Source organism: Streptomyces canus, assembly GCF_030815415.1.
In the GTDB taxonomy this organism is placed as follows: domain Bacteria; phylum Actinomycetota; class Actinomycetes; order Streptomycetales; family Streptomycetaceae; genus Streptomyces; species Streptomyces canus_F.
On sequence record NZ_JAUSWW010000001.1, the window covers coordinates 3,591,651 to 3,646,950 of the forward strand.

The following is a 55,300-nucleotide window of genomic DNA, read 5'->3' on the forward strand; positions in this document are numbered from 1 at the left end:
CGTGCGTGACCTCGGCCGACAGGGTGGCCTGCTCGACCACCCGGGACAGATCGGTGTGGAACCACGCGCCCAAGGGCGCCACCCGCATCGCCGAGCCATTGCCGAGGCTGCCCTCGCCGCCGAAGAGCTCCCGGGCGAACTCGGGCCAGCGGCCGGGCTCGTGGAGGAGACGGGGCAGCAACTGGTGCATGCCATGGCCGTACCCGCGGGCGGGATCCGCGTCGTAGCCGAGCGCGAAGGCCTGGGCCAGCTCGGTCTGGCGTACCTCGCCGAACTCGTCGAGCACCCGGAAGATCCCGAGCGCCATGGCCGTGTCGTCGGTCCAGTGCCACTCGGGCTCCTGCGGCACACGACGGTCACGGACCTCGTTGTACGCCTGCCGGGGCTCGCGGAAGAGCGGGAACCACCGCTCACCGAACGCGTCGCCGAGGGCGAGGCCCTCCAGGCTGCGCCGCGCGGCGACACGGTCCGAGACGATGGTCACTCATTGGCCCCCAGTTCGATCGACTGCCGCACTTCAGCGACGCGTTCATGCTCCTCCGCCGCGAACCGTTCCGCATCCAGTTTCTCGGCGATCTCCTCGTCCTGGGCCATCAGCAGATCGAGGTTGGAGTCCCCCATCTCGAAGACCCCCATGTCGACATAGGCCTGCTGGAGCCGTTTGCCCCACAGTCCGATGTCCTTGACGCACGGCACGATGCGCGAGAACAGCAACTGCCGGAACAGGGCGAGGAATTCGGACTTCTCACTGTACTCCTCGGCCTCGGCGGTCGGGATGCCGAAGTTCTCCAGGACCTCGACGCCCCGCAGCCGGTCGCGCATCAGATAGCAGCCCTCGATGACGAACTCCTCCCGCTCACGGAGTTCGGCATCGCTGAGCTGCTTGTAGTAGTCCCGCAGCGCCATCCGCCCGAAGGCCACGTGCCGGGCCTCGTCCTGCATCACGTAGGCGAGGATCTGTTTCGGCAGCGGCTTGTCGGTCGTGTCGCGGATCATCCCGAAGGCGGCGAGGGCGAGCCCCTCGATGAGGACCTGCATCCCCAGATAGGGCATGTCCCACCGGCTGTCCCGCAGGGTGTCGCCCAGCAGGGACTGGAGGTTGTCGTTGACCGGGTAGAGCATCCCGATCTTCTCGTGCAGGAACCGGCCGTAGATCTCCGCGTGCCGGGCCTCGTCCATCACCTGGGTCGCCGAGTAGAGCTTGGCGTCGAGATCGGGAACGGACTCGACGATCCGCGCGGCGCACACCATCGCGCCCTGCTCACCGTGCAGGAACTGGCTGAACTGCCAGGAGGCGTAGTGCCGCCGCAGCTCCCCCTTGTCCTTCTCCGTCAGCTTCGCCCAGTGCTTGGTGCCGTACAGGGACATGGACTCGTCGGGCGTGCCGAGCGGGTCGTCCGGATCGACCTCCAGCTCCCAGTCGATGCGCTTCTGCCCGTCCCACTGCTTGTCCTTGCCCTTCTGGTAGAGGGCGAGCAGACGGTCCCGTCCGTCGTCGTACTCCCAGCTGAAACGCGCCGCGCCGGTGGCCGGCACCTGCCAGTGGGGATCTCCCGGATCTGTGGCGTACAGGTCGAAAGTCGGCATGTCCCGCAGGCTCACACGCGGTAGACGCGGGGTCAACAAGTCGCGCGCGAGGGATTGACGAGCTTGCTGACAAGCAGTCTCATAAGGGCATGACGACGTTGACGGACGCCGACGCGCTCGCGGGGCTGCGCGATGCGCTCGGCCTGCTCAAGGACCGGGAGCAGGTGGCCCAGCGGCTCCTCGACTCCTCCGCGAAGCACTCCTTCGACCCGGACAAGGAACTGGACTGGGAGGCGCCCTTCGAGGAGGGCAAGTGGTTCTGGCCGCCGGAACTGGTCTCCCTCTACGACACCCCGATGTGGAAACGGATGAGCGAGGAGCAGCGGATCCTGCTCTCCCAGCACGAGGCGGCGGCGCTCGCCTCGCTGGGCATCTGGTTCGAGATCATCCTGATGCAGCTGCTCGTCCGGCACATCTACGACAAGGCGGCGACGAGTGCGCATGTGCGCTACGCGCTGACCGAGATCGAGGACGAGTGCCGGCACTCGAAGATGTTCGCCCGCCTGATCTCGCGCGGCGGCACCCCCTGGTACCCGGTCAGCCGGGCCCATCAGAACCTGGGCCGCCTCTTCAAGACCATCTCCACCACCCCCGGCTCCTTCACGGCGACGCTGCTCGGCGAGGAGGTCCTCGACTGGATGCAGCGGCTGACGTTCCCCGACGAGCGGGTGCAGCCCCTGGTCCGGGGCGTGACCCGCATCCACGTCGTGGAGGAGGCCCGCCATGTCCGCTACGCCCGTGAGGAACTGCGCCGCCAGATGATGACGGCGCCTCGGTGGTCGCAGGAGTTCACGCGGGTCACCTCCGGTGAGTTCGCGCGCGTCTTCTCCGTGGCCTTCGTCAACCCCGAGGTCTACACGAACGTAGGCCTGGACCGCCGGGAGGCCATGGCGCAGGTGAAGGCGAGCGGCCACCGCCGGGAGGTCATGCAGACGGGTGCGAAGAAGCTGACGGACTTCCTGGACGACATCGGGGTACTGCGGGGTGTCGGGCGACGGCTGTGGAGGGCTTCGGGGCTGTTGGCTTGATGGTCGCCTGCCGGCCGGTGGGGGCTGGTCGCGCAGTTCCCCGCGCCCCTGAGGTGGGTGCAGTCAACGCATGCCCAGCAGTACCCACCCAGGGGCGCGGAGAACTGCGCGACCAGCCACGACGCGCCCGCAGACGCCCGACTACGCTGCACCCATGACCCCTGCCGCGCCCGCCTATCGCCGCCTGAGTGTCGAGGAGCGCCGCACCCAGCTCCTCGACGCCGCCCTCGGCCTCTTCGCGCACCGCGCACCTGAGGACGTGTCTCTCGACGACGTGGCGGAGGCGGCCGGAGTCTCCCGCCCCCTGGTGTACCGGTACTTCCCCGGCGGCAAGCAGCAGTTGTACGAGGCCGCTCTCCGATCCGCCGCCGATGAACTCCAGCAGTGCTTCGACGAGCCCCGCGAGGGCCCGCTCCTCATCCGTCTCTCCCGTGCCCTGGACCGCTACCTCGCCTTCGTCGACCAGCACGACGCCGGGTTCAGCGCCCTGCTCCAGGGCGGCAGCGTGGTGGAGACGTCCCGCACGACGGCCATCGTGGACGGCGTACGCCGGGCCGCGGCCGAGCACATCCTCAGCCACCTCGGGGTCACCGAGCCCGGCCTCCGGCTCCGCATGACCGTACGCATGTGGATCACCGCGGTGGAGGCGGCGTCCCTGATCTGGCTCGACGAGGGCAAGCAGCCTCCCCTCGACGAGCTCCGCGACTGGCTGGTCGAGCAGTTCGTCGCCGTACTCACCGTCACCGCCGCCCGCGACCCGCAGACGGCGACGCTGGCGCAGGCCCTCACGTCGCCTATCTGAGACTGGTCCCGTGAAGAGCGAAGACACCCCCTTCGAGGGCGGGCCGATGGACGGCCGCGTACTGCCCGTCCTCCTGGGCCCCACCGGCCACCCGCCCAAGCAGTACCGCATCCCGGTCCCGGACGCCGCCGGCGGCTCGCCCACCGTGCTGGTCTACCGCCGTGTCCCCCGGGGCCAGAGCAAGCGGCTCGGCCTCCCGCAGGGGTGGAAGTACGAGTACGAGCCCGAGGGCACACCCTCCCGGCTGCGCTGGCCATGGTCGAAACCCGCCACCAAGCCCGACGCCACGCCGGGCGGCAAGCGGGAGGACACCGACGGGTGACGTGATTGGGCCGAACCGCGCACGCTCGACGCGCGCGCCCTTCCCGCCCGTCCCATGCTCGCGGTGCGGAACAGAGTGGCTGTTCCGCACCGGAGGTGATGACGTGTCAGGAAGGCTTCTGCGCCTGGCGTGTACGGCGGCGATCGCGGCCGCTACAGCCCTGGCGCCCGTGCCCGCGAACGCCGTACCGGAACCCGGGGAGCGCACCGTCGCCGAACTGCTGACGGACCTTCAGCGCCTGTACCGGGAGGCGGAACGGGCCACGGAGACGTACAACGCGACCGAGGAGAAGCTGAAGAGGCAGAAGGCGGAGGTGCTCCGCCTGGACACCGCGCTGTCCCGGGCCCGGCTCTCCCTCCACGACAGCCGGGGCGCGGCCGGCCGCCTGGCCCGCCAGCAGTACCAGAACAGCACCGACATCTCCCCGTACGTCCGGCTGCTCCTGGCCCGCGACCCCCAGCACGCCCTCGACCAGGGCCATGTCATCGGCCAGATGGCCCGGGAGCGCGCCGAGACGGTCGGCCGCCTGACCGGAAGCGAGAGGAGGGCCGACGGTGTGGCGCGCGCGGCCCGCAAGGCGCTGGACGGCCAGCTCACGCTGGCCGCACGCCAGAAGAAGGACCGGGACGAGGTACGGAAGAAGCTGCACGACGTCGAGGAGCTGCTCTCCTCCTTGAGCGAGGAGCAGGTGCGGGAGCTCGCGCGGTTCGAGGAGGACGAGATCACCGAGGCACAGGACGACCTCATCGCGTCGGGTGCCCTGAGCGACAAGGACGGCAAGCCGTCGGACCAGGGCGACAAGGCGGTGCGCTATGCCTTGGACCAGCTCGGGAAGCCGTACAAGTGGGGTGCGGAGGGGCCGAAGGAGTACGACTGCTCAGGTCTGACCGCGCAGGCGTGGGGCCATGCGGGGACGCCCATCCCCCGGACCAGCGAGGAGCAGTGGGCACGGCTCCCCCGTATCCCTCTGAAGGAGCTGCGCCCCGGCGACCTGGTGGTCTACTTCCCCGACGCCACCCACGTGGGGATGTACCTGGGCAAGGGCAAGATCGTCCAGGCTCCGAGGACCGGCGAGGAGGTCAGGGTGTCGCCGATCGCGTCGAACCCGATCCTCGGAGCCGTACGCCCTGATCAGGACAGCGAGGCCAGGTAGGCCGCGGTCTTCCCGGGCTCGTAGAAGAAGTTCTCGAAGTCGGCCGGGTCGTTGAACGCGTTGGCGAACCGGTCGGCGGCGGGCTGCAACTGCCCCGCCGCGCCGATGAGGTTCAGGATGTGCTCCGGCGGCGGCGCCAGCATCGCGTTCGTCCACTTGGTGACGTGCTGGGCCGCGTCCCAGTAGCGGTCGAACGTCCCCCGCATCCACTCCTCGTCGAACTCCTTCTCGCCGCGCTCGAGGATCGACGCGAGGTACGAAGCGGCGCACTTCGAGGCGGAGTTGGAGCCCTGGCCCGTGATCGGGTCGTTCGCGACGACGACGTCGGCGACACCGAGGACGAGGCCGCCACCGGGGAGACGGCCGACGGGGTTACGGACGGTGGGCGCGTACCGGCCCACCAATGTGCCACCGCCGTCGGTCAGTTCGACCTTCGTGGCCCGCGCGTACTCCCACGGCGTGAACCTCTCCATGAGTTCCAGGGTCAGGGAGAGGTGTTCCGCGGGGTCCTTGACGCCGTTGAAGACATCGAGCGGGCCGCCGGGTATGCCCTCCCAGAACAGGATGTCCGCGCGGCCGGAGGTCGTGAGGGTCGGCATGATGAACAGTTCGCCGACACCGGGGACCAGGTTGCAGCGGACCGCGTCGTAGTCCGGGTGCTCGGGCCGGGGGCCCAGGCCGTGGACGTACGACACGGCCAGCGCGCGCTGCGGCTCGCCGTACGGCGAACGGGAGGCGTCCCGGCCGAACATCGACACCAGTTCGCCTTTGCCCGCCGACACCAGCACCAGGTCGTACGTACGGGAGAAGTAGTCGAGGTCGGAGACCGCCGCGCCGTGGATGACGAGCTGGCCGCCGCGCTGGGCGAACGTCTCCATCCAGCCCGCCATCTTGACGCGCTGGTCGACCGACTGCGCGTACCCGTCGAGCTTGCCCACCCAGTCGATCGCACGGGCCGCGGGACCCTCGGCCCACGAGCCGGGGGCCGCGACCGAGACGCCGAGTCCTTCGATCTTCGGGGCCTGGGACTCCCAGAAGTTCAGCTGGAGATCGCGCTCGTGCTGCAGTGCCGTGTGGAACATGCACTGCGTCGACATGACCCGGCCGGAGCGGATCTCGTCCGCGGTCCGGTTCGACATCAGGGTGACCTCGTACCCGTGCGACTGGAGTCCGAGGGCGAGCTGGAGACCGGACTGGCCGGCCCCTACGACGAGTATCTTCCGCATACGGCTGGTGGCTCCTAGGTCGCGACTACTCGGGTGTTTCGTCCAGCGCGTGGCCGACGAGGGCCAGGAGGCTCTCGATCACCGAGATCCTGCGGCGCGCATCCATGATCATTACAGGTATGTGCGCGGGGATCGTCAACGCGTCCCGCACGTCCTCCGGTTCGAACAGCTCGCTGTCGTCGAAGTGGTTGACCGCGACGACGTAGGGCAGTCCGCAGCTCTCGAAGTAGTCCAGCGCCGGGAAGCAGTCCTTCAGCCGGCGGGTGTCGGCCAGCACGACCGCGCCGATCGCACCGCGCACCAGGTCGTCCCACATGAACCAGAACCGCTGCTGGCCCGGCGTGCCGAACAGATAGAGCACCAGGTCGTCGTCGAGCGTGAGGCGGCCGAAGTCCATGGCCACGGTGGTGGTGAGCTTGCCCGGCGTGGCGGTGAGGTCGTCGGTCTCCTCGCTCGCCTCGGTCATCAGCGCCTCGGTCTGCAGAGGCGTGATCTCCGAGACGGCGGTGACGAGCGTGGTCTTGCCGACGCCGAAGCCGCCGGCCACGACTATCTTCGTCGCGATCGGGGCCCGGGTACGGTCCGTCTGCCAGGACTTCACGTCCTCGTCGGTGTCGTCAAAGACGGCGGAGTCCACTCAGCACCCTTTCGAGCAGAGCGCGGTCCGGGCGGCCGGTGCCGTGACCGGTGCCGGTGCCGTACACACGGATCTTTCCCTGGTCCGCGAGGTCGCTCAGGAGCACGCGGACCACGCCGAGCGGCATCTTCAGCAGCGCGGCGATCTCGGCCACCGTGCGCATACGGCGGCAGAGTTCGACGATGGCCCGCATCTCCGGCATGACCCGGGTGTTGAGGGAACCGTTCGTCAGTTCTTTCCGCTCCTCGGCTGCCTCCAGTGCCGCGACGAACGTCTCCACGAGGAGGACGTGGCCGAAGCGGGTGCGGCCGCCGGTGAGCGAGTAGGGGCGGACACGGGCGGGCTTGCGGTCACCGCCGCGGACGGGGAGGTTCGGACGGCCGGTCATCGCCCGCCCCCCGTGGTCTCGGACTCCAGCGACTGCCGTAGCTCACTGCGGAGTTCGGGGGTCAGGACGTGCCCGGCACGGCCGACGAACAGCGCCATGTGGTACGCCACGACGCTCATGTCGCTGTCCGCGGAGCCGTGCACACCGAGCAGCGAGCCGTCGCTGATCGACATCACGAACAGGCTGCCCTCGTCCATCGCGACCATCGTGTGCTTCACCCCGCCGGACTCCATGAGCTTGGCGGCGCCGATGGTGAGGCTGCCGATGCCGGACACGATGGTCGCGAGATCGGCGGAGGAGCCCCGTGGGCCCTTCGGGGTGGTGCGGGTCTGACGGGCCTCGTCGTTGGTGCCGGGGTCGGAGGAGAGCAGGAGCAGGCCGTCCGATGAGACCACCGCTACTGACTGGATGCCCGGCACCTCCTCGACCAGGTTCGTCAGCAGCCAGTGCAGATTGCGGGCTTCACTGCTCAGTCCGAAGGTACTGGGCGCGGTCAACTGCTTGCCTCCTCGGGAGTGCCCCCCGTGGAATCTTCGCTGTGTGCGGGCGTCCTCGTCTGGCCCGTCTGTTCGGCGATCTCTGCTTCTACGTCGCGGTAGCCGGCCTCCGCCCCCCGGCGGAAGCCGCCGAGCCTCCGGCGGAGGGCTTCGGCGTCCACGGAACTGCTGCGCGGGCGCGGTGTGGTCGCGGGCGCGGTGATCTTCGGTGTGCGCTTGGGGAGGCCCTTCGCGGTGAGCTGGTCCTCGTCCGGGGTGCGCTCGTGTTCCGTCTCGCCGTCGTCGGGCGCGGGTGACCCCTGTGGGGGTTCCTCGCCGTCGGCGGCCGCGGGTTCGGGGGTTGCCTCGGGCTCCGCCGGAACCGGTAGCAACAGCTCCATCGTCGTCTCGGCCGGGGTCTCCGCCCCCGCCGTCTCCGATGTCCGTACCGCCTTCTCCGCCAGGGCCACCAGCACGTCGCCGGTGCCCGAACGGGTGGGCAGGATGTTGGAGTTGGCCTCCGCGTCGGCGCCCGGCAGGGAGAAGGTGTGGGGGGTGCCGGGCAGCGGGTCCGAGGAGGGGACCGCGGCGGACGGTGCCGGCGCCAGCAGGCCCTTCGGGAGGACGACCACCGCGGCGATGCCGCCCTGCTTCTGCTCGCGGAGCTGGACGCGGACGCCGTGGCGGTGGGCGAGGCGGGCGACGACGTACAGGCCGAGGCCGAGCCCCTCCTCGCCCTCCTGGTCGTACGGGGAGTCCGGGTCGAAGTCGGCGAGGCGGGAGTTGAGGCGGGTCAGCCGCTCGTCGGGCACGCCGATGCCCTCGTCCTGGACGGAGAGCATGACCTCGCCGCTCTCCAGCAGCCAGCCGGAGACCTCGACGGGCATGTCCGGCGGGGAGAACGATGTGGCGTTCTCCATCAGCTCGGCCAGGAGGTGGGACAGGTCGTCGGCCGCGAAGCCCGCGACATGCGCGTGCGGGGGCAGGGCCGCGATACGGACGCGCTCGTAGCGCTCGATCTCGCTCACCGCGGCCCGTACGACATCCACCAGCGGGACCGGACCGGCGTGCTGCTGGACGTGTTCCGTGCCGGCGAGGACGAGGAGGTTCTCGCTGTGGCGGCGCATGACCGTGGCGAAGTGGTCGAGCTTGAAGAGCGTGGCGAGGCGGTCGGGGTCCTGTTCGCGCTCCTCCAGGCCCTCGATGACGGCGAGTTGGCGTTCCACCAGGCCGAGGGTGCGCAGGGCGAGGTTGACGAAGGTGCCGCCGATGCTCTCGCGAAGGCGCGTCAACTGGGCGGCGGACTCGGCGAGTTCGGTGCGCAGCTCCTCGCGGGCGTCGGCCATCTTCTGACGCTGGCCGACCAGATGCTTACGGTCGGACTCCAGGGTGGCGACGCGCTCCTGGACGGCGACGGCGTGCGCGTGCAGGGCGTTGACGGAGCGGACGACCTGGGCGAACTCGTCGTTGCGGCCGGTGAACTTGACCGGTTCCTCGGCGGCCGGCTCCTCGGACCCGGCGAGCCGTGCGGAGCCCAGGCGCAGGACGGCGAGGGGGCGGGTCAGGGTGCGGGCCATGGCGGTGGCGATGCCGACGGCGAGCAGCATGAGGGCGCCGAGGATCGCGACGCGCAGCTCCAGCGCGGTGACGTCGTCGTCGCGGAGCTGGGCGAGGTCCTTGGTGCGCTGGTTGTAGAGGGCGGACTCCACACCGCGCATGAGGTCCACACGCGCGGAGAGGGCGGCGTCGGCCTTCTTGGTGCTGGTGTCGAGTTCGCCGTCGGAGAGCCTGGCCTGGTCGGTGAGGCCGGCGAGGTACTTCTCGGCGGAGTTGACCTCGGGGCCGGTGACCGTGGAGTCGAAGCTGTTCTTCGCGGCCTCGGGAGCGGTGTCGTGGAAGTCGGCGAGGGCGGCGTCGGAGCGCAGCCGGGCCTGCTGGGCGGCGGCGGTGAGGGCGTCGCGCTGCCTGGTGCCGGCGGCCGAGGAGGTGACGACGGTGGAGGCGAGCCCGGTGACGGGGTCGGTGACCGTCTGGGTGGTGCGGGGCACGTTGAGCGCCGCGAGCAGCAGGCCGCGGGTGGCGGCCGCCTGCTGTACGGCGGAGTCCAGTTCGGCGAGCGCGTAGGCGCCGGAGCCCGCGCGGGGCGGCATCTGCTCGGCCAGGTGCTCGGCGAGACGGTGCAGCTCGTTGATGGCCGCGGAGTAGGTCTGGTGCACCTCGAGGGCGGAGCTCTTGCCGGTGAGCGCTGCGCGGCGCAGGGCGGCGATGCCGTCGAGATCCGTACGGAGGTCGGCGGGGGTGTCGGTGTCGGCGCGCAACTCCTCGACCTGGCGGTCGACGCGGGCACCGCGCTGCTCGGAGGGGGCCTTGGACTTGGCGCGCCCGGCGGCGACGTACGACGTGACCTCGTCCCGCTCGTCGGCGAGCGAGTGCGCGAGGATCAGGGCGTCCTGGGTCTGCTCGGCGAGCGTCACCAGGTCCTGGGAGTCACTCAGTTCTCCCGAGGCAGCGAGGATCGAGGGGGCCCCGGCGCCCGCGATGGCGGCGGCCACGACGGCCGCGGCGACGATCAGCCGGTTGCGTACGTGGGTGGGGCGGCCCTTGCCGACGGCGGAACCGTCGGCGGTGGTGGGATCGGCGGGGGCCGTCTGCTTGCTCGTACGACGTGGCCGCGTCTTCTGCACCGGTGCTCGCATTCCTGACTCGTGTACCCATGGGCCCGGGTGACGCTCCGTCAACCGGAGTCACACACCGGGTACGTTTCCCGACCCTCCCAGTGCCGCTGGGCGGCGGGCGCGCATCACCCGACCCGCCACCCGAAGGAGTGAACCCCGGACGGGAGTTGGCGAGCAAGTTCCGGTGGCATGGTCAGCGACCTTGACCGGCGGGCCGGTTGGACGTCGCCGCCGACCGATGGCATCATCCGCCACCACGCCTTCCCGGAGTGACCAATCCCTCCCAAACCAGGCGCCTGACCTGCGCGACTGCGCCCGCCCGGCAACCATTGCCAGCCTTCTGTGAACACCGTGAAGGGCTCGTGCAGACTGGCCGGATGCGTACGGAACTTGTTTCGGAGCCCGGCGACCGGGCCCGCCCCAACGAGGACTTCGCGAGCGTCGCCCTTCCGGCCTCCGGACAGGGCGGGGCACTCGTGGTCCTGGACGGCGTCACGCCGCCGACGGGCGGGACGGGGTGTCTGCATTCCGTCCCCTGGTTCACGGCACGACTGGGTGGCGCGCTGACCGAACTGACCGTTTCCCTCCCCGATGTTCCGCTGACCGAGGCATTGAGCCTCGCCATCTCCCGTACCTCCGAGTCCCACGCGCACACCTGTGACCTTTCTCACCCACGCACACCACAGGCAACAGTGGTCGTCGCACGCTGGTCGGCGCGGACGGTGGAGTACCTGGTCCTCTCGGACTCGGCCCTGCTGCTGGAGTCGGAGGACGGCACGGTGACGGCCGTCCTCGACGACCGCCTCGCCCGCCTCCCCCGCTCCGCCTTGGCCACGGACGCCCTCATCGACTCGACCCTGCGCAACATGGAGGGCGGCTTCTTCACCGCCGCGGCCGATCCGTCGGTGGCGGGCCGGGCGGTGACGGGCGCACTGCCGCGTTCGTCGGTCCGGTCCCTGGCCGCGCTGACGGACGGGGCGGCCCGGTGGGTGGAGAAGTTCCGCGAGGGGGACTGGACGGACTGCCTCACCCTCGTGCGGAAGGACGGGGCGGGGGCGCTGGTGGCGCGGGTGCGGGAGCTGGAGAGCGCGGATGCGGAGGGGCGGATGCATCTGGGGCGGAGCAAGACGCATGACGATGCGACGGTGGTGTACGCGGAATGGTGAGGCGGGGCCGGGTCAGCGCTCCATGCCCCGGTTCAGCTCATGCAGCAGCCGCGCGAGCTCGGACACCTCGCGGGGGTTCCAGTCCGCCAGCCGGCCCGCGTACCGCGCCCGTCGCGCGTTCCGTACCCGCCCCACCCGGGACCGTCCCTCCGCCGTGAGCTCGACGAGCCAGGCGCGTCCGTCCGCGGGGTCCGGGGCGCGGGTGACGAGGCCCAGGGTCTCCAGGGCGCGCAGCTGGCGGGACATGGTGGCCTTGCCGACACCGATGTAGGCGGCGAGTTCCGTGGCGCGCTGCTGTCCGGACTCCTCGAGCCGCACCAGCAGTCCGTACGCGGCGGACTCCAGGTCGGGGTGGACTTCGCGTGCCATCTCGCCCTGGTTGGCCCGGGCGCGCCGCAGGAGCACGGTCAACTCGCGTTCCAGCGCCAGGAATTCTGGCTGGTCCAGACCAGTCCTGGGCCCCCCGGGCCTGTCTCCGTGTCCGCCGTCGTTCCCGTCTTCGTGCACGTCAGCCCCTGCCTCGGTCTTCCCGGTCCTGAAAGTTTCCGCCAAATTGCGCCGTCACCGCAGCTCGGTAAGTATTTCGCAGGGCTAGACCAACGGCAGCAACCGGTCCCTCTTCCCACCCGCTCGTCGACGTGCGTAGCTTCTTGACCAGGCGCTGACTGGCATGCCCACGCCATGCACACCCCCGGCCGGGTGTCCCCCACCGAGCATCACCGAGCCCTCGGAGGCACGCCATGCCCGTGCACAGACCCGCATCGCCCCGCCCTCGCCCCCTGTTCCTCACCGGCGTCCTCACCGCCGTGTTCGCGCTGCTGTCCATAGCCCCGGCGTCGGCCGCCGAGTCGCCCGACGCCACCGCCACGCCGACCCGCGGGACCGCCCGCATGGGCATGGGCGTCGTCGCCCACGACGGACAGGGCGGACTGCCCGCCGGCACCCGCGCCGCCCAGACCGAGGGCGTCGACGTGTCCAGCTACCAGGGGAACGTCGCCTGGACGACCCTCTGGAACAGCGGGGTCCGTTGGGCCTACACCAAGGGGAGCGAGGGGACGTACTACACGAACCCCTACTTCTCCCAGCAGTACAGCGGCTCCTACGGCGTCGGCATGATCCGCGGCGCGTACCACTTCGCGACCCCGGACACCACGACCGGCGCAACGCAGGCCAACTATTTCGTCGACCACGGAGGCGGCTGGTCCGCCGACGGCAGGACCCTGCCCGGCACCCTCGACATCGAGTGGAACCCGTACGGCGACTCCTGCTACGGCAAGACCAAGAGCGCGATGGTGAGCTGGATCCGTGACTTCCTGAACCAGTACAAGGCCCGCACCGGCCGCGACGCCGTCATCTACACCTCCACCAGCTGGTGGACCCAGTGCACCGGCAACTACGCCGGCTTCGCCGCCAACCCGCTGTGGATCGCCCGCTACGCCTCGACCGTGGGGACACTGCCGGCCGGCTGGAGCACCTACACGATGTGGCAGTACACCTCGTCCGGGCCGACGGTCGGCGACCACGACCGGTTCAACGGGGCGCTCGACAGGGTGCAGGCGCTCGCCAAGGGCTGATCCCTTCCCCGGTACGGCGAAGGCCCGGGCCTCCCTCACGAGAACCCGGGCCTTCACCTCATCCGATGCCCGCGGGCGGAGCCCGCTATGGACGCCGCGTCACGCCGCCATCGGAAGTCACGCCGCCACCGGAACCTCCGACGTCGCCCCGTTCACGGCCGGCGACAACGCCAGTTCCAGGACCTGGCGGACGTCCGTCACGGCGTGGACGTCGAGCTTGTCCAGCACCTCGGCGGGGACGTCGTCCAGGTCGGGCTCGTTGCGCTTGGGGATGATGACGGTCGTGACGCCCGCCCGGTGCGCGGCCAGCAGCTTCTGCTTCACGCCGCCGATGGGCAGCACGCGGCCCGTCAGCGAGACCTCGCCCGTCATGGCGACGTCGGTCCGCACCAGCCGCCCGCTCAGCAGCGACGCCAGTGCCGTCGTCATCGTGACGCCCGCGCTCGGGCCGTCCTTCGGCACCGCGCCCGCCGGGAAGTGGATGTGCACGCCCCGGTCCTTCAGGTCGCCCACCGGCAGCTCCAGTTCGGCGCCGTGCGAGCGGAGGAAGCTCAACGCGATCTGCGCGCTCTCCTTCATCACGTCACCCAGCTGGCCCGTCAGGGTCAGACCCGCCGCACCCGTCTCCGGGTCCGCCAGGGACGCCTCCACGAAGAGCACGTCGCCGCCCGCTCCCGTCACCGCCAGGCCCGTCGCCACACCCGGCACCGCGGTACGGCGCTCCGCCGGGTCCTGCGCCGACTCCGGCACGTGGTGCGGGCGCCCGATGAGGCCCCGCAGCTCCTCGTCCGTCACGGTGAACGGCAGCTTCCGCTCGCCCAGTTCGTGCTGGGCCGCGACCTTGCGCAGCAGCCGTGCGATGGACCGCTCCAGGGTGCGGACGCCCGCCTCACGGGTGTACTCGCCGGCGAGCTTGCGCAGGGCGCTCTCGTCCAGCGTCACCTCGTCCTTGTCGAGGCCGGCCCGCTCCAGCTGGCGCGGGAGCAGGTGGTCACGGGCGATGACGACCTTCTCGTCCTCGGTGTAGCCGTCGAGGCGGACCAGCTCCATACGGTCGAGCAGGGCCTCGGGGATGGCCTCCAGGACGTTGGCGGTGGCGAGGAAGACCACATCGCTCAGGTCCAGCTCCACCTCCAGGTAGTGGTCCCGGAAGGTGTGGTTCTGCGCGGGGTCGAGGACCTCCAGCAGGGCCGCCGCCGGGTCGCCCCGGAAGTCGGAGCCCACCTTGTCGATCTCGTCGAGCAGGACCACCGGGTTCATGGACCCGGCCTCCTTGACGGCACGGACGATCCGGCCGGGCAGCGCGCCGACGTACGTACGCCGGTGACCGCGGATCTCGGCCTCGTCCCGCACCCCGCCGAGGGCGACGCGGACGAACTTGCGGCCCATGGCGTGCGCGACGGACTCGCCCAGGGACGTCTTGCCGACGCCGGGCGGGCCGACCAGTGCCAGGACGGCGCCGCCACGGCGGCCGCCCACCACACCCAGCCCCCGTTCGTTGCGCCGCTTGCGCACCGCGAGGTACTCGGTGATCCGTTCCTTCACGTCCTCCAGGCCCGCGTGCTCGGCGTCCAGGACCGCCTTGGCGCCCTGGATGTCGTAGGAGTCCTCGGTCCGCTCGTTCCACGGGAGTTCGAGCACCGTGTCCAGCCAGGTCCGGATCCAGGATCCCTCGGGCGACTGGTCGCTGGACCGCTCCAGCTTGTCGACCTCCTTGAGGGCCGCCTCGCGGACGTTCTCCGGCAGGTCGGCGGCCTCCACGCGGGCGCGGTAGTCGTCGGACTCCTCGCCGTCCTTCTCGCCGTTGAGGTCACGCAGTTCCTTGCGCACGGCTTCCAGCTGGCGGCGGAGCAGGAACTCGCGCTGCTGCTTGTCGACGCCTTCCTGGACGTCCTTGGCGATGGTCTCGGCGACGTCCTGCTCGGCGAGGTGGTCGCGCAGGTGCTGGGTCGCGAGCTTGAGGCGGGCCACCGGGTCGGCGGTCTCCAGCAGTTCGACCTTCTGGTCGGTGGTCAGGAAGGGCGAGTAGCCGGAGTTGTCGGCGAGCGCGGAGACGTCGTCGATGGCCTGGACGCGGTCCACGACCTGCCAGGCGCCGCGCTTGCGCAGCCAGGCGGTGGCGAGGGCCTTGTACTCCTTGACCAGTTCGGTGACATGGCCCGGCAGCGGCTCGGGCGTGGTCTCGTCGATACGGGTGCCCTCGATCCAGAGGGCGGCACCCGGCCCCGTGGTCCCGGCACCGATGCGCACCCGCCCCCGGCCGCGGATCAGCGCGCCCGGGTCGCCGTCGGCCAGCCGGCCGACCTGCTCGACGGTGCCGAGGACGCCGGTACCGGTGTAGGTGCCGTCGATGCGCGGCACCAGCAGGACCTTGGGCTTGCCCGGCTCCGACCGGGCGGCTGCCTGGGCGGCCTCCACCGCGGCGCGTACGTCGGGATCGTTCAGGTCGAGCGGTACGACCATGCCGGGAAGCACGACCTCGTCGTCGAGCGGCAGCACGGGCAGAGTGAGCGGTGTGGACGTCGAAGCCATGATCTCCCCTTCGGCACTCAAGTTGAGCTATGCCGACTCAATGCACGTGAGCCGTTGATTGTTCCCCTGGGCGCGTTCGCTGTGAGCGATCACGTCTGCCGGAATGCGTGACCAGCTACTGTAATAACCCCAGACGGCTTTCATTCATTACCGGAGGGGGTGTCATGGACCGGCTCGTACGGGCATGGGTGGACGGATGGGTGCTCTCGCGCGGGGCGGCCCCGCCGGTGGTCGAGCCGTGGGGGTGCACGATCGACGTGGGCGCGGACGGCCATGTCGCCCGGCATGTGTTCGGCGCGATCGACGGCGGAGTCGAGGAGATGGCCGTGCGCAAGGTGGCCGGGGCGGTCACCGGCGCCGGTGTGTGGCTCAAGGTCTTCCGGGATCCGAGCGTGGTCGGCGGCTGGCTCGGCGAGGGCTGGTGGATCGACCCCGAGCCCGGCCACCTGATGACCCTCCCCCTGACCACCGCGCCCGACCGGCCGACGGTCCCCGACGGCTACCGCCTGCGCACCTGGTCCCGCGGCGGCGTCACCCGCACCATGCTCGCCGCCCCCGACGGCTCCTGGGCGGCCCGCGGCCAGCTCGCCCCGACCGGCGCGACCGCGGTCGTCGACCAGATCGAGACCTCGCCGCTGCACCGCCGCAAGGGCCTCGGCACGGTCGTCATGCACACCCTCCAGCGGGCCGCCTCGCAGCAGGGCGCCGAGCTCTGCGTCCTGGCGGGGACACCCGCGGGCCGGGGGCTGTACGAGTCGCTGGGCTGGACGGTGACCGCGCCACTGACCAGCGCGAAGTTCACCGGCTGAGGGCGCCGCACAAAACCGGTTGCCTCCTGTGCCGGGCGCCGTACGGTCGTGCCGTGACCGACACCGAGATCTTCCTCGCCGCCTACGACGACCAGATGCGCGGTGCGCCGCCCACCGCGCCCGCCGGGGTGACGTACGAGAGGGACGGCCCGCTGCTGCGGATCGTCGGACAGTTCCGGGGCTTTGTGAGCGGGCCGCGCGTACTCGGCGTCGACGGGGACGCTCTGGACGGACTCATCGCCTCGCAGCGGGACTTCTTCGCGGCGCGCGGCGAGGCCGTGGAGTGGAAGACCCGGGGCCACGACACCCCGACCGACCTCACCGAACGGCTCCGCGCGGCCGGCTTCCTGCCGGAGGACCGGGAGACGGTGCTGATCGGGCGCGCGGCCGACATGGCCGTACGCGAGCCCGTCCTGCCGGACGGTGTGACCCTGCGGCGGGTCACGGCGGACGCCGACCTGCACCGCATCGCCGCCATGGAGTCCGTTGTCTGGGGCGAGGACCGGAGCTGGCTCGCCGACGACCTCACCGGCCGGGTCGCCGCCGCCCCCGACGAGATCGCGGTCTACGTCGCCGAAGCGGACGGCGAGGTGGTCTGCGCGGCCTGGCTGGCCTTCCGCGCGGGCACGGCGTTCGCGAGCCTGTGGGGCGGTTCCACGCTCGCCGAGTGGCGGGGGCGGGGGATCTACCGCGCCCTGGTCGCCACCCGCGCCGCCCTCGCGACCGCGCGCGGCGTCACCTATCTGCACGTGGACGCCTCCGACGACAGCGCACCCATCCTGCGCCGCCTCGGCTTCGAGCCGGTGACGACGACCACGCCGTACGTCTGGAACCCGCCCCGCACGGCCTGAGATGCGCTGCGATCGCCATGAGCATGGCGGCACCGCCGCCGAACCGGCTGGGCGAGACGAGCAGCCCCTTCGCCCCGCCGGAGACCAGGTGCGGCACGCTCGCGGAGCCGGACGCGGCCGGGGCTATGCGGCGGTGGCCGCGCCCGGGGTCCGAGCCCGGTACCAGCGCCGGACCACCGGCCAGGTCGCCACCCCGATCGCCAGCGCGATGAGATGCCCCCACTCGGTCATCGGGTCGCTGAAGGCGAGCAGATCCTGCACCAGCATCCCCCCGTACAACCCCAGCAACGGCCACCGCAGCCACGGCGGGAGCAGCCCGGCCAGCGCGCCCGTCCCGGCGGCGACGCCGAAGCTGATGCCGTAGTCGAGGCGGTGCAGGGAGCTGTCGGGGAGGTGGCCGGCCAGGACGGCGAGGCCCACCGGGACCTCGGTCGCGAGGGTGGCCAGGACATGGCCGAGGAGGAAGACGCCGGCCGCGCGCAGGCCGCCGATACGGCGCTCCAGCGCGGTCATGACCAGCAGGAAGCCGAGGACGTACGGCGACGCGATCCCGCCCGCGATCCACAGCGCGCTGGCCGCCAGGACGAGCAGGGGCGTGCGCACGAGGTGGGCCACGTCGGTGCTGGAGCCCTGGAGCAGGGCGTGGACGAGGGAGGGGTCGGCGTACTCGGTGACGAGCGAGGTGACCGCCAGGACGGCGGCGTAACCGAAGGTGAACGGCGTCCCGGTGGGGGTGGGGAACAGCCGCCACGGGCGGATCCTCGGGCGCGCCTCGGGGGCGGCCACGGCGACCGGGAGAGCGGCCGGCACGGGGACCGGCCCGCGCTGCTTCGGCAACCCGTCCAGCAGGCCCGGTACGCCGGGTGGGCAGGCGTCCGGCGAAGGATGCGCCGCCGCCTCGGAGTCCGGCACGGACGCGGGCCCTGCCCTGTCCTCAGAAGCCCGCGCGGCGACCTCGCTGCGTTCCACCGTGAGGCGCTCCTTCCGTTTCGCTCCAGCCTTCGCGCTCCGCCGCCCCGTGTCTGTGACCGGCGCCACGCGGACCCCGATTCACAGGTACTTCTCAAGAACCGTCCGGCAGCCCGGCCCCTTCCACGGTGGCCGCCCGCAGCAGCCGGTCCGCGCACTGACCGTCCTGACCAACCACTCCCTGCTGCCCCTCGCCGAGCGCCCCGACCTCTATGTCCAGGGCGTGAGCGGGAAGACGGCGGCGGCGTACGGCAACGTCGTGGCGGACCCGGCCGAGGCGGACGTGGCGGTGCTGCGGCTGCGGACGCCCTTCGAGCCGCGTACCGGCGCCTTCGAGTCCTACTTCCACGCGGGTTCGCTCGCCTTCCCCGAGGACGAGCTGAAGGAGATCCTGCGGCTCCTGGGCACCGTGCCGACGCTGGTGTGCGTCAACCTCGAACGGCCCGCCGTGCTCCCGGAGATCGCCGAGCGCGCGGCCGCCCTGGTCGCCGACTTCGGCGCCTCGGACGCCGCCCTGCTCGACGTGGCCTTCGGGCGGGCGCGGGCGGAGGGCCGACTGCCCTTCGAACTGCCGCGCTCCATGGCGGCGGTGGCGGCCGCACGGCCGGACGTTCCCGACGACACCGGACCCGGTGTTCCCGTACGGCCACGGACTGGCCCTGTAGAGCACCCCTGACCGGCGGGGACCTGAATCCATCCCCGCCCGCCCGGGGTCCGGCCCGTGGGGGGGTCGGGCCCCGGGCAATTCCCTGTGCACCCGCCACCGAACTGCCAGGATGGGCGGATGCCCATCTCGTACGACATCCCCGAAGTCCTGGACCGTCGTGAGGGCCCGCACGGCGAGGTCGTGCTGCGCCGCCACGGTGAGTTGCTCCAGATCATCGCCAACGGGTGCTTCCTGATGGACACCTCCGACGGGCGCTCGGAGCGGCTGCTGATGGACGTGGCGCTCGACGCGCTGGGCGGGCGGCCCGAGCCGGGTGTGCTGATCGGCGGGCTCGGGGTCGGGTTCTCGCTCGCCCATGCGGCCGCGGATCCGCGCTGGGGCCGGATCACGGTCGTGGAGCGCGAGACGGCCGTCATCGACTGGCACCGCCACGGTCCGCTGTCCGCGCTCTCGGCGCCGGCGCTCGCCGATCCACGGACCGAGATTCTGGAAATGGATCTTGTCGCTTATGTGAATGAGACGTCGAACACGTACGACGCGCTGTGCCTGGACATCGACAACGGGCCCGACTGGACCGTCACCGAGGGCAACGACGGGCTGTACTCGGCGAGCGGACTGGCCAGCTGCGTAAGGGTGTTGAGGCCCGGCGGGGTGCTCGCCGTCTGGTCGGCGCAGCCTTCGCCGGAATTCGAGGGATCCCTACGGAATGCCGGGTTCCAGGGGGTGCGTACCGAAGAGGTGCCGGTTGCCCGGGGCGTTCCGGACGTCGTGCACCTCGGGGTCCGACCTGGATAGCCGAGGCGTGGTGACTCCCCGTACTCTGCTTCCCTGGCGCAGATCATTCAAGCGTCAATCGCAAGCATGCGCAGGCATAAGCCAGTAAGCGGGATCACCCCACTGATTCCGGAAAGCAACCCTTGGGGCGGGCGATGGAGCAGACACACACCTCCCACAACGGCACGGCCACGGCCACTCCCGGCGCACAGCGCCGGGTGCTCGTGGTCGAGGACGATCCGACGATCGTGGAGGCCATCGCGACCCGCCTGCGTGCCGAGGGATTCCTCGTGCAGACCGCGGGCGACGGTCCGGCGGCGGTCGACACGGCCGAGGCCTGGCAGCCCGATCTGCTGATCCTCGACATCATGCTGCCCGGCTTCGACGGTCTGGAGGTCTGCCGTCGTGTGCAGGCCGCCCGGCCGGTGCCGGTGCTGATGCTCACCGCGCGCGACGACGAGACCGACATGCTGGTCGGACTCGGGGTCGGCGCCGACGACTACATGACCAAGCCCTTCTCCATGCGTGAGCTGGCCGCCCGCGTGCATGTGCTGCTGCGCCGGGTGGAGCGGGCCGCACTGGCCGCCGCGACGCCCAGAAGCGGCATCCTGCGCCTGGGCGAGCTGGAGATCGACCACGCGCAGCGCCGGGTGCGGGTGCGGAGTGAGGATGTTCACCTCACGCCGACCGAGTTCGACCTTCTGGTGTGCCTGGCGAACACCCCGCGCGCGGTCCTCTCCCGCGAGCAGCTGCTCGCCGAGGTGTGGGACTGGGCGGACGCCTCCGGCACCCGCACGGTCGACAGCCACATCAAGGCGCTGCGCCGGAAGATCGGTGCCGAGCGGATCCGCACGGTGCACGGCGTGGGCTACGCCCTGGAGACGCCGACGCCATGAGCGGCGGTCCGTCCGGACGGAGAGGTCCCTGGGAGCCCTGGGGCGGCGTGCGCCCGTTCTCGATCAAGACCAAGCTGGGTGCGCTCGTCGTCACCTCGGTCCTGATCACCACGGGTCTGTCGATGATCGCGGTTCGCACCAAGACGGAGCTGCGCTTCATCACGGTGTTCTCGATGATCGCCACACTGCTCATTACACAGTTCGTGGCGCATTCGCTCACGGCTCCGCTGGACGAGATGAACGCGGTGGCCCGGTCCATCTCGCACGGCGACTACACGCGCCGGGTGCGGGAGAACCGCCGGGACGAGCTGGGCGACCTCGCCGAGACCATCAACCGGATGGCCGACGACCTGGAGGCCCAGGAGCAGCAGCGCAAGGAGCTCGTGGCGAATGTCTCCCATGAGCTGCGCACCCCCATCGCGGGGCTGCGGGCGGTGCTGGAGAACATCGTGGACGGGGTCTCGCCCGCGGACCCCGAGACGATGCGGACGGCGCTGAAACAGACGGAGCGGCTCGGCCGGCTGGTCGAGACGCTGCTGGACCTCTCCCGCCTCGACAACGGCGTCGTACCGCTGAAGACGCGTCGCTTCGAGGTGTGGCCGTATCTGTCGGGCGTGCTGAAGGAGGCCAACATGGTCGCTTCGGCGCGTGCGGGCATCGCCTCCGGATCGGGCAGTCACACGCGTACGGACGTGCATCTGCACCTGGACGTGTCCCCGCCCGAGCTGACCGCGAACGCGGACCCGGAGCGGATCCACCAGGTCGTGGCCAACCTGATCGACAACGCGGTCAAGCACAGCCCGCCGCACGGGCGCGTGACGGTCAAGGCCCGGCGCGGGCCGCTGTCGGACTCCCTGGAGCTGGAGGTTCTCGACGAGGGCCCCGGTATCCCGCGCTCGGAGTGGCATCGCGTCTTCGAGCGGTTCAACCGGGGGGCCGTGAACCGGCCGCACGGTCCCGGCAGCGACGGCGGCACGGGGCTCGGTCTGGCGATCGCCCGCTGGGCGGTGGATCTGCACGGCGGCCGGATCGGAGTGGCCGAATCCGAGCGGGGTTGCCGGATTCTTGTCACCCTTCCGGGACTTCCATCTCTGCCAAGTTGACGTAAAGTTCGAACCGGAGCCACAAGATCCATGTGCGTCCGCGCTGACGGACACGTGTGATCGGCCACAGGCCCGCGCCATCGGCGTCCGGGGTCCAGCTGAGCCCTTCCCATCTGAAGCGGAACCACGCTTGTTTCCCGCCATTTCTGGCCCCGAAACACGCTTTCCGATGTGACTTACACGACGATGACCTTGCCCGGCCTGAACTTCCCGGCCATGGGGGCGTAGCCTTTATTCCCGCTGTCCATCACCTTGTGAAGCGGAAGAGGGCGGTTGCCGCCGTGTCGTCACAGTCCCCCAGTAACTCGAGCATCTCGACCGACACCGACCAAGCGGGGAAGAACCCTGCTGCTGCGTTCGGTCCCAATGAGTGGCTCGTCGACGAGATCTATCAGCAGTACCTCCAGGATCCGAACTCGGTCGACCGAGCCTGGTGGGACTTCTTCGCCGACTACAAGCCGGGCGCCGCTGCCGCCCCGACGGCGGCCGCTCCGGCCCCCGCCGCCGCGCCGGCCCAGGCCGCGCCCGCCGCCCCGGCCGCTCCACCGGCTCCCGCGGTGCCCGCTCCGGCTCCCGCCGCGCCCGCGGCCGCCAAGCCCGCGGCCGCCGCTCCGGCGCCCGTGAAGGCCGCCGCCCCGGCTCCGGCCGCGGCGCAGCCCGCCGCGGCCAAGCCGAAGGCCGAGCCCGCCGCCACGTCCGCGGGCGGCCCGGAGCTGGTCACGCTGCGCGGCCCCGCGGCCGCCGTCGCGAAGAACATGAACGCCTCGATCGAGGTGCCCACGGCCACGTCCGTGCGCGCGGTCCCGGTGAAGCTGCTCTTCGACAACCGCATCGTCATCAACAACCACCTGAAGCGCGCCCGGGGCGGGAAGATCTCCTTCACGCACCTGATCGGGTACGCGATGGTGCAGGCCATCAAGGCCATGCCGTCGATGAACTACTCCTTCACGGAGAAGGACGGCAAGCCGACCCTGGTCAAGCCGGAGCACATCAACTTCGGCCTCGCCATCGACCTGGTGAAGCCCAACGGCGACCGCCAGCTGGTCGTCGCGGGCATCAAGAAGGCCGAGACGCTGAACTTCTTCGAGTTCTGGCAGGCCTACGAGGACATCGTCCGCCGCGCCCGTGACGGCAAGCTGACGATGGACGACTTCTCGGGTGTGACGGTCTCCCTGACCAACCCCGGCGGCCTCGGCACCGTGCACTCCGTGCCGCGTCTGATGCCCGGACAGTCCGTGATCATGGGCGTCGGCTCCATGGACTACCCGGCGGAGTTCCAGGGCACCTCCCAGGACACCCTGAACAAGCTCGGCATCTCGAAGGTCATGACGCTCACGTCGACCTACGACCACCGGGTCATCCAGGGCGCCGCCTCCGGCGAGTTCCTGCGGATCGTCGCGAACCTCCTCCTCGGCGAGGGCGGCTTCTACGACGACATCTTCGAGGCGCTGCGCATCCCCTACGAGCCGGTCCGCTGGCTCAAGGACATCGACGCCAGCCACGACGACGACGTCACCAAGGCCGCTCGCGTCTTCGAGCTGATCCACTCCTACCGGGTCCGCGGCCACGTCATGGCCGACACCGACCCGCTGGAGTACCGCCAGCGCAAGCACCCCGACCTGGACATCACCGAGCACGGCCTCACCCTGTGGGACCTGGAGCGCGAGTTCGCGGTCGGCGGTTTCGCGGGCAAGTCCCTGATGAAGCTGCGCGACATCCTCGGCGTGCTGCGCGACTCGTACTGCCGCACCACCGGCGTCGAGTTCATGCACATCCAGGACCCCAAGCAGCGCAAGTGGATCCAGGACCGCATCGAGCGCGCGCACTCCAAGCCGGAGCGCGAGGAGCAGCTGCGCATCCTGCGCCGGCTGAACGCGGCGGAGGCTTTCGAGACCTTCCTGCAGACGAAGTACGTCGGCCAGAAGCGCTTCTCGCTCGAAGGCGGCGAGTCGGTCATCCCGCTGCTGGACGCGGTCATCGACAGCGCGGCCGAGTCGCGCCTGGACGAGGTCGTCATCGGCATGGCCCACCGCGGCCGGCTGAACGTCCTCGCGAACATCGTCGGCAAGTCGTACGCCCAGATCTTCCGCGAGTTCGAGGGCAACCTCGACCCGAAGTCGATGCACGGCTCCGGCGACGTGAAGTACCACCTGGGAGCCCAGGGCACCTTCACCGGCCTGGACGGCGAGCAGATCACCGTCTCGCTGGCCGCGAACCCGTCCCACCTGGAGACGGTCGACCCGGTCATCGAGGGCATCGCCCGCGCCAAGCAGGACATCATCAACAAGGGCGGCACGGACTTCACCGTCCTGCCGGTCGCCCTGCACGGTGACGCGGCCTTCGCGGGCCAGGGCGTAGTGGCCGAGACCCTGAACATGTCGCAGCTGCGCGGCTACCGCACCGGCGGCACGGTCCACATCGTCATCAACAACCAGGTCGGCTTCACGGCGGCTCCCGAGTCGTCGCGTTCCTCGATGTACGCCACGGACGTGGCCCGCATGATCGAGGCGCCGATCTTCCACGTGAACGGCGACGACCCCGAGGCCGTCGTCCGCGTGGCCCGGCTGGCCTTCGAGTTCCGTCAGGCGTTCAACAAGGACGTCGTGATCGACCTCATCTGCTACCGCCGCCGCGGTCACAACGAGTCGGACAACCCGGCCTTCACCCAGCCGCTGATGTACGACCTGATCGACAAGAAGCGCTCGGTGCGCAAGCTCTACACCGAGTCCCTCATCGGTCGCGGCGACATCACCCTGGAAGAGGCCGAGCAGGCCCTGCAGGACTACCAGGGCCAGCTGGAGAAGGTCTTCACCGAGGTCCGCGAGGCCATCACGGCCCAGCCGGCCGCGGGACCGATCTCGGACCCGCAGGCGGACTTCCCGGTCGCCGTGAACACCGCGATCACCTCGGAGACCGTGAAGCGGATCGCCGAGTCCCAGGTCAACATCCCCGACACCTTCCACGTCCACCCGCGTCTGCTGCCGCAGCTGCAGCGCCGGGCGACGATGGTCGAGGAGGGCACGATCGACTGGGGCATGGGCGAGACGCTGGCCGTCGGCTCCCTCCTGCTGGAGGGCACCCCGGTCCGGCTCTCCGGCCAGGACTCCCAGCGCGGCACCTTCGGCCAGCGCCACGCGGTCCTCATCGACCGCGAGACGGGCGAGGAGCACACCCCGCTCCAGTACCTCGCCGAGGACCAGGCGCGCTACAACGTCTACAACTCGCTGCTGTCCGAGTACGCGGTCATGGGCTTCGAGTACGGCTACTCGCTGGCCCGCCCCGACGCGCTCGTGATGTGGGAGGCGCAGTTCGGCGACTTCGTCAACGGCGCTCAGACGGTGGTCGACGAGTACATCTCGGCGGCGGAGCAGAAGTGGGGCCAGACCTCCGGCGTCACCCTCCTCCTCCCCCACGGCTACGAGGGCCAGGGCCCGGACCACTCCTCGGCCCGTGTCGAGCGGTTCCTCCAGCTCTGCGCCCAGAACAACATGACGGTCGCGATGCCGACCCTGCCGTCGAACTACTTCCACCTCCTGCGGTGGCAGGTGCACAACCCGCACCACAAGCCGCTGGTGGTCTTCACCCCGAAGTCGATGCTGCGCCTCAAGGCCGCCGCGTCGAAGACGGAGGAGTTCACGTCGGGTCAGTTCCGCCCGGTCATCGGCGACTCGACGGTGCCGGACCCGGCCGCGGTGCGCAAGGTCGTCTTCGTGACGGGCAAGCTGTACTACGACCTGGATGCCGAGCGCACCAAGCGGGGCAACACAGACACGGCGATCATCCGTATCGAGCGCCTGTACCCGCTGCCCGGCGCCGAGGTCCAGGCGGAGATCGCCAAGTACCCGAACGCCGAGAAGTACCTGTGGGCCCAGGAGGAGCCGGCGAACCAGGGCGCATGGCCCTTCATCGCCCTCAACCTGATCGACCACCTCGACCTCGCGGTCGGCGCGGACGTCCCGCACGGCGAGCGCCTGCGACGCATCTCGCGTCCGCACGGCTCGTCCCCGGCGGTGGGTTCGGCCAAGCGCCACCAGGCCGAGCAGGAACAGCTGGTGCGTGAGGTGTTCGAGGCGTAGGTCTCGGAGGGTTTACTGAAGGGCCCGGTCCCCGTCATGGGGGCCGGGCCTTCCAGGTCTGAGCGAGAGAGCGTTGATGGACGAGCGACACATACGGCAGTTGCTGCGCCGGATGGCCGGTGGGGAGCCCGTGGCGGCCGGTGCCGGCACCTTCGGGCAGGCGTTCGCCCCGCTCGTCTTCTACGCCCGGCAGTTCGGCTACACGTACACAGACATCACAGCCGGCAGACGGCAGATGCTGATCCAGTTCGTGCCCGATCCCACCCCGCAGGCCCGGGCCCGGGCCGCGGAGAACCGGGCGCGGTACCCGGACGCCGCCACCGGAGGCGAGCTGCCGCCGCCGGACCCCGACGCGATGGCCCTCATCAAGGCCCAGGGCTACTTCGCGATGGATCTTCCGATCAGCGAAGGGATGAAGATCGGCCTGTCCGTGTTGCTGGTCAGCTTCGTGTCCATGGCGCTCGTCGGCAGGTTCGGCCTGGGCATCGGCGCAGCCGTCTGGGCGGGGGCGCTGGCCCTCGTCGCGGTGGGGGCCTTCTTCAACCGGCGCTCCCGCGCCAGGAACTCGGCCCTGCTGGAGGCCGCCGGGTTCACCCTGACGACCGACCCGATGGGACGGCGGCGGTATCTCCCGCCTGCCGACCCGCCGGACTGACTACTCGTCGTCCTCGTCGTCCAGCCGCGCCAGCCACGTGGCCAGCCGCTCCACCGGCACCTCGAAGTCCGGGTTGAGATCGACGAACGTCCGCAACTGCTCGGCGAGCCACTCGAAGGTGACCTCCTCCTGGCCGCGCCGCTTCTCCAGTTCTTCGATGCCACGGTCGGTGAAGTACAACTCTCGCTCCTGATACGGACGGGCACTGCCCTCGGACGTACTCCCTCAGGGTATGCCGTACGTCAGTCGCGCGGCCGCCCCAGGTCGTACGCCAGCCCCAGCACCCCGTGCGCCAGCAGCAGGGCGCCGGCCGTGATCCAGCCGCCGCTGCGGCGCCGCAGCCCGAGGGCCGTGAGCGGGACGCCCGCGGCCACCTGGGCCAGGGCGAGAACACGCGCCCTGGGGGTGCCTGACCAGGGGAGCCAGGAGCCCAGGCGGCTGCTGTCGACGACGTCGAGTTCCGCGCGGACCGCGTCCCGCCAGCCCGACCACTCGACCGGGCGGGCGTCCGGCTGGACACGGGCGACCTCGCGGAGGCGGTCGGCGGGTTCGCCGGGAGCGAGACCGGTGGGCAGGGTCAGGCCCGCGCGGGTGAGGACGGCGAGGAGGCCGCGGAGGCGGGCGCGGGCGTCGGCGGCCGGGTCCGGTTGCGCGAGGGCGTTCAGGGACTGCACGTCCAGGACCGGGTCCAGACCCAGCCGGGTGGCGAAGGTGCGCATGGCCTCGTCCTCGCCGGCCGGGGTGCCACTCGCGAGCCAGACGTAGCCGACGGGGCGGCGGAAGCCGGCGGCGAGGGTGTAGCCGCTACGGTCGGCGTCCCACCACAGGGCGAGGACGGGCCAGGGGGCGCCGACGGCCAGTGCCGTGGCCCAGCCGGTGAGGACGCGGTCGACCGGCTCGCCGCCCTGCTGCCAGGGCGTGCCCTCGGGGACGAGGACGCTCCACTGCGCGCCCGCGCTCGTGAGCAGCATGCGCTCGCGCAGCAGCCGGGCAGCCGGGGCGACGGCTTCGGGTTCCGCGCGGCAGAGCAGCAGGGCACCCGGGGCGGGGCCGATACGAGGGACATCCGTCGGGGACATGCTCACACGCTAGGCGGATTCCCATGGTTTGTACGTTTTTGCCCCCGAACATCCCCAGAACGGGTGTCTTGACTTTCCGTTTCCGCGATATATCGTGAGTAGCGGAAGACGCGATATGGCGTGTGCGGTGTCACGGGGAGGTCTGCACCATGTCCGAGTGGTCCGTATCGGAGCCGAGGAAGCTCACGTTCGACGAGCCGGTGAGCCAGCTCCATGTGCGCATCGTCAATGGAACGGTGAACGTCGTGGGCACGGACGAAGGTTCCGCCCGACTGGAGGTCTCCGAGCTGGAGGGACCGCCCCTGATGGTGACCCAGGAGGGCGGCACCCTCACGGTGGCCTACGAGGACCTGCCCTGGAAGGGCTTCCTCAAATGGCTGGACCGCAAGGGCTGGCGGCGCAGTGCCGTCGTCTCGCTGGCCGTGCCGGCCGGCACCCGGGTCGAGGTGGGCGTGGTGGGCGCCGCCGCCGTGGTCTCGGGGATCGACGGACGCGCGGAGGTCAAGGGCGTCACCGGCGACACCACGCTCGTGGGGCTCACCGGCTCCGTCCGCGCCGACACCGTCTCGGGCAACCTGGAGGCCCAGGCCCTCCGCGGAGACCTCCGCTTCAACTCCGTCTCCGGCGACCTGACCGTGGTCGAGGCGGGCTCCTCGGTCAAGGCGGACTCGGTGAGCGGTTCGATGATCGTCGACCTCGATCCGACCAGCCGCCCGACCGACATCAACCTGACGAGCGTCTCCGGCGAGATCGCCATCCGCCTCCCCCACCCGGCGGACGCGGAGGTGGAGGCGAACACCGCGAGCGGAAAGGTCTCCAACGCCTTCGAGGACCTGCGGGTCGGCGGCCAGTGGGGCGCCAAGCGGATCACCGGCCGGCTCGGCGCGGGCAACGGCAGCCTGAAGGCGACCACCGTCTCGGGCTCGATCGCCCTGCTGCGCCGCCCGCAGACCGAGGACGTGCCGTGGGGCGCGGAACCGGCGGACATGAGCCCGGTGCCCGAAGAGGCTGGGGCGGGCCCCGGCCCGATGGCCGATCCACAGAGCGACTCGGGGGACAATTCCGTTTCCGGCCCGGGTGAGGGCGCTGACGCCGTGGACGCGGCCGACGCCGACGACCCGGCCGACGGCACGACCGACAAGAAGGTGCTCTGACATGCCTCCCGTCTTCGCCCACGGCCGCCTCCGCCTCTACCTGCTGAAGCTGCTCGACGAGGCCCCCCGTCACGGCTACGAGGTGATCCGGCTGCTGGAGGAGCGGTTCCAGGGCCTGTACGCGCCCTCGGCCGGCACCGTCTACCCCCGCCTCGCCAAGCTGCAGGCCGAGGGCCTGGTCACCCACACCACCGAGGGCGGCCGCAAGGTGTACGCCATCACGGACGCGGGCCGCGCCGAACTGGCCGACCGCAGCGGTGAGCTGGCCGATCTGGAGCTGGAGATCCGGGAGTCGGTCGCCGAGCTCGCCGCCGAGATCCGGGCCGATGTGCGCGGCGCGGCGGGCGACCTGCGGCGCGAGATGCGGGCGGCCGCCTCGCAGGCCCGCGCCGGCGGCGACCAGGACAGCCCCCCGGGGGAGCTCGGGGACCACACCGACAGCGAGTCGTGGCGTGCGGCCAAGGAAGAGATGCGCCGCGTCAAGCAGGAGTGGAAGGAGCAGGCCCGGCGCGCCAAGGACGAGAGCCGGCGGGCCCGTGAGGAGGCCCAGCGGGCCCGGCGTCAGGCCAAGGAGGCGCAGGAGCGGGCGCGGGTCCAGACCCAGGAGGAGGTGCAGCGCATCGCACGGCGGGTCCAGGAGCAGGTGCAGGACCACTTCGCGCGGGGCGACTGGCCGACGGGGGTACGCGAGGGGCTGACCGAACTGGCCAAGGAGTTCGGCGAGTTCGGGCGGGACTACGGCAGGGGGCTCGGCAAGGACTTCGGGTTCGGGCACGGGAACGCGGAGAAGGAGGGCGCGAAGTCGGCGGCGGGTGCGCCCGAGTACTCACAGACCCCCGAGGACTTCCCCGCCGACTACGAACCGGCCTGGGCCCATGAGGACGGCACCGGGGACTCGGCCCGCGACCTGGACCGCCTCCTCGACCGCTTCCGGGACGACATCCGCGACGCGGCCCGGGACCACGGCGTCACCTCGGACCAGCTCCACGACGCCCGCCGGCACCTGTCGACGGCGGCAGCGCACATCGGGGCACTGCTGCGGTCACCGAAGGCCTGAGTCTCCCCAGGCCCACCTCCGGAGCCGGTGCCGACCCGGCGCCCCGGGTCCGCCTCCGCCCCCTCCGCCCCCTCAGCCCGCCTTCGCCTCCCCGTCGCCGTAGAGCACACGGACCAGCGACTCGTACGTCACCCCGTGGTCGGCGAGCACCTCGCCCGGGACGCCGGGGCGGATCGTGAGGGCGAGGAGCAGGTGTTCGTCGCCGATATGGCGGTCGTGGCGGGCGATGGCGGTGCGCAGGGAGCGTTCCAGGGTGTCCTTGGCGCTCCGGCTGAAGGGACGGCGCCCGGACAGGCCGCTCCTGCCCTTACGGTCGCCGGACATCGCGCCGACGCCGTGCACCTCCTCGACGCGGGCGACGATCCGCGCGACGTCGATGCCGAGTCCGGCGAGGGCGTCGGACTCGGCCTGGGAGAGGCCGGCGCGGCGCCGGGCCTCGGCCAGGGACTGCCGAACCGACTCCTTGCCTTCCTCCGCGACGCCCAGCGAGGCCAGCGCGAAGGAGGCACGGCTCGCCTCGCGGTCGAGCAGCGCGAGCAGGAGGTGCTCGGCGTCGACGGTGTCCGCGCCCGTCCGTTCGGCCTGTGTCACCGCCGACTGCACCACGGCGCGGGCGTCCTTCGTGAACCGCTCGAACATCAATGCCTCCCGTACTTCTTGTGCACGGCCTGCCTGCTCACACCGAGTTCGGCGGCGATCTCCTGCCACGACCAGCCCTGATTGCGCGCGCTGCGCACCTGCACCGACTCCAGCTGTTCGAGGAGCCGGCGCAGGGCGGCGACGGCCCGCAGGCCGACCCGTGGATCGCGGTCGCCGGCACGCTCGGCGAGATCCGTTGCTTCGGTCATGCCGTCAACTTACATTGACGCCAGCCGCACGTCAACCAAAGTTGACGACCTGGGCGCGGGAAAGGCGGGCCCGAGACCCCGGACCCGCCTCATGTCACCTCACGTCACGTCAGGAATGCGTGAGCACGATCTTCCCGAACTGCTCGCCCGACGCCAGCCGTTCGAAGCCCTCGCGGGCCCGGTCCAGCGGAAGCACCTCGTCGATCACCGGACGCACCCCGGTGGCCGCGCAGAAGGAGAGCAGGTCCTCCAGCTCGTCCTTGGTGCCCATGGTCGAGCCCACGACCTTGAGCTCCAGGAAGAAGATCCGGGTGAGTTCGGCGTGCGAGGGTCGGTCGCCGCTCGTCGCACCGGAGATGACCAGCGTGCCGCCCGGCCGCAGGGACTTCACCGAGTGGGACCAGGTGGCGGCGCCGACGGTCTCGATGACGGCGTCCACCCGCTGCGGCAGCCGCGCCCCCGACTCCAGCGCCTCCACGGCGCCCAGCTCGATCGCCCGCTTGCGCTTGGCCTCGTCCCGGCTGGTGGCGAAGACCCGCAGACCGGCGGCCTTGCCGAGCACGATCGCGGCCGTGGCGACACCGCCGCCGGCCCCCTGGACGAGGACCGAGTCGCCGGGACGTACACCCGCGTTGGTGAAGAGCATCCGGTACGCCGTCAGCCACGCCGTGGGCAGACAGGCGGCCTCGGCGAAGGACAGCTCCTTGGGCTTGGGCAGCACGTTCCAGGTCGGCACGGCGACCTGCTCGGCGAAGGTGCCCTGGTAGTGCTCGGTGAGGATGGAGCGGGGCTCCCTGGGGCCGACCCCGTGTCCGGTCTGGCCGATCACGGAGTGCAGGACGACCTCGTTGCCGTCCTCGTCGACACCGGCGGCGTCACAGCCGAGGATCATCGGCAACTTGTCCTCGGACAGACCGACGCCCTTCAGGGACCAGAGGTCGTGATGGTTGAGGGAGGCGGCCCTGACGTCGATCACACTCCAGCCGGGGCGGGCCTCGGGAGCCGGACGCTCCCCCAACTCAAGTCCGGAGAGCGGCTGGTCACGGTCGATGCGGGCGGCATAGGCGGCGAACATGACCTTGACGATAGGGTCCACCGGCGACACGGGGAACCGGAAAGCCGTGTGACACACACCCTCTTGCGCGACAGATCCAGCCCGTCCGGCGTCCGAGGACGAGGGCGAGGACGAGGACCCACCGTCCCCATCCCCCACCCACCCGCGTCCTTCAGCCCGTCCGGTGTCCGAGGACGAGGGCCTCCCGTCCCGATCCCCCACCCGCCCGCAGGCGGCTTCTCCTGTCGATGCCGGTCCAGGTATTTCAGCCCGTCCGGCGTTTGAGGACGAGGGCCCTTCGGGCCGATGGGGGTCCTGGGGGCGGGGTCGAAGGGGCGGCACGCCCCTGGAGGATGGGACGGGTAGGGGCGGCGGGGCGAAAAATCACCCGCCCAGCCCCCCGCCCAGGTAAAAAAAGCGACCCCGCCCGGCGAACCGGACGGGGCCACCCACAGCCACCTGCCTCAGCGGCGGGCAACACCCTCCGCACGGGCCGCGGCCGCGACAGCCGCGGTGACGGCCGGAGCCACCCGCTCGTCGAACGGCGACGGGATCACGTAGTCCGCCGCGAGGTCGTCACCGACCACCGCCGCCAACGCCTCCGCCGCCGCGATCTTCATGCCCTCGGTGATACGGGAGGCCCGCACCTGGAGCGCCCCGGCGAAGATGCCCGGGAACGCGAGGACGTTGTTGATCTGGTTCGGGAAGTCGGAGCGGCCCGTGGCCACGACCGCCGCGTACTTGTGCGCGACGTCCGGGTGCACCTCGGGGTTCGGGTTGGCCATGGCGAAGACGAAGGCGCCCTCTGCCATCGACGCCACCGCCTCCTCCGCCACCGTGCCGCCGGACACGCCGATGAAGACGTCGGCGCCTGCCAGAGCGGCCTCCAGGGATCCGGTGAGGCCGGCCTTGTTGGTGAAGCCCGCGAGCTCGCGCTTGACCGGGGTGAGGTCGTCCCGGTCGGCCGACACCACGCCCTTGCGGTCGGCGACGGCGACGTCCCCGATCCCGGCGTCGACGAGGATCTTCGCGATGGCGACACCGGCCGCGCCGGCACCCGAGATGACCGCACGGAGCTCACCGACCCCGCGCCCGGTCAGCCGCGCGGCGTTCCGCAGGGCGGCGAGGGTCACGACGGCCGTGCCGTGCTGGTCGTCGTGGAAGATCGGGATGTCGAGGGCGTCCTGGAGGCGCTTCTCGATCTCGAAGCACCGGGGCGCCGAGATGTCCTCCAGGTTCACGCCGCCGAAGGACGGCGCGAGCCGGACCACGGTCTCGACGATCTCGTCGACGTCCGTGCAGGCCAGCGCGATCGGCACCGCGTCGACGCCGCCGAACTGCTTGAAGAGGATGGCCTTGCCTTCCATCACCGGAAGGGAGGCCTCGGGCCCGATGTCACCGAGTCCGAGCACGGCGGTGCCGTCCGTGACGACGGCGACGACGGAGGACTTCCACGTGTAGTCGTGGACGAGGTCGGGCTGCTCGGCGATGGCGCTGCACACCTTCGCCACGCCGGGCGTGTACGCGAGGGACAGGTCGTCCTTGTCACGGATCGGCACGGTGGCCTGCACAGCCATCTTGCCGCCGCGATGCAGCGCGAACGCGGGGTCGAAGGAATCGAGGGGCTCCGCCCCGTCCTGGCCCGTATCGCTGTCGCTGCGAGGATTGACGATCTCCGCTGCCACTTGTTCTACCCCTTAGATATTCATGGTTTGAGGGTGGCCACTCCTGGTTGAGAAGTGGGCGGGCACCGCGTACGACCCTGTCGGTGATGCGTATAGGTCGTGCGCGACGGGCGCGCCGCACACGCGCCCTGAGCCCCGGATGAGGGGTGTAAAGAACCTTCTTACCGGACGGACGGCACCTGCGACGAGTCCATAAGTGCAAGGTCACATGACGGACCTTGTGGGCCCCAGACCGGTGACATGAATCATGGTCAAGTATGCGGACTCATCCTCGATTGCCTCTTGACAAGGACTGGAACCGCGGGCCCGGACGTCAAGGCCACGCTCGCATCCTGAGATGCGCCGAAGATCCTCCGGCCGGAAGGATGGATTCCCGCAGAAGGTGCGGCCGTGATGTCCGACCTGATGCGGTTCGGGGGTCACCCGTTATCCGATTTTGACATGGCTGGCCCCCTGAATGGTCCAGTCCGAATGGCAAGATGCCGTCATCACACGAGGTCGCGACACTCGAAGGCGTGTGCTCTCGTCGACCTGAGAAACCAAGGCGTCCGTCGGCACCGTCGACAGATGCCCGCCCCATCGGCAACTCCACCCATCCGCCGGAGGAACCCAAAATGACCGCAAGCTCCCGTCGTACGACCGCCGCGCGCTCCAGGACTGCCGCGGTAGGCGCGATCGCGGTCGCAGGCGCCCTGCTTCTCACCGGTTGCGGTGACCAGACGGAGGGCGGCAACGACAGCGGCTCGAAGGAGACGGCGTCCTCCAGCAGCGCCCCGCTGTTCGACAAGCTGCCCGCCAATATCCAGAAGGCGGGTGTCATCAAGGTCGGCACCAACGCCGAGTACGCCCCCATGGAGTACCAGGACGGCGGCAAGATCGTCGGCGTCGACCCCGACATCGCCGCGGCGCTGGGCAAGCAGCTGGGCGTGGAGTTCAAGTTCACCTCCGGCTCCTTCGACGGCCTGATCACCTCCCTGAACTCGGGCCGCTACGACGTCGCCATGTCCTCCATCACGGACACCAAGGCGCGTCAGGAGGGCCTGGACGACAAGGGCAAGAAGCTCGGCCCGGGTGTCGACTTCGTCGACTACTTCACGGCCGGTACCGCCGTGTACGTCCAGAAGGGCAACCCGAAGAAGATCAACTCGATCGCCGACCTCTGCGGCCAGACGGCCGCCGTGCAGCGCGGCACGACGTACGAGCAGGCCCTGCAGAAGCAGTCCAAGGGCTGCACGGACGACGGCAAGAAGAAGATCACGATCGAGTCGTTCGAGAACGACACCGAGGCCCAGACCCGTGTGAAGTCGGGCGGCGCGGTCGCCGGCGTCAACGACTACCCGGTCGCCATCGACATGGCCCGCAAGGCCGACGGCGGCAACGCGTTCGAGGTCGTCGGCGAGCAGGTCGACGCCGGCCCGTTCGGTATCGCCGTGAACAAGGACAACAAGGAGCTCTCCGCCGCCCTGGAGGAGGCCGTCAACGCGATCATCGAGGACGGCACCTACAAGACGATCCTGGAGAAGTGGGGCGCCGAGAGCGGCGCCATCGACAAGGCCGCCGTCAACGGCGGCAAGTGACCGACCCAGCAGCACTGAAGGGCAGTCACTGTGACTGACAAGTTCGACAAGGAGCCGGCGGACGCGACGCCGCCGGTCTCCAAGGAAGCCTCCGTTCCACCGGAGGCGATCAAGGCCATCCCGGTCCGCCACTACGGCCGCTACATCAGCGGCCTCGTGGTCCTGGCCCTGGTGGGCCTGCTGGTCAACGCGTTCGCCACCGCTGAGAAGATCCAGTGGAGCGCCGTCGGCGACAAGCTGTTCGACTCCACGGTCCTCGCGGGTGCCGGTCGCACCCTGCTGATCAGCATCCTGGCGATGATCCTGGGCGTGGTCCTCGGCATCGTGCTCGCTGTCATGCGGCTCTCGAAGAACCCGGTGACGAGCTGGGTGGCCTGGGTCTACATCTGGTTCTTCCGCGGGACGCCGGTCTACGTCCAGCTCCTGCTGTGGTTCAACCTGGCGCTGATCTTCCCGATGCTGAATCTCGGTCCGATCTACAAGGACGAGATGACGGATGTCATGACGCCGTTCATGTGCGCCCTCCTCGGCCTCGGCCTCAATGAGGCGGCGTACATGGCGGAGATCTGCCGCGCCGGCCTGATGGCCGTCGACGAGGGCCAGACCGAGGCCTCGCACGCCCTCGGTATGAGCCACGCCAAGACGCTGCGCCGCATCGTGATCCCGCAGGCGATGCGGGTGATCGTGCCGCCGACCGGTAACGAGTTCATCAACATGCTGAAGACCTCGGCGCTGGTGTACGCGGTGACGTACAACGAGCTGCTGCGCGCCACGTCGTCCATCGGCTCCACCTCGTACGCCGTGATGGAAATGCTGTTCGTCGCCTCCATCTGGTACCTGGTCATGACGAGCGTTTTCAGCGTCTTCCAGTACTACCTGGAGCGCCGTTACGCCCGCGGCACGTCCCGAAGCCTGCCGCAGACGCCGTGGCAGAAGATCAGGGTCAACCTGATGGCCTTCAGCCGTGAAAGGGGCGGAGCATGACCGCGATGGTGAAGTCCGAGGGCGTCCACAAGTCCTTCGGCCTGGTGCACGTCCTCAAGGGCATCGACCTGGAGGTCAAGCAGGGTGAGGTGTTCTGTCTCATCGGCCCCTCCGGCTCCGGCAAGTCGACCTTCCTGAGGTGCATCAACCACCTCGAGAAGATCAGCGCCGGACGGCTGTACGTCGACGGTGAGCTGGTCGGCTATCGTCAGAAGGGCGACAAGCTGTACGAGCTCAAGGACAGCGAGGTCGCGCTCCAGCGCCAGGACATCGGCATGGTGTTCCAGCGGTTCAACCTCTTCCCGCACATGACAGCCGCCGACAACATCATCGAGGCGCCGGTCCAGGTCAAGGGCGTGAGCAAGGCCCAGGCCAGGGAGCGGGCGCGGGAACTGCTCGACCGGGTCGGACTGGCCGACAAGGCCGACACCTACCCCTCGCAGCTCTCCGGCGGCCAGCAGCAGCGCGTCGCCATCGCCCGGGCCCTCGCCATGGACCCGAAGCTGATGCTGTTCGACGAGCCGACCTCGGCCCTCGACCCGGAGCTGGTCGGCGACGTCCTCGACGTCATGCGCGACCTCGCCGAGTCCGGCATGACGATGGTCGTCGTCACCCACGAGATGGGCTTCGCCCGCGAGGTCGGCGACAGCCTGGTCTTCATGGACGACGGCGTGGTGGTCGAGTCCGGCAACCCGCGCGACGTCCTGACGAACCCGCAGCACGAACGGACGCAGGCGTTCCTGTCGAAGGTGCTGTAGCGGCGGTACGACGGGGAAGGGGCGGTACGGGATTCCCGTACCGCCCCTTCCGCATGCGCTACTTCAGCGCCAGCAGCAGCGTGTCCGAAGGCGAGCACCACACCGGCCGAGCCTCCCCGAAGCCCTTCTCGCGCAGCACGCGCGCGTGCCACGCGGCGGCGGGCATGTCGCCGTCGGCGTGCTCGCCGTAGATCTCGAAGCGGCGGGCGGTGGGCTCCGCGAGGACGGGGTCGTTGGCGGCGACCTGCCACCATTCGGACCAGTCGAGGGCGCCGTCGTGCCTGGCCTGGTCCATACGGGTGTGGCGCTGGGCGCGTTCGGCCGCGTTGATCCGGGGCGTGGTGTCGTCGATCATGTGGTCCGCGTTCATGAAGAGACCGCCGTCGCGGACCAGGCCCGCGACCTGACCGTAGAGGGCCGCGAGGGGTTCGCTGTGCAGCCAGTGCAGGGCCGTGGCGGTCAGGACGGCGTCGTACGACGCGTAGGGCAGCTTCGCCGTCCAGTCCGGGTCCTTGAGGTCGGCCGTCACGAAGGTGACCCGCTCGTCGGCCGCGAAGGTGCCCTCGGCGATGGCGAGGAGCGCCGGGTCGAGGTCGACACCCGTACTGACGGCCTCCGGGAACCGGGCGAGCAGCCGGGCCGTGATACTTCCCGTGCCGCATGCGAGATCCAGTACCCGGGGGCGGGGTCCCACGAGGGCCTCGACCATGTCGAGCATGATCCGGAAGCGCTCCTCCCGGTCGGGCATGTACCACTCCTGCTGCCGGTCCCAGCTCTCCTGCCAGGCCTGCCAGTCGGTTCCGGTACTCGTCGTCATGGAAGCCCCTCTTCGAACGTATGCGTAATACCCTGGAAGCACGATCAGCTGTTACCAACCGACCGCACGACGACGATAGAACGCCTCCGTAAGGACTACAAGTGGAACTGGCCTATTACTCGGACTACGCCGTGCGCCTCGTCAACACCGAGGACCCGGCCCGGGGCAAGGACTCGCTCACCTCGGTCGAGGCCGTTCGCGACCTGTTCGGCGGCAACTCGTCGGCGGCCCGCCGCGCCACCGACGCGGATGTCACCCGCTTCCGCTCGGTCCGGGGCCGGCTGCGCTCGGTCTTCGAGGCGGCGGACGGCGGCGACGAGACGCTCGCCGTGGACCTGCTGAACTCGCTCCTCCTGGAGTTCCCGGTGAGCCCGCAAATCTCCGGGCACGACCACCGCGACGACGACGGCCGCCCCCTGTGGCACATGCACCTGGCGGACCACCCGTCCAACGCGACCGCCGGCTACGCGGCCATCGCGGCGATGGGCCTCGCCTTCCACCTCACGGAGTACGGCGTGGACCGCCTGGGCCTGTGCGAGGCGTCGCCCTGCCGCAACGCCTATCTGGACACGTCCACGAACCGCTCCCGGCGCTACTGCTCCGACCGCTGCGCCACCCGCGCCAACGTGGCCGCCTACCGCGCCCGCAAACGCCTGGAGGCCGACCGGTCGGAGAAGACGGGCCTGGCGCAGGACAGCACCCAGCGCGCGACGGCGAACGGCGAACGCTGATCCGGCCTGCGCGGCCGGTACCTCAGACGCACCTTGCCCAGGACCAGCTCGACGGGCACGACCCCGTAGTCCGTGCTGTCGCCGCCTGCGTACGCGTTGTCCCCGAGCACCCACCAGCCGCCCTCACGGCGCTCCACGGCCCGCTTGACGACCAGCAGGTCCTGCTGGAACGGATGCCGCAGGACCACCACGTCACCCGGCCGGATCCGGGCCCCGTACTGCACCAGGAGCCGGTCCGCGTGGTGCAGCGTGGGCACCATCGACGGCCCGGTCACCTCGGCCGGCCCGAAGGGCAGGAGCACTCCCCTGTGTTCGGTCTCCTGCGACAGTTCCGGCATCCCCGGCACCTCCCCTGTCCGTTCATCCACCAGTCTGATACTGACCCCGGACTTTTGTCCTAAGCCCATGGGGGCACTCGCGAAATCGCCTCTCCCAGGGAGTAATGTCGCACCTGAGAAGACGATCACGAGGAAGGAATGCTCCATGCTTTCCCGCCTGTTTGCCCCCAAGGTCAAGGTCAGCGCACACTGCGACCTGCCCTGCGGTGTGTACGACCCGGCCCAGGCCCGCATCGAGGCGGAGTCGGTGAAGGCCGTGCAGGAGAAGATGGCCGCCAACGACGACCCGCACTTCCAGGCCCGTGCCACGGTCATCAAGGAGCAGCGCGCCGAGCTCGCGAAGCACCACGTTTCCGTGCTCTGGAGCGACTACTTCAAGCCCCCGCACTTCGAGAAGTACCCGGAGCTGCACCAGCTGGTCAACGACGCCCTGAAGGCCCTCTCGGCCGCCAAGGCGTCCACCGACCCGGCGACCGGCCAGAAGGCGCTGGACTACATCGCCCAGATCGACAAGATCTTCTGGGAGACCAAGAAGGCCTGACGCACAGTCAGCCGCCCGTGACCGGCGATCGGTGCACCATCGCGGGTCAGCGGGAATCTGAAGGGGTCCGGCCGAAGTTCTGGCCGGACCCCTTCGGCATGCGTCGGCCGGCAGCCAGAGCGAAGGAGTCGTGGTGTCCTCCCTCAAGCCCGTGTCCGGTACCGAACTCCCGATCTGCCGCACCTGCGGAGTGCAGTACGCCGCACCCCGCGCCGACTGCCCGATCTGCCTGGACGAGCGGCAGTACGTCGGCTGGGAGGGCCAGCGCTGGACCAGCCTGGCCGAGTTGCGCGACAGCGGCCACCGCGGGCGGCTGCGCGAGGAGGGGCCCGGTGTCGTCGGCGTCGCCGCGGAGCCGTCCGTGGCCATCGGGCAGCGGGCGCTGCTGCTGCGCTCACCGGCCGGGAACGTGCTGTGGGACTGCCTCGGCTACCTCGACGACGAACTCGCCGCCGAGGTCGAGAAGCTGGGCGGCATCAGCGCGATCGCCGTCAGCCATCCGCACTTCCACGGCGCGATGACCGAGTGGGGCCGGGTCTTCGACGCCCCCGTGTACGTCCACGCCGCGGACCGTGACTGGGTCGGCCGCCCCGATCCGCTGATCGAGTACTGGTCGGGCGACACCCACCCGATCGCCCCCGGCATGACGCTGATCAACGCGGGCACGCACTTCGCCGGCGGCACCGTGCTGCACTGGGCGGACGACCCCGAGGGGCGCGGTGCGCTGTTCAGCGGTGACATCTTCATGGTGGTGATGGACCGGCGGTGGGTCAGCTTCATGTACAGCATCCCCAACTTCATCCCGGAGCGGCCGCGGACCGTCCGGCGCGCGCTGCGGCTGGTCGAGCCGTTCGGCTTCGAGCGCATCTACGGGGCGTTCTGGGGACGGGTGGTCACCGCCGACGGGGCGGCCGCGGTGCGGCGTTCGGCGGAGCGGTATCTGCGTTTCGCGCTGGACGACGAAGGGTGACGGATCATCCGAGCGCCTCCCCCACGGGGGCAGACCCCGCCCCCTTTCCGTCGGCGTGTGCCTGCGTGCGATGCTGGCGAGGTGAACCGTGAGGATCTGGTCAGACTGCGCAAGGCACGCGACCGCATGGACCGCGAGTACACCGAGCCCCTCGACGTGACCGCCCTCGCGCGCACCGCCCTGATGTCCCCGGGCCACTTCCAGCGCAGCTTCAAGGAGGCGTACGGCGAGACGCCGTACGGCTATCTCATGACCCGCCGCGTCGAGCGCGCGAAGATGCTGCTGCGCCGCGGCGACCTCTCCGTCACCGATGTCTGCATGGCGGTCGGCTGTACCTCCCTCGGCTCCTTCAGCTCCCGCTTCACCGAACTGGTGGGCGAGACGCCGAGCTCCTACCGGGCCCGCTCGCACGAGGAGAGCGCGGAGATCCCGCCCTGTGTGGTGCGGGCGTACACGCGCCCCAGACGGACGTGACGCCGTTCCGAGCTTAGGTTGGTCCCATGGACCTGAAACTCCACACCTGTTTCATCGCCGTCGACGACCACGACAAGGCGATCGCCTTCTACTGCGACGTCCTGGGCCTGGAGGTCCGCAACGACGTCAAGTACGAGGGCATGCGGTGGACGACCGTCGGGTCGCCGCTGCAACCGGACGTGTCCATCGTCCTGGAGCCGCCCGCGGCCAACCCCGACCTCTCCCCGGCCGACCGGGAGGCGATGGAGCAGCTGCTGGCCAAGGGCGTGCTGCGCGGGGTCAACTTCACCACCGAGGACTGCGACGCCCTCTTCGCCCGCGTCCGGGAATCCGGCGCCGACGTGATCCAGGAACCGACGGACATGCCGTACGGGGTGCGCGACTGCGCGTTCCGGGACCCCGCCGGAAATATGCTGCGGTTCATGCAGTCCCCCTGATCTACCATCCCCGGCATGAGCATCCGCTGGACGTACGCCTTCGTCGACCGTCGCATCGAACTCCTCGACCGCGCCCATGAGTTCTGGACGGTGGTCACGGACACACGGCTGTCCGCGCCGCGTGGCTCGCGGGGCGAGTTCGTGACCCTCGTACCCGACGGCGCCGACGCCTGCGTCAAGGTCCAGGGCGTCGGCGAGGGCCACGGCGGTGCCCACCTCGACTTCTGCGTGGACGAGGACGGCCTGCCGGAGTTCGTGCGGTCGGCTCTGCGTCTGGGCGCGACCATGGCCGCCGAGCACGAGGGATGGGCCGTACTCCGCTCCCCCGCCGGGCAGTTGTTCTGCGCGGTGCCCTGGCACGGGGAGTCGGTCCGCCCGCCCGTCGTCCACGGCAGCCGCCTCGACCAGGTCTGTCTCGACGTCACGCCTTCGCTCTACGATGCCGAAGTCACGTTCTGGAGCGCCCTGTTGCCCGACTGGGACTCCCGCCCCGGTTCCCTGCCCGAGTTCCACGTACTCGCGCCGCCGCCCGGCCTCCCGGTCCGCATCCTGCTCCAGCGGCTCGGCGAGGAACGCGCCGGCTCCGCCCATCTCGACCTGGCCTGCGCGGACATCGAGACGACCCGGGTCCGGCACGAGGAGCTTGGCGCGCAGACGGTCGCGCACGGCAAGCACTGGACGGTGCTGCGGGACCCGGCGGGCGGGACGTACTGCCTGACCGGCCGGGATCCGGAGACGGGCGGGCTGCCCGGCGCGTCCTGATGGACTAGTGCCGCGGCAGGCAACGTTTGCCCGTCAAGGAGCGGCGTCGTGGGGGTCCCTCCCGCCCGAGCCGTGCGAAGCGCGGTTCGAGGGTGGGGGAGCGTGCTCTCGGCGTGCCGGCCGGAAGCCCTCGTACTGGACGTACTTGGGCTTTCGGCCGGTGCGGCGAGTGGGGGCCCCTCCCACGCCCTCAAGGCAGTGGGGGAGCGTGCCGGGCGTCGCGACGGGGCAAACGTTGCCTGCCGCGGCACTAGCGCGTCCTGATGAAGCAGAGGGCGTCCGAGGCCTCTTCGTCGCCGGGCCCGGGCGTGGCGAGCCCGCACTGCTCCTCCCACCCTTCCGGAAGCGACGGCTGCGGGCTGAACTCCGCCCAGCTCTTGGGCTCCTGGGGCCCGGCCGAGTCCTGCAGCAACCAGGTGAGCCCGCCTGCGACGGCCACCACGGCGGCCCACACGACGACGACCCACCGCCATAACCGTGGACGCCGCGTGGACCCCCACGGCTCCACGTCGACCACGGCGTCCACCGGCAGCGGCCCGTAGATGTGCGGGAACTCCTCGGCACCCGGCTCCGGGGCCTCGTACTTCAGCGGGACGCCGAGCCGGTCGGGATCGATGACCAGGAGCACCAGTTCGTCGGGGCCGTCGTAGGAGCCGTAGAGGAAGGCGGCGACGTCCGGGAGCTGCGCGCGCGTCGAGCAGTGGATGAAGCCCTCCTCCTGGAGGGTCTTGCCGCGGGTCGACATCTCGTACGTGCCGCGGGCGCGGGCGGCTTCCCAGAGGGAGCGTTCGGTCAGGTGCACGATCGGCGTTGACATGGACTCACGTTAAGCCCTGAGCCGTGCCGCCCGCGCGTGCAAATAGCGCTGCTCGGGCAGGCTCAGCGTCTGCGCGGCCGCCGACTCGTAGGCGGCGCGGGCTTCGTCGTACGACCCGGCGCGCTCCAGCAGATGCGCCCGTACGGCGTCCCGGCGGTGTCCCGACTCGCCCTCCAGGGCGTCCACTTCGGCGAGGCCCGCTTCGGGCCCGTGGACCATGGCGACGGCGACCGCCCGGTTGAGGAGTTCGACGGGGCCGGGGACGAGGCGGACCAGGACGTCGTAGAGGCCGAGGATCTCCCGCCAGTCGGTGGCCTCGGCGGAGGGTGCCTCGTCGTGCACGGCGGCGATGGCCGCGCGTAGTTGGTACGGGCCCGCCGGGCCGCTGCTCAGGGCGTGGGTGATGAGAGCCACGCCCTCCTCGATCGCGGCCTTGTCCCAGCGGTCGCGGTCCTGTTCGTCGAGGGGCACGAGGTCGCCGTGCGGGCCGGTGCGGGCCTCGCGGCGGGCGTCGGTGAGCAGCATCAGGGCGAGTAGTCCGGTGACCTCGCCGATGCCGGGGAGGAGACGGTGGACGGTGCGGGTCAGCCGGATCGCCTCGCCGGCGAGGTCGCGGCGTTGCAGCGCCGGGCCGGAGGTCGCCGTATGGCCCTCGTTGAAGATCAGGTACAGCGTGTGGACGACGGCCGGCAGCACGCTCCACCCCGTGGTCGGGTCGCCCGAAGCGCACCCCCTTGACGCGCTGCTTGGCACGGCTGATGCTCCCCCAGAGGGGGCACCCCCAGGGCCATGGTCGCCTCGGGCACCAGGTGGGCGCGGGCGATCTCGGCCGTCGTCAGACCGCCGACCGCGCGGAGGGTGAGGGCGATCTGCGCGGGTGGGGGCAGGTCGGGGTGGCAGCACAGGAAGAGGAGGGAGAAGGTGTCGTCGTCCTGCGGGACCCGCTCGGCCGGTGGCAGGGCGAGCGCCGCCGCCTTCTCCTCCCGCGCCCGCCGCGCGTCCTCCGCCCGCAGGGCGTCCACGAGCCGCCGCGAGGCCACCTTGATGAGCCAGCCGCGCGGGTTGTCCGGCACCCCGGCCTCGGGCCACTGCCCGGCCGCCGCGATCAGTGCCTCCTGTACGGCGTCCTCGGCGGTGTCGAAATGGCCGTAGCGCCTGATCAGCGCGGAAAGGACCTGCGGCGCGTGCAGGCGCAGCAGGTCCTCGACGTCGGTCGTCCTTCGCACGGGATCAGATGTCCCCGGCGCCGTCCAGGATGGGGCGGATGACCACCGGGTACTCGGGGGCGCCCGCGGGCTGCGGGCAGCGGGCGATGCGCTCGGCGATCTCCGTGACCCGTTCCAGGCTCGCGCAGTCCAGCACCCAGTAGCCGGCCAGCAGCTCCTTGGTCTCGCTGTACGGCCCGTCGGTGATCACGGCCTTGCCGTCCGGGCCGAGGCCGACGTGCCGGACCTTCGCGGGCTCGGCGAGGCCCTGGCCGTCGACCATCTCGCCGCTCTCGGCCAGGTCGTCGTTGATCGCGCTCATGAAGGCGTACATCGCCTGGATCTCCTGCTCGCTCCAGGCCGGGGAGTTCGCGGAGGCCTTGCCGCGCATGGCCTCGTAGTCGGCCTGGGTTCCCTGCACCATGACCAGGTACTTCATGAGTCCGCTCCTTCGGCTCCGGCCGCCCCTGACGGGCGGCTCTCACAGGGGACGTCGGAGCCGGGCCCGGGTTCTCGACAGGGTTCAGGATTTTTTCGCGGCGGATTTCCAGCCGGTCTTCTTCGCGCGCTCGTCCTCGGCCTCACTGCCCTCCTCGACGTGCGCCTCGCACTTCGGATTCCGGCACGGCCCGGCCACCCAGACCGGGACCCACGCGCCCAGCGTCTTGTGACGCTTGACGACCGTCTCGACAGACTGTCCACAGGCGGGACAGGCATTTCTCTCGCTGTCCATGCCTTCAGGGTAGGGCGGACAGGACGTCAGCGCTTCCTGCTGTACGTCCGCACGAACACGCCGTTCTTGAAGGTGCGGACGTCGTCGAGGCCGAACTCGGTGATCGAGAAGCCGGATCCGAACATCGGCATGCCCGAGCCGATGGTGACCGGGTACGTCTTGATGACGAGCTCGTCGATCAGGTCGAACAGTTCGCCCGCGATCCGGGATCCGCCGCACAGATAGATCCCCAGCTCCCCTTCCTCGGCCTTCAGTTCGCGGACCTTGCCGACCAGGTCGTCGGCGATGATCTCGACGTGGGGATCGGGCGACTCGGTCAGGGTGCGCGAGGCGACGTACTCCCGCAGGTGGGCGTAGGGGCTGGTGATGCCCTGCTTCAGGCCCTCGTTGTAGCTGCCGCGGCCCTGGACGACGGTGTCCCAGCGCTTGTTCGCGAGGCCGTCGAGACCGAGGGCCCTGCGGCCCGCGGTCGCCAGGGTCTCCGGGTACTCGGCCGTGAGGAACGCCAGGAACTCCTCGTCGACGAACGGCATCATGAACGTCGCGTCGCCGCTCTCGTCCCCGATGAAGCCGTCGATGGAACAGGCGATGAAGTAGGTGAGCTTGCGCAAGCTGGTCTCTTTCCGTCGGCTGGATGCTGGCTGTGTACTGCCCGTTGAACGACTTCATTTGTAGTGCTTCACTTGTAGTGGTTGCAAGATGTTTTCGGCACCTGGCACAAGTAGGAAAGGGGATTCCGCATGGCGAGCAATCCGGAGCGACGGGCGGCGCTGGTCGACGCGGGGATCGAGGTGCTCTCACGGGAGGGGGCGCGGGGGCTGACGTTCCGCGCGGTGGACGCGGAGGCCGGGGTGCCGGTGGGGACCGCCTCCAACTACTTCACCGGGCGCGACGACCTGCTTCGCCAGATGGACGCCCGGCTGCATGTACGACTCGCTCCGGACCCGTCGGTGCTCGCCGAGCTGATGACGAGACCGAAGGACCGCGCGCTGGTCACGGCCCTCATGCACGACCTCATGGCCCGCGCGACCCGCGACCGCACCGGCTATCTGGCCCTTCTGGAAATGCGCCTCGAAGCCACCCGCCGCCCCGGACTCCGGGAGTCCTACACCGAGTCGGTACGCGGAGACCTCGACTACGGCATGCGGTTCCACCGCGACGCGGGGCTGCCCGGCGGCGACGAAACGGTCGTGGTCCTCTACCTCGCGATGCTCGGCCTGATCCTGGAACACCTGACCCTGCCGGGGGTACTGGACGGGGCGCTGCCGGGGGTGGGGGTGCCGGAAGGGATGGTAGAGCGGGTGGTGGGGGCGGTGGTGCCGGAGGGGTAGCCGCCGGGCCCACCCGGCACCCCCGTGGCCGCATCCACCCCCGCGTCCCGCTCGCGTCGGCTCAGCCCCGCGGCTCGCGCCACATCGGCCACATCCGGGGGCCGTCCGGGAGGTCCAGCGCGGGGCCGGTGGGCTCGAAGCCGAGGCGTTCGTACAGGGCGCGGCTGCGGGCGCTGCTCGCTTCCAGGTAGGCGCAGAGGCCCTCGCGATCGCAGCGGTCGAGGACCGAGGCGATGAGCGCGGTGCCCAGGCCCTGGCCCTGGTGCTCCGGTGCCACGCCGATCATCCACAGGTATTCGTGGGCGCGGCCGGCGGGGTGGATGCCCGCCGTCAGCCGGCCGATCAGCTCGACACGCTCGTTGTCCGGGTCGACCTCCGCGCGCAGCTCGGCGGGACCGTCGGCACCCTCCTCGTCCGCGTGCTCGCCGTCCGGCACCGGCAGCCACAGCGCACAGGCCGTACCGTCCTCGGTGACGTCGACGCGCCCCTCGGCCAGCACGATGTCGGTGAAGGCGGCCATGAGCCGAGGGTGGGTCGTACGACGGTGCTCGTCACCCGGGAACACCCACCGGCTGACCGGGTCGTCCTGGAACGCCGCGTCCAGCAGCCCGACGACCAGTTCACGATCCCCTTCGCCCGCCGCCCGGATCGCCACACCCATGTTCCGCCGCCCCTCGCCTCAACCGCCCGTGATCGTACGGGCGTTGACTCTATCGGGGACCAAGTGGCGGGTGAGCCGGAAAAAGAGGGCGGGGCCCGCACGCCGTGGGGATGTGCGGGACCCGCCCGACCGGAGCCCCTCGGGGCCGTGCGGGGTCAGGAGCCGCACGGCCCCGGGGGCTCCGGGGTCCGGATCGACTGCTTCCGCAGAGCAGTACGGCCTACTGGGGTACCAGCGCTCAACTGGTGCGCCGTGTCACGAACTCGGCCAGGGCCAGCAGTCCCTCCGCCGCCGCCGGCTCGGGCACCGCACGGGACAGTTCCGCGATCGCGCGGGCCATCCGGTCGGCCGCCTGGACCTGCGCCCAGTCACGTCCGCCGGCCCGCTCGACGGCGAGTGCCGTCCGGTCCAGGTCCTCCTTCGCGTACGGAGTCGCGTAGAGCTCCGCCAGTTCCGCGCTCGCCGGGGTGCCGGAGGCCAGCGCGGCGACCACCGGCAGGGACTTCTTGCGGACCGCGAGGTCGGACCCGGCCGGTTTGCCGGTGCGGCGCGGGTCGCCCCATATGCCGATCACGTCGTCGATGAGCTGGAAGGCGAGCCCGGCCTCCCGGCCGAACGCGTCCAGCGCCTCGACGTCCTCCCGCGACGCGCCCGCGTACAGCGCGCCCACCGCACAGGCGCACCCGAGCAGCGCGCCGGTCTTGGCCTCGGCCATGGCGAGCACCTCGTCGAGGGTGACCTCGCCGGGGTCCTGTGTCTCCATGGCCGTGTCCGCGTGCCGGCCGGCGCACAGCTCGACGACACAGGCCGCGAGCCGGGCGGCCGCGGCCCCGGCCGCCGGGTGCGGGTCCTGCGCGAGCAGCCCGAGGGCGAGCGCCTGGAGGGTGTCACCGGCGAGGATCGCGTCGGCGTCACCGAACACCGTCCACGCGGTGGGCCGGTGCCGCCGGGTGGTGTCCCGGTCCATCACGTCGTCGTGCAGCAGCGTGAAGTTGTGGACCAGCTCCACCGCCGCGGCCGCCCGCACGGCCACCTCCCGCGCCGCCGCTCCCCCCAGTGCGGCGGCCGCGGTGAGGACGAGTGCGGGCCGTATCGCCTTGCCGGCGTTGCCCGCCGCCGGGGTGCCGTCGGCGTGCTCCCAGCCGAAGTGGTGGAGCGCGATCCGGCGCATGGAGCCGGGCAGCGACTCGATCGCCTCGCGCAGCACGGGGTCGACCGACGCCCGGGCCCGCTCCAGGATCACCGCCGCCTCGTGCCCGTCGAGCGGCTCCGTCCCGGCGGGGTGCTGTGGCACCTCCCTCATGAGCTCGGCCATGGAGGTCCCCTCGGAGAGTCCGCGGACGGTGGCGTTTCCGCTGCGACTGGGCGCATTCGACCGGGGTACACCCGCCCGCGGGGGCGGGGACACGGTTCCCAGCTGCAGGAACGTCACCTCCACCGGCCGATCTCGACGTTCTCCAACACACCGAGCGCGTCCGGCACCAGCACCGCGGCAGAGTAGTACGCCGTCACCAGGTACTTGATGATCGCCTGCTCATTGATGCCCATGAACCGCACCGACAGGCTCGGCTCGATCTCGTCCGGGATGCCGGCCTGTTGCAGACCGATGACGCCCTGCTCGGCCTCGCCGGTACGCATCGCGATGATCGAGGTCGTACGGGCCTCGGTGACCGGGATCTTGTTGCACGGGTAGATCGGCACCCCCCGCCAGGTGGGGATGCGGTTGCCGCCCACGTCGATGGTCTCGGGGACGAGTCCGCGCTTGTTGAGCTCACGCCCGATCGCGGAGATCGCGCGCGGATGCGCGAGCAGCAGCTTGGTGCCGCGCCGCCTGCTGAGGAGCTCGTCCAGGTCGTCGGGGCTGGGCACGCCGTCGTGCGGCTGGATGCGCTGGTCGTACTCGCAGTTGCTGAGCAGCCCGAACTCGCGGTTGTTGACGAGCTCGTGCTCCTGGCGCTCCTTCAACGCCTCCACGGTCAGCCTCAGTTGCTGTTCGGTCTGGTTCATCGGCTGGTTGTAGAGGTCGGCCACGCGTGAGTGGATGCGCAACACGGTCTGGGCCACGCTCAGTTCGTACTCGCGCGGCCGGGCCTCGTAGTCCACGAAGGTGTGCGGGATGTCCGGCTCGCCGCTGTGGCCGGCCGCGAGGTCGATCGCCTTCTCACCGTATTTGTTGGTGCTCTGCTCCGGGATCGAGCGCAGCGCCTGGAGATGCTCACGCAGGGAGTCGGTGCGCTCCGCGACCTGCTCGACGGCGTTCCGAGGAAGGACGAGCACCGTGCAGGCGGTGACCGCGCGCGCGGTGTACTCCCAGATGGCCTCGGGGTCCAGCAGCGCCTGGTCGCCGAAGTGGGCGCCGTCGGCGAGGACTCCGAGGACGGCGTCGTCGCCGTAGGGGCCCGTGCCGATCTTCTCCACCCTGCCGTGCGCGAGAAGGAAGACCACGTCGGCCAGGCTGCCGAACGAGGCGATCACGTCCCCCGCCGCGAACTCGCGCTGCTCACACCGCCGGGCGAGCTCCGTGAGCACCTCCTCGTCCTCGTACGTCCGGAGCGCCGGGAGTTCGCACAGCTCCTCCGGGATGACCTCGACCCGTTCGCCCGTCTTCACGAAAGTGACCCGGCCGTCCCCCACGGCGTAGGTCAGCCGCCGGTTCACGCGGTACGTACCGCCTTGAACATTCACCCAGGGCAGTGTGCGCAGCAGCCAGCGAGAGCTGATCTCCTGCATCTGGGGTGCGGACTTGGTGGTGGTGGCCAGGTTCCGCGCGGCCGCCGTGCCGAGGCTCTGCTGCGGCCGGCCCTGCTCGGTGCGGACCTCTTCGCCTACCGACATATGAGAATTGCCCTCCCGGTCAACCCCGGCGCCGGTCTGCACCGGGGCTTCGAACTGCGGACCAGCCTTCCATCACGGAGTGTGCTGGTGCTATTACACGAAAGAGTTGGAATGGATCTTCGATAACTGGGCAATACCGAGATCTCGCACACTGTTCCCGGCCCGGTGTCCGAAACAGCTCGCACACCGTGCGAACCAAGTGGTCCCGGCTGTCCGCCCCGGGTACAAGCAGCGGTACGAGCCGGTCGCGACAGGCGGTCGCCACGCAAGCGAAGGAGGCGGCATGGCCCCACCCATGTCCGCGAGCACGTTCCTGGACGCCCTGCAGGACGAGGGCGTCACCATCGTCCAGGTCGGCGACTGGAGACATCACAACCGCAATCACAAGGGCCCCTGGGGCCCGGTGCACGGCGTGATGATCCACCACACGGTGACCAAGGGCAGCGCACGCACCGTCGAACTCTGCCGCGACGGCTACGAGGACCTCCCCGGCCCGCTGTGCCACGGCGTGATCACCAAAGACGGCCGCGTCCACCTCGTCGGCTACGGCCGCGCCAACCACGCGGGCCTCGGCGACGACGACGTCCTGCGCGCGGTGATCGCCGAGAAGGCCCTCCCGCCGGACAACGAGGCGAACACCGACGGCAACCGCCACTTCTACGGCTTCGAGTGCGAGAACCTCGGCGACGGCCGGGACCCGTGGCCCGCGGCCCAGCTGGACGCGATCGAGAAGGTCGCCGCCGCGATCTGCCGCCACCACGGCTGGACGGAACGGTCGGTCATCGGCCACCTGGAGTGGCAGCCCGGGAAGGTGGACCCACGCGGCTTCACGATGGCGTCGATGCGGACCCGGATCAGGGACCGTCTGACGTGACGGCACGGCTGGTCCGGGGGTGACCACACAGGCGACAATGAGGGCGTGACCAGCACCGACCTCGCCGCCCTGCGCCCCCGGCTCCCGTCGCCGCTGCAGGAGATCGAGGACGACCGCTTCACCCGCCGGGGCGTCCGCCTGTCGCTGAAACGCGACGACCTGATCCACCCGGACCTCGTCGGCAACAAGTGGCGCAAGCTCGCCCCGAACCTCACGGCCGCGGCCGGCCGCACACTGCTCACCTTCGGCGGCGCGTACTCCAACCACCTGCGCGCGACGGCTGCCGCGGGGCGGTTGCTGGGGCTGCCGACGGTCGGCGTGGTCCGCGGCGACGAACTGGCCGACCGGCCCCTGAACCCGTCCCTGGCCCGCTGCGTGTCCGACGGCATGCGGCTGGCTTTCGTCGACAGATCGACCTATCGCCGCAAGAACGAGCCATCGGCTCTGCTGGCGATACTGCGCGCGGCCGGGGCCGAGGACGCGTACGTCGTGCCCGAGGGCGGGAGCAACGCGCTCGCGGTACAAGGCTGTCGGGCGCTCGGTGAGGAGTTGCGGGGGCGGGCCGACGTGGTCGCCGTGGCGTGCGGGACGGGCGGGACCTTCGCGGGGCTGGCGGCCGGGCTGGGGGCGGGTCAGCGGGCGTTGGGGATACCGGTGCTCAAGGGCGGGTTCCTGACGGCCGACATAGAGGGTCTGCAGCGGGAGGCGTTCGGGGGGCGCCGCGGCGAGTGGGCGCTGGACGACCGGTTCCACTTCGGGGGGTACGCACGCACGACACCCCAACTCGACGCCTTCACGGAGGACTTCGAGGGGCGGCACGGGGTGGGGGTGGAGCGGCTGTATGTCGCCAAGTTGCTGTATGGACTTGTGGCGTTGGTGGAAGAGGGAGCGTTCAAGCCGGGGAGCAGGGTGACCGCCGTGATCACCGGAGCGCCGTACGACGGGTGACCGGCGGGGCCTCTTGCGGAACTTGCGCCCCGTCGCCTTCTTGGCGACCTGGACAACAGCGCGACGACAGCGCGATGACCGCGTCCGCCCGCCTCAGCCCCTCGTCCATGCGCTGGACGAAGTCGTCCCCCGTGTCACCCCGTGCCGATCGTGTCGCGCCCATGATCCCCCGTCAGACCGCCGCGGGAGTACGGAAATCGTCACGTCGCCTCCCGGTACGCCGCCGCCTCCTCCAGGTCCAGCCTGCGCAGCAGGGTCCGCAGCATCTCGTCGTCGATGTAGCGCCCGTCCCGCAGTTTCACGAACACCTCGCGTTCGGCGCCGATCATCTCCCGGGACAGCCGGCGGTAGGTGTCGTCGACGGTCTCGCCGGTCACCGGGTTCACCGAGCCCAGGCGCTCCCAGACGGCGTTGCGGCGGCGTTCCAGGACCGAGCGGAGGCGGTCGGCGAGGGGTTGCGGGAGGGAGTTGCGTTCGTCGGAGAGGAGTCCGTCCAGGGTGCGTTCGGCGGCCCGGGAGGCCTGCGCCTGGGCGTTGGCCTCCGCCAGGGTCTCGGCCTGGGCGTCGCGGCCGGGGAGCTTCAGCAGGCGGATCAGCGGGGGCAGGGTGACGCCCTGGACGACCAGGGTGCCGATGACGGTGGTGAAGGTCAGGAAGAGGATGAGGTTGCGGCCGGGGAACGGTTCGCCGCCGTGCATGGTCTCGGGGATCGAGAAGGCGATGGCCAGCGAGACCACACCGCGCATGCCGGCCCAGGCGATGACGAACGGCGCCTTCCATGTGGGGTTGTCCTCACGTTTCCTGATCCGCGCGGAGAGCAGGCGCGGCAGGAACGTCGCGGGGTACACCCAGACGAACCGGGACGCGACGACCAGCGCGAAGACGGCCACCGCGTACCAGACGGCGTCGCCGCCCTCGTACTCCCCGAGTCCCTTCACCACGACGCGGAGCTGCAGACCGATGAGGGCGAACACCGACGACTCCAGGACGAAGGCGACCATCTTCCACACGGCGTCCTCCTGGAGGCGCGTGGCGAAGTCGACCTCCCACGCGCGGTGTCCGAGGAAGAGGGCCACGACGACGACCGCGAGGACTCCGGAGGCGTGGAACTGCTCGGCGGCGGCGTAGGCGACGAAGGGGATCAGCAGCGAGAGGGTGTTCTGGAGCAGGGGTTCCTTGAGGTGGGTGCGCAGCCAGTGGATCGGGACCATCAGGATCAGTCCGACCGCCACCCCGCCGACCGCCGCGAGCAGGAACTCACCGATGCCGCCCGCCCAGGACGCGCCCTCGCCGACCGCGGCCGCGAGGGCGACCCGGTAGGCGGTGATCGCGGTGGCGTCGTTCACCAGGGACTCGCCCTGGAGGATCGTGGTGATCCGGGACGGCAGCCCCACCCGGCGCGCGACCGCCGTCGCCGCGACCGCGTCCGGCGGCGCCACCACCGCGCCCAGGACGAGTGCCCCGGTCAGCGACAGGCCGGGCACGATCTGGTAGGCGGCCCAGCCGACGACGATGGTCGCGAAGAGCACGTACCCCACGGACAGCAGCGCCACGGGCCGCAGTTGCGCGCGCAGGTCGAGGTAGGAGCTGTCGGTGGCCGCCGAGTGCAGCAGCGGGGGCAGCACGAGGGGCAGGACGATGTCCGGGTCGAGGGTGTACTCCGGGACCCCCGGGACGTACGAGAGCACCAGCCCCACGGCCACCAGGAGCAGGGGTGCCGGCACCGGGGTGCGCCGGGCCGCCGCGGCGACCGCGGCGCTTCCCGCCACCAGCAACAGCAGTGGCATCACGTCCATGGTCTTCGCCCACCCTCGTTTTTCCGCACGGTCTTCTGCGCGGCCGTCGTAATCTGGCAATCATGAAACAGTGCACGCATGCCGACGCGCTGCCGCACCCGGAACCCGCCCCGCTGAGCGACACGTGCGTCGAGTGTCTGCGCGAGGGCCGGCACCCGGTGCAGCTGCGACTGTGCCTCGACTGCGGCCACGTCGGCTGCTGCGACTCCTCGCCGGGAAGACATGCCACCGAGCACCACAAGGATTCCGGACACCCGATCATGCGGACATTCGAACCCGGTGAGAGCTGGCGATGGTGCTTCGTGGACCACGTTCTCGTATGACGTCGGACCGCTCCGGTTTTCGACGGTTCGACCGTCTGACGTCTGGGTACGTCAACCCGGCGCGCGTTCTTCCCAATTGGAGCCGCAGACCCCTAGACACGGAGCGTATCCACAGTTTTACTGTGAGTGACGCCGAGGGGTTGGGGTCCTGGGGACAGGAAAGTTGAGAGCGCGATAGCGTCACCGCTGAACCACACTTCGCGTTACCCCGGGGGGCGACCCTCGGCCCCGAAAAGCTTGTACCACCTTGGAGGTGAGGGTGTCCCAGATCGCAGGCGAGCCCGCGACCCAGGACTTCGTGGAAGTCCGGCTGCCGGCTGCGGGTGCCTACCTGTCGGTGCTGCGTACGGCGACTGCCGGCCTCGCGGCCCGTTTGGACTTCACCCTCGACGAGATCGAGGACCTGCGCATCGCGGTGGACGAGGCGTGCGCGATCCTGCTCCAGCAGGCCGTGCCCGGCTCGGTCCTCAGTTGCGTCTTCCGCCTCGTCGACGACTCACTCGAGGTCACCGTCTCGGCGCCGACCACGGACGGTCACGCCCCCGCGCGTGACACCTTCGCCTGGACCGTCCTGTCCGCTCTCGCGGGCAAGGTCTCCTCAGCCGTGGACGACGACAAAACCGTTTCGATCAGCCTCTACAAACAGCGCGGCGCGGGACCCGGGCCGGCGTGAGGACAGGGGACGGGCCGGTGCGTGACGAAGAGCGCGGCACACGGGAGCTGCCGGCCGAGGGCACAGGCGGGTCCCGACGCATGGGGGACGGCGTCGACGGCATCCCCGAACAGGCCCGGCCGCATCCGGAGGACGACTCGCCGGAGGCCGGCTCCCTGGACGACGGGCAGCGGGATCAGGAAGGTGCCGTGCAGAGCGTGTCTCTGGACGGACGGATCGGGGTCTCCCCTGTCCGAGCAGAGACGAGGGCTCGGGGAAGGGCGACGGGCGGGACGATGAGCGAGCACCAGCGAGACGATCAACAGGGCGCGCAGAGCGGGCAGGCCACGCAGGACAACCCTCAGGACCGCAGCGGGGCGCGGGCACTCTTCATCGAGCTGCGCAAGCTGCAGGACGGCAGCGCGGAGTACGCGGACCTGCGCAACCGGCTGGTCCGTATGCACCTGCCGCTCGTCGAGCACCTCGCGCGCCGCTTCCGCAACCGCGGCGAGCCGCTGGACGACCTGACCCAGGTCGCCACCATCGGCCTGATCAAGTCGGTCGACCGCTTCGACCCGGAGCGCGGCGTCGAGTTCTCGACGTACGCGACCCCGACGGTCGTCGGCGAGATCAAGCGGCACTTCCGGGACAAGGGCTGGGCGGTCCGCGTCCCGCGCAGGCTCCAGGAACTGCGCCTCTCGCTCACCACGGCGACGGCGGAGCTCTCGCAACGGCACGGCCGCTCCCCCACGGTCCACGAGCTGGCCGAGAAGCTGGGCATCTCGGAGGAGGAGGTCCTGGAGGGCCTGGAGTCCGCCAACGCGTACTCCACGCTGTCCCTGGACGTCCCGGACACCGACGACGAGTCACCGGCGGTGGCGGACACCCTGGGCGCCGAGGACGAGGCGCTGGAGGGCGTCGAGTACCGCGAGTCGCTCAAGCCGCTCCTCGAGGACCTGCCCCCGCGCGAGAAGCGGATCCTGCTGCTGCGTTTCTTCGGCAACATGACGCAGTCGCAGATCGCGCAGGAGGTCGGCATCTCGCAGATGCATGTCTCCCGGCTGCTGGCACGGACGCTGGCGCAGCTGCGGGAGAAGCTCCTGGTGGAGGAGTAAGTCGAGGGCCGGGCCCTACTTCTCCGCGCCGCCGGCGTTGCCGGGTCCGCGGATTCCGAGGGCCCGGGTCGTCTCCGCGTTGACGAGCAGGACGAGCGCGGTGACCGCGACGACCGCGAGCACGATCCCCGCCGGGATCGCCACACTGTCGGCCTGCAGCAGGTTGTAGGCCACGGGCAGCGCCAGGATCTGTGTGATGACGGCAGGCCCCCGGCTCCAGCTGCGGCGGGCGAGCAGCCCCCGTGCGGCGAGCAGCGGCAGCAGGGCGAGGGCGATCACCGTGATGCCACCGGTGACACCGGTCTGCCTGTTGTCCGAGTCGCCCGTGAATGCCGCCACGAGCATCCACACGCCCCCGACCACCAGTGCGAGCCCCTC

General features: G+C 70.6%; 57 protein-coding genes and 2 pseudogenes (2 of these 59 only partly in view). 31 read left to right on the forward strand and 28 right to left on the reverse strand.

What is annotated here, in order from left to right; translation table 11 throughout:
• A protein-coding gene (locus tag QF037_RS16370; protein ID WP_307025910.1) for an ADP-ribosylglycohydrolase family protein crosses the window boundary here: on the reverse strand, nt 1–484 show its 5' portion. The gene continues 413 nt to the left of window position 1, outside the view; only the first 484 of its 897 coding nucleotides appear in the window; it begins with the start codon at nt 482–484; its stop codon lies off the left edge, out of view.
• Nucleotides 481–1,587 carry a ferritin-like domain-containing protein gene (locus QF037_RS16375; protein ID WP_307025912.1) on the reverse strand — a complete coding sequence of 369 codons (1,107 nt, stop codon included), beginning with the start codon at nt 1,585–1,587 and terminating at the stop codon, nt 481–483. Before QF037_RS16375 ends, QF037_RS16370 begins: the two co-directional genes overlap by 4 nt.
• Nucleotides 1,588–1,676: 89 nt before the next feature.
• On the opposite strand from QF037_RS16375, the gene QF037_RS16380 reads away from it, so the two are divergent.
• From QF037_RS16380 to QF037_RS16395, 4 genes are all read left to right on the forward strand, one after another.
• Nucleotides 1,677–2,615, forward strand: a complete 939-nt coding sequence (locus QF037_RS16380) for an AurF N-oxygenase family protein (protein ID WP_307025914.1) — start codon at nt 1,677–1,679, stop codon at nt 2,613–2,615.
• Nucleotides 2,616–2,769: 154 nt separating this feature from the next.
• The gene (locus QF037_RS16385) at nt 2,770–3,417 is read left to right on the forward strand and encodes a TetR/AcrR family transcriptional regulator (protein ID WP_307025916.1); all 648 of its coding nucleotides are present in this window, start codon (nt 2,770–2,772) and stop codon (nt 3,415–3,417) included.
• A gap of 10 nt (nt 3,418–3,427) precedes the next feature.
• A complete protein-coding gene (locus QF037_RS16390; protein ID WP_307025918.1) occupies nt 3,428–3,739 on the forward strand; it encodes a hypothetical protein in 312 nt (103 codons plus the stop codon).
• 103 nt (nt 3,740–3,842) lie between these two features.
• Nucleotides 3,843–4,892, forward strand: a complete 1,050-nt coding sequence (locus tag QF037_RS16395) for a C40 family peptidase (RefSeq protein WP_307025920.1) — start codon at nt 3,843–3,845, stop codon at nt 4,890–4,892.
• Here the strand turns inward: QF037_RS16395 and QF037_RS16400 are convergent.
• Genes QF037_RS16400 through QF037_RS16420 form a run of 5 tightly spaced genes read right to left on the reverse strand, consistent with a single transcriptional unit; the run spans nt 4,871 to nt 10,303 of the window.
• Nucleotides 4,871–6,118: a styrene monooxygenase/indole monooxygenase family protein gene (locus QF037_RS16400; RefSeq protein WP_307025922.1), complete on the reverse strand. Its 1,248-nt coding sequence runs from the start codon at nt 6,116–6,118 to the stop codon at nt 4,871–4,873. The genes QF037_RS16395 and QF037_RS16400 overlap by 22 nt on opposite strands.
• Before the next feature lie 25 nt (nt 6,119–6,143).
• The gene (locus tag QF037_RS16405) at nt 6,144–6,755 is read right to left on the reverse strand and encodes a GTP-binding protein (RefSeq protein WP_307025924.1); all 612 of its coding nucleotides are present in this window, start codon (nt 6,753–6,755) and stop codon (nt 6,144–6,146) included.
• Nucleotides 6,736–7,143 (reverse strand): DUF742 domain-containing protein, encoded by a 408-nt coding sequence (locus QF037_RS16410; RefSeq protein WP_307025926.1) that lies wholly within the window; start codon nt 7,141–7,143, stop codon nt 6,736–6,738. Before QF037_RS16410 ends, QF037_RS16405 begins: the two co-directional genes overlap by 20 nt.
• Nucleotides 7,140–7,640 (reverse strand): roadblock/LC7 domain-containing protein, encoded by a 501-nt coding sequence (locus QF037_RS16415; RefSeq protein ID WP_307025928.1) that lies wholly within the window; start codon nt 7,638–7,640, stop codon nt 7,140–7,142. Before QF037_RS16415 ends, QF037_RS16410 begins: the two co-directional genes overlap by 4 nt.
• Entirely contained in the window at nt 7,637–10,303 is a 2,667-nt protein-coding gene (locus tag QF037_RS16420; RefSeq protein ID WP_307025930.1) for a sensor histidine kinase, read from the reverse strand. The genes QF037_RS16415 and QF037_RS16420 overlap by 4 nt, the downstream gene beginning before the upstream one ends.
• 368 nt (nt 10,304–10,671) lie before the next feature.
• On the opposite strand from QF037_RS16420, the gene QF037_RS16425 reads away from it, so the two are divergent.
• The gene (locus QF037_RS16425; protein ID WP_307025932.1) at nt 10,672–11,460 is read left to right on the forward strand and encodes a protein phosphatase 2C domain-containing protein; all 789 of its coding nucleotides are present in this window, start codon (nt 10,672–10,674) and stop codon (nt 11,458–11,460) included.
• Nucleotides 11,461–11,472: 12 nt separating this feature from the next.
• Here QF037_RS16425 and QF037_RS16430 read toward each other — a convergent pair whose 3' ends face one another.
• Nucleotides 11,473–11,967, reverse strand: a complete 495-nt coding sequence (locus QF037_RS16430) for a MarR family winged helix-turn-helix transcriptional regulator (protein WP_307025933.1) — start codon at nt 11,965–11,967, stop codon at nt 11,473–11,475.
• A gap of 233 nt (nt 11,968–12,200) precedes the next feature.
• Between QF037_RS16430 and QF037_RS16435 the strand changes: the two genes are divergently transcribed.
• Nucleotides 12,201–13,034, forward strand: coding sequence for a lysozyme (locus tag QF037_RS16435; RefSeq protein WP_307025934.1), 834 nt, complete (start codon nt 12,201–12,203; stop codon nt 13,032–13,034).
• A gap of 117 nt (nt 13,035–13,151) precedes the next feature.
• Here the strand turns inward: QF037_RS16435 and lon are convergent, their stop codons facing one another.
• A complete protein-coding gene (gene lon / locus QF037_RS16440; RefSeq protein WP_307025935.1) occupies nt 13,152–15,566 on the reverse strand; it encodes an endopeptidase La in 2,415 nt (804 codons plus the stop codon).
• A gap of 164 nt (nt 15,567–15,730) precedes the next feature.
• Between lon and QF037_RS16445 the strand changes: the two genes are divergently transcribed.
• Together QF037_RS16445 and QF037_RS16450 are read left to right on the forward strand one after the other, a co-directional pair.
• Nucleotides 15,731–16,375: a GNAT family N-acetyltransferase gene (locus tag QF037_RS16445; protein ID WP_307025936.1), complete on the forward strand. Its 645-nt coding sequence runs from the start codon at nt 15,731–15,733 to the stop codon at nt 16,373–16,375.
• 95 nt (nt 16,376–16,470) lie between these two features.
• Complete coding sequence (locus QF037_RS16450; protein ID WP_373463960.1) at nt 16,471–17,226, forward strand: GNAT family N-acetyltransferase; 756 nt, start codon at nt 16,471–16,473, stop codon at nt 17,224–17,226.
• 123 nt (nt 17,227–17,349) lie between these two features.
• Here the strand turns inward: QF037_RS16450 and QF037_RS16455 are convergent, their stop codons facing one another.
• Complete coding sequence (locus tag QF037_RS16455) at nt 17,350–18,195, reverse strand: rhomboid-like protein (RefSeq protein WP_373463733.1); 846 nt, start codon at nt 18,193–18,195, stop codon at nt 17,350–17,352.
• A 49-nt stretch (nt 18,196–18,244) separates the two neighbouring features.
• On the opposite strand from QF037_RS16455, the gene QF037_RS16460 reads away from it, so the two are divergent.
• From QF037_RS16460 to QF037_RS16485, 6 genes are all read left to right on the forward strand, one after another.
• A complete protein-coding gene (locus tag QF037_RS16460) occupies nt 18,245–18,871 on the forward strand; it encodes a hypothetical protein (protein WP_307025940.1) in 627 nt (208 codons plus the stop codon).
• A gap of 108 nt (nt 18,872–18,979) precedes the next feature.
• Nucleotides 18,980–19,657, forward strand: a complete 678-nt coding sequence (locus QF037_RS16465; protein ID WP_307025943.1) for a spermidine synthase — start codon at nt 18,980–18,982, stop codon at nt 19,655–19,657.
• Nucleotides 19,658–19,791: 134 nt separating this feature from the next.
• Nucleotides 19,792–20,532: a response regulator transcription factor gene (locus tag QF037_RS16470; RefSeq protein ID WP_046261291.1), complete on the forward strand. Its 741-nt coding sequence runs from the start codon at nt 19,792–19,794 to the stop codon at nt 20,530–20,532.
• Complete coding sequence (locus tag QF037_RS16475) at nt 20,529–21,635, forward strand: HAMP domain-containing sensor histidine kinase (protein WP_307025947.1); 1,107 nt, start codon at nt 20,529–20,531, stop codon at nt 21,633–21,635. The genes QF037_RS16470 and QF037_RS16475 overlap by 4 nt, the downstream gene beginning before the upstream one ends.
• 281 nt (nt 21,636–21,916) lie before the next feature.
• Complete coding sequence (locus QF037_RS16480) at nt 21,917–25,711, forward strand: multifunctional oxoglutarate decarboxylase/oxoglutarate dehydrogenase thiamine pyrophosphate-binding subunit/dihydrolipoyllysine-residue succinyltransferase subunit (RefSeq protein ID WP_307025949.1); 3,795 nt, start codon at nt 21,917–21,919, stop codon at nt 25,709–25,711.
• A gap of 76 nt (nt 25,712–25,787) precedes the next feature.
• Nucleotides 25,788–26,366, forward strand: a complete 579-nt coding sequence (locus tag QF037_RS16485) for a hypothetical protein (protein WP_307025952.1) — start codon at nt 25,788–25,790, stop codon at nt 26,364–26,366.
• On the opposite strand, the gene QF037_RS16490 is transcribed toward QF037_RS16485, so the two are convergent.
• Complete coding sequence (locus tag QF037_RS16490) at nt 26,367–26,546, reverse strand: DUF6104 family protein (RefSeq protein ID WP_010476542.1); 180 nt, start codon at nt 26,544–26,546, stop codon at nt 26,367–26,369.
• A gap of 62 nt (nt 26,547–26,608) precedes the next feature.
• Nucleotides 26,609–27,445 carry a hypothetical protein gene (locus QF037_RS16495; protein WP_307025961.1) on the reverse strand — a complete coding sequence of 279 codons (837 nt, stop codon included), beginning with the start codon at nt 27,443–27,445 and terminating at the stop codon, nt 26,609–26,611.
• A 149-nt stretch (nt 27,446–27,594) separates the two neighbouring features.
• On the opposite strand from QF037_RS16495, the gene QF037_RS16500 reads away from it, so the two are divergent.
• Together QF037_RS16500 and QF037_RS16505 are read left to right on the forward strand one after the other, a co-directional pair.
• Entirely contained in the window at nt 27,595–28,599 is a 1,005-nt protein-coding gene (locus QF037_RS16500; protein ID WP_307025964.1) for a DUF4097 family beta strand repeat-containing protein, read from the forward strand.
• A gap of 1 nt (nt 28,600) precedes the next feature.
• Nucleotides 28,601–29,656 carry a PadR family transcriptional regulator gene (locus QF037_RS16505; RefSeq protein ID WP_307025966.1) on the forward strand — a complete coding sequence of 352 codons (1,056 nt, stop codon included), beginning with the start codon at nt 28,601–28,603 and terminating at the stop codon, nt 29,654–29,656.
• A gap of 72 nt (nt 29,657–29,728) precedes the next feature.
• On the opposite strand, the gene QF037_RS16510 is transcribed toward QF037_RS16505, so the two are convergent.
• The 4 genes from QF037_RS16510 to QF037_RS16525 all read right to left on the reverse strand — a co-directional run bounded on the left by QF037_RS16510 (nt 29,729) and on the right by QF037_RS16525 (nt 33,243).
• Nucleotides 29,729–30,295 carry a Clp protease N-terminal domain-containing protein gene (locus tag QF037_RS16510; protein WP_307025968.1) on the reverse strand — a complete coding sequence of 189 codons (567 nt, stop codon included), beginning with the start codon at nt 30,293–30,295 and terminating at the stop codon, nt 29,729–29,731.
• On the reverse strand, nt 30,295–30,504 hold the full coding sequence (locus tag QF037_RS16515; RefSeq protein WP_007384656.1) for a helix-turn-helix domain-containing protein: 210 nt from the start codon (nt 30,502–30,504) through the stop codon (nt 30,295–30,297). Before QF037_RS16515 ends, QF037_RS16510 begins: the two co-directional genes overlap by 1 nt.
• Before the next feature lie 109 nt (nt 30,505–30,613).
• Complete coding sequence (locus QF037_RS16520) at nt 30,614–31,579, reverse strand: zinc-binding dehydrogenase (RefSeq protein WP_266888123.1); 966 nt, start codon at nt 31,577–31,579, stop codon at nt 30,614–30,616.
• A gap of 443 nt (nt 31,580–32,022) precedes the next feature.
• Nucleotides 32,023–33,243, reverse strand: coding sequence for an NAD(P)-dependent malic enzyme (locus QF037_RS16525; protein WP_307025972.1), 1,221 nt, complete (start codon nt 33,241–33,243; stop codon nt 32,023–32,025).
• Between the two features lie 614 nt (nt 33,244–33,857).
• Here QF037_RS16525 and QF037_RS16530 point away from each other — a divergent pair.
• From QF037_RS16530 to QF037_RS16540, 3 genes are read left to right on the forward strand one after another with little or no spacing between them, the layout of a single operon-like run.
• Nucleotides 33,858–34,820: an ABC transporter substrate-binding protein gene (locus QF037_RS16530; protein ID WP_307025974.1), complete on the forward strand. Its 963-nt coding sequence runs from the start codon at nt 33,858–33,860 to the stop codon at nt 34,818–34,820.
• A gap of 30 nt (nt 34,821–34,850) precedes the next feature.
• Nucleotides 34,851–35,804 carry an amino acid ABC transporter permease gene (locus QF037_RS16535; RefSeq protein WP_307025976.1) on the forward strand — a complete coding sequence of 318 codons (954 nt, stop codon included), beginning with the start codon at nt 34,851–34,853 and terminating at the stop codon, nt 35,802–35,804.
• The gene (locus QF037_RS16540; RefSeq protein WP_307025978.1) at nt 35,801–36,562 is read left to right on the forward strand and encodes an amino acid ABC transporter ATP-binding protein; all 762 of its coding nucleotides are present in this window, start codon (nt 35,801–35,803) and stop codon (nt 36,560–36,562) included. The genes QF037_RS16535 and QF037_RS16540 overlap by 4 nt, the downstream gene beginning before the upstream one ends.
• 58 nt (nt 36,563–36,620) lie before the next feature.
• On the opposite strand, the gene QF037_RS16545 is transcribed toward QF037_RS16540, so the two are convergent.
• Entirely contained in the window at nt 36,621–37,379 is a 759-nt protein-coding gene (locus tag QF037_RS16545; protein ID WP_307025980.1) for a class I SAM-dependent methyltransferase, read from the reverse strand.
• A 101-nt stretch (nt 37,380–37,480) separates the two neighbouring features.
• Here QF037_RS16545 and QF037_RS16550 point away from each other — a divergent pair, with 101 nt between their 5' ends.
• Nucleotides 37,481–38,110: a CGNR zinc finger domain-containing protein gene (locus QF037_RS16550; protein ID WP_307025981.1), complete on the forward strand. Its 630-nt coding sequence runs from the start codon at nt 37,481–37,483 to the stop codon at nt 38,108–38,110.
• Here the strand turns inward: QF037_RS16550 and sodX are convergent.
• Nucleotides 38,014–38,448, reverse strand: a complete 435-nt coding sequence (sodX, locus tag QF037_RS16555; protein ID WP_307025983.1) for a nickel-type superoxide dismutase maturation protease — start codon at nt 38,446–38,448, stop codon at nt 38,014–38,016. The two genes, QF037_RS16550 and sodX, sit on opposite strands and share 97 nt — an antisense overlap.
• A 145-nt stretch (nt 38,449–38,593) precedes the next feature.
• Here sodX and sodN point away from each other — a divergent pair, with 145 nt between their 5' ends.
• From sodN to QF037_RS16580, 5 genes are all read left to right on the forward strand, one after another.
• Nucleotides 38,594–38,989: a superoxide dismutase, Ni gene (gene sodN / locus QF037_RS16560; protein ID WP_020123534.1), complete on the forward strand. Its 396-nt coding sequence runs from the start codon at nt 38,594–38,596 to the stop codon at nt 38,987–38,989.
• Nucleotides 38,990–39,122: 133 nt separating this feature from the next.
• Entirely contained in the window at nt 39,123–39,959 is an 837-nt protein-coding gene (locus QF037_RS16565) for an MBL fold metallo-hydrolase (RefSeq protein WP_307025987.1), read from the forward strand.
• A gap of 81 nt (nt 39,960–40,040) precedes the next feature.
• Complete coding sequence (locus QF037_RS16570) at nt 40,041–40,433, forward strand: helix-turn-helix transcriptional regulator (protein ID WP_046260418.1); 393 nt, start codon at nt 40,041–40,043, stop codon at nt 40,431–40,433.
• 26 nt (nt 40,434–40,459) lie between these two features.
• The gene (locus tag QF037_RS16575; RefSeq protein ID WP_307025994.1) at nt 40,460–40,870 is read left to right on the forward strand and encodes a VOC family protein; all 411 of its coding nucleotides are present in this window, start codon (nt 40,460–40,462) and stop codon (nt 40,868–40,870) included.
• A 15-nt stretch (nt 40,871–40,885) separates the two neighbouring features.
• Nucleotides 40,886–41,632: a VOC family protein gene (locus QF037_RS16580; RefSeq protein ID WP_307025997.1), complete on the forward strand. Its 747-nt coding sequence runs from the start codon at nt 40,886–40,888 to the stop codon at nt 41,630–41,632.
• 496 nt (nt 41,633–42,128) lie between these two features.
• Here QF037_RS16580 and QF037_RS16585 read toward each other — a convergent pair.
• The 5 genes and pseudogenes from QF037_RS16585 to QF037_RS16605 all read right to left on the reverse strand — a co-directional run.
• A pseudogene (locus QF037_RS16585) lies at nt 42,129–42,449 on the reverse strand (DUF952 domain-containing protein); the annotation flags it as partial.
• A gap of 9 nt (nt 42,450–42,458) precedes the next feature.
• Nucleotides 42,459–43,675: pseudogene (locus tag QF037_RS16590) on the reverse strand (RNA polymerase sigma factor).
• Between the two features lie 4 nt (nt 43,676–43,679).
• Nucleotides 43,680–44,093, reverse strand: coding sequence for a YciI family protein (locus QF037_RS16595; protein WP_307025998.1), 414 nt, complete (start codon nt 44,091–44,093; stop codon nt 43,680–43,682).
• 84 nt (nt 44,094–44,177) lie between these two features.
• Entirely contained in the window at nt 44,178–44,387 is a 210-nt protein-coding gene (locus QF037_RS16600; RefSeq protein ID WP_307026000.1) for a hypothetical protein, read from the reverse strand.
• 26 nt (nt 44,388–44,413) lie between these two features.
• A complete protein-coding gene (locus tag QF037_RS16605; RefSeq protein WP_307026002.1) occupies nt 44,414–44,998 on the reverse strand; it encodes a dihydrofolate reductase family protein in 585 nt (194 codons plus the stop codon).
• A gap of 129 nt (nt 44,999–45,127) precedes the next feature.
• On the opposite strand from QF037_RS16605, the gene QF037_RS16610 reads away from it, so the two are divergent.
• Nucleotides 45,128–45,718 (forward strand): TetR/AcrR family transcriptional regulator, encoded by a 591-nt coding sequence (locus QF037_RS16610; RefSeq protein WP_307026004.1) that lies wholly within the window; start codon nt 45,128–45,130, stop codon nt 45,716–45,718.
• A gap of 61 nt (nt 45,719–45,779) precedes the next feature.
• Here the strand turns inward: QF037_RS16610 and QF037_RS16615 are convergent, their stop codons facing one another.
• From QF037_RS16615 to QF037_RS16625, 3 genes are all read right to left on the reverse strand, one after another.
• Complete coding sequence (locus QF037_RS16615) at nt 45,780–46,379, reverse strand: GNAT family N-acetyltransferase (protein WP_307026006.1); 600 nt, start codon at nt 46,377–46,379, stop codon at nt 45,780–45,782.
• Nucleotides 46,380–46,617: 238 nt separating this feature from the next.
• The gene (locus QF037_RS16620; protein ID WP_307026008.1) at nt 46,618–47,694 is read right to left on the reverse strand and encodes a family 2 encapsulin nanocompartment cargo protein polyprenyl transferase; all 1,077 of its coding nucleotides are present in this window, start codon (nt 47,692–47,694) and stop codon (nt 46,618–46,620) included.
• A 113-nt stretch (nt 47,695–47,807) separates the two neighbouring features.
• Entirely contained in the window at nt 47,808–49,214 is a 1,407-nt protein-coding gene (locus QF037_RS16625) for a family 2B encapsulin nanocompartment shell protein (RefSeq protein WP_307026010.1), read from the reverse strand.
• Nucleotides 49,215–49,497: 283 nt separating this feature from the next.
• Between QF037_RS16625 and QF037_RS16630 the strand changes: the two genes are divergently transcribed.
• A complete protein-coding gene (locus QF037_RS16630) occupies nt 49,498–50,088 on the forward strand; it encodes an N-acetylmuramoyl-L-alanine amidase (protein WP_307026012.1) in 591 nt (196 codons plus the stop codon).
• 45 nt (nt 50,089–50,133) lie between these two features.
• Complete coding sequence (locus QF037_RS16635; RefSeq protein WP_307026014.1) at nt 50,134–51,036, forward strand: 1-aminocyclopropane-1-carboxylate deaminase/D-cysteine desulfhydrase; 903 nt, start codon at nt 50,134–50,136, stop codon at nt 51,034–51,036.
• A 200-nt stretch (nt 51,037–51,236) separates the two neighbouring features.
• Here the strand turns inward: QF037_RS16635 and QF037_RS16640 are convergent, their stop codons facing one another.
• Nucleotides 51,237–52,832 (reverse strand): Na+/H+ antiporter, encoded by a 1,596-nt coding sequence (locus tag QF037_RS16640; RefSeq protein ID WP_307026017.1) that lies wholly within the window; start codon nt 52,830–52,832, stop codon nt 51,237–51,239.
• 62 nt (nt 52,833–52,894) lie between these two features.
• On the opposite strand from QF037_RS16640, the gene QF037_RS16645 reads away from it, so the two are divergent.
• The 3 genes from QF037_RS16645 (at nt 52,895) to QF037_RS16655 (ending at nt 54,922) form a co-directional block, all read left to right on the forward strand.
• Nucleotides 52,895–53,155: a UBP-type zinc finger domain-containing protein gene (locus QF037_RS16645; RefSeq protein ID WP_095046657.1), complete on the forward strand. Its 261-nt coding sequence runs from the start codon at nt 52,895–52,897 to the stop codon at nt 53,153–53,155.
• Nucleotides 53,156–53,414: 259 nt separating this feature from the next.
• A complete protein-coding gene (locus tag QF037_RS16650; RefSeq protein ID WP_030784224.1) occupies nt 53,415–53,828 on the forward strand; it encodes an anti-sigma regulatory factor in 414 nt (137 codons plus the stop codon).
• A 17-nt stretch (nt 53,829–53,845) separates the two neighbouring features.
• Nucleotides 53,846–54,922 (forward strand): RNA polymerase sigma factor SigF, encoded by a 1,077-nt coding sequence (locus QF037_RS16655; RefSeq protein ID WP_373463734.1) that lies wholly within the window; start codon nt 53,846–53,848, stop codon nt 54,920–54,922.
• A 15-nt stretch (nt 54,923–54,937) separates the two neighbouring features.
• Here the strand turns inward: QF037_RS16655 and QF037_RS16660 are convergent, their stop codons facing one another.
• Nucleotides 54,938–55,300, reverse strand: the 3' portion of a protein-coding gene (locus QF037_RS16660) for a hypothetical protein (protein ID WP_307026022.1). The gene runs 87 nt beyond the window's last position; only the last 363 of its 450 coding nucleotides appear in the window; its start codon lies beyond the right edge, outside the window; it ends in the stop codon at nt 54,938–54,940.

What these genes read in the sequence shown, in the direction of transcription:
- QF037_RS16375 (WP_307025912.1), bottom strand. Translation starts at nt 1,587, where the DNA reads ATGCCGACTTTCGACCTGTACGCCACAGATCCGGGAGATCCCCACTGG.
- QF037_RS16380 (WP_307025914.1), top strand. Translation starts at nt 1,677, where the DNA reads ATGACGACGTTGACGGACGCCGACGCGCTCGCGGGGCTGCGCGATGCG.
- QF037_RS16385 (WP_307025916.1), top strand. Translation starts at nt 2,770, where the DNA reads ATGACCCCTGCCGCGCCCGCCTATCGCCGCCTGAGTGTCGAGGAGCGC.
- QF037_RS16400 (WP_307025922.1), bottom strand. Translation starts at nt 6,118, where the DNA reads ATGCGGAAGATACTCGTCGTAGGGGCCGGCCAGTCCGGTCTCCAGCTC.
- QF037_RS16410 (WP_307025926.1), bottom strand. Translation starts at nt 7,143, where the DNA reads ATGACCGGCCGTCCGAACCTCCCCGTCCGCGGCGGTGACCGCAAGCCC.
- QF037_RS16425 (WP_307025932.1), top strand. Translation starts at nt 10,672, where the DNA reads ATGCGTACGGAACTTGTTTCGGAGCCCGGCGACCGGGCCCGCCCCAAC.
- QF037_RS16435 (WP_307025934.1), top strand. Translation starts at nt 12,201, where the DNA reads ATGCCCGTGCACAGACCCGCATCGCCCCGCCCTCGCCCCCTGTTCCTC.
- lon (WP_307025935.1), bottom strand. Translation starts at nt 15,566, where the DNA reads ATGGCTTCGACGTCCACACCGCTCACTCTGCCCGTGCTGCCGCTCGAC.
- QF037_RS16445 (WP_307025936.1), top strand. Translation starts at nt 15,731, where the DNA reads ATGGACCGGCTCGTACGGGCATGGGTGGACGGATGGGTGCTCTCGCGC.
- QF037_RS16450 (WP_373463960.1), top strand. Translation starts at nt 16,471, where the DNA reads ATGCGCGGTGCGCCGCCCACCGCGCCCGCCGGGGTGACGTACGAGAGG.
- QF037_RS16465 (WP_307025943.1), top strand. Translation starts at nt 18,980, where the DNA reads ATGCCCATCTCGTACGACATCCCCGAAGTCCTGGACCGTCGTGAGGGC.
- QF037_RS16470 (WP_046261291.1), top strand. Translation starts at nt 19,792, where the DNA reads ATGGAGCAGACACACACCTCCCACAACGGCACGGCCACGGCCACTCCC.
- QF037_RS16475 (WP_307025947.1), top strand. Translation starts at nt 20,529, where the DNA reads ATGAGCGGCGGTCCGTCCGGACGGAGAGGTCCCTGGGAGCCCTGGGGC.
- QF037_RS16485 (WP_307025952.1), top strand. Translation starts at nt 25,788, where the DNA reads ATGGACGAGCGACACATACGGCAGTTGCTGCGCCGGATGGCCGGTGGG.
- QF037_RS16495 (WP_307025961.1), bottom strand. Translation starts at nt 27,445, where the DNA reads ATGTCCCCGACGGATGTCCCTCGTATCGGCCCCGCCCCGGGTGCCCTG.
- QF037_RS16500 (WP_307025964.1), top strand. Translation starts at nt 27,595, where the DNA reads ATGTCCGAGTGGTCCGTATCGGAGCCGAGGAAGCTCACGTTCGACGAG.
- QF037_RS16505 (WP_307025966.1), top strand. Translation starts at nt 28,601, where the DNA reads ATGCCTCCCGTCTTCGCCCACGGCCGCCTCCGCCTCTACCTGCTGAAG.
- QF037_RS16510 (WP_307025968.1), bottom strand. Translation starts at nt 30,295, where the DNA reads ATGTTCGAGCGGTTCACGAAGGACGCCCGCGCCGTGGTGCAGTCGGCG.
- QF037_RS16515 (WP_007384656.1), bottom strand. Translation starts at nt 30,504, where the DNA reads ATGACCGAAGCAACGGATCTCGCCGAGCGTGCCGGCGACCGCGATCCA.
- QF037_RS16520 (WP_266888123.1), bottom strand. Translation starts at nt 31,579, where the DNA reads ATGTTCGCCGCCTATGCCGCCCGCATCGACCGTGACCAGCCGCTCTCC.
- QF037_RS16530 (WP_307025974.1), top strand. Translation starts at nt 33,858, where the DNA reads ATGACCGCAAGCTCCCGTCGTACGACCGCCGCGCGCTCCAGGACTGCC.
- QF037_RS16540 (WP_307025978.1), top strand. Translation starts at nt 35,801, where the DNA reads ATGACCGCGATGGTGAAGTCCGAGGGCGTCCACAAGTCCTTCGGCCTG.
- QF037_RS16545 (WP_307025980.1), bottom strand. Translation starts at nt 37,379, where the DNA reads ATGACGACGAGTACCGGAACCGACTGGCAGGCCTGGCAGGAGAGCTGG.
- sodX (WP_307025983.1), bottom strand. Translation starts at nt 38,448, where the DNA reads ATGCCGGAACTGTCGCAGGAGACCGAACACAGGGGAGTGCTCCTGCCC.
- sodN (WP_020123534.1), top strand. Translation starts at nt 38,594, where the DNA reads ATGCTTTCCCGCCTGTTTGCCCCCAAGGTCAAGGTCAGCGCACACTGC.
- QF037_RS16575 (WP_307025994.1), top strand. Translation starts at nt 40,460, where the DNA reads ATGGACCTGAAACTCCACACCTGTTTCATCGCCGTCGACGACCACGAC.
- QF037_RS16580 (WP_307025997.1), top strand. Translation starts at nt 40,886, where the DNA reads ATGAGCATCCGCTGGACGTACGCCTTCGTCGACCGTCGCATCGAACTC.
- QF037_RS16595 (WP_307025998.1), bottom strand. Translation starts at nt 44,093, where the DNA reads ATGAAGTACCTGGTCATGGTGCAGGGAACCCAGGCCGACTACGAGGCC.
- QF037_RS16600 (WP_307026000.1), bottom strand. Translation starts at nt 44,387, where the DNA reads ATGGACAGCGAGAGAAATGCCTGTCCCGCCTGTGGACAGTCTGTCGAG.
- QF037_RS16610 (WP_307026004.1), top strand. Translation starts at nt 45,128, where the DNA reads ATGGCGAGCAATCCGGAGCGACGGGCGGCGCTGGTCGACGCGGGGATC.
- QF037_RS16615 (WP_307026006.1), bottom strand. Translation starts at nt 46,379, where the DNA reads ATGGGTGTGGCGATCCGGGCGGCGGGCGAAGGGGATCGTGAACTGGTC.
- QF037_RS16620 (WP_307026008.1), bottom strand. Translation starts at nt 47,694, where the DNA reads ATGGCCGAGCTCATGAGGGAGGTGCCACAGCACCCCGCCGGGACGGAG.
- QF037_RS16625 (WP_307026010.1), bottom strand. Translation starts at nt 49,214, where the DNA reads ATGTCGGTAGGCGAAGAGGTCCGCACCGAGCAGGGCCGGCCGCAGCAG.
- QF037_RS16630 (WP_307026012.1), top strand. Translation starts at nt 49,498, where the DNA reads ATGGCCCCACCCATGTCCGCGAGCACGTTCCTGGACGCCCTGCAGGAC.
- QF037_RS16640 (WP_307026017.1), bottom strand. Translation starts at nt 52,832, where the DNA reads ATGGACGTGATGCCACTGCTGTTGCTGGTGGCGGGAAGCGCCGCGGTC.
- QF037_RS16645 (WP_095046657.1), top strand. Translation starts at nt 52,895, where the DNA reads ATGAAACAGTGCACGCATGCCGACGCGCTGCCGCACCCGGAACCCGCC.